We start from the raw sequence: 43,888 nt of genomic DNA on the forward strand, positions 1-43,888 counted from the left end.
CCGGAGTACGACGGGGTGGCGCCCGACCGGTGGGCCAGCGCGCTGCACCTGTTCGACAACGGCGCCGGAGTGCCGCACGAGGAGACCACCATCGAGCGCTGGGAGCGGGCTCAACGGCTCTTCGACGCCAAGGACTACATCGGCGCCGCCCGGTTGCTGACCGCCGTCGTCGAGGAAGTCCCGGAGCAGAACGGCCCCCGGCTGCTGCTGGCGCGCGCCTACTACCACTCCGCTCAACTGGGGCGCGCGGAGCAGGAGTTGCGCGAGGTCATCGACCGTGACCCGGTGGAGCACTACGCCCACCTGATGCTGGGCCGCACCCTGGAACGCCAAGGGCGGCACGACGAGGCGGGTCCCTGGCTGCGCCTGGCCGCCGCTTTCGCGGGTGACTTCCCGGAAGACGACCGGGCGGGCGGGGTGGCGTAGCCCCTCCGGCACGCTTGCCGCGCGCTCGAGGCCCGGGGTGCGGTGTGGGCGGTGACGACCGACGCATCTGAGTCGAGCCGGCGCGGCCGGACTCGCCGTTATCGTCTCATCCCCCCGGGTGCGACCGGAGTACCCGTCTTCTCGCGGAGTTCGTCGAGGGTGACGCCGGGTGCCAGTTCGACCAGTCGGCAGCCCTCGGGCGTGAGGTCGAGCACGGCCAGGTCGGTGATGATCCGCTGCACGACCCCCTGCCCGGTGAGCGGCAGGGTGCACTCCGCGACGATCTTGTGGGAGCCGTCCTTGGCGACGTGTTCCATGAGGACGATGACGCGCTTGGCACCGTGGACCAGGTCCATCGCGCCGCCCATGCCCTTGACCATCTTCCCGGGCACCATCCAGTTGGCCAGATCGCCCGTGGCGGAGACCTGCATGCCGCCGAGCACGGCGGTGTCGATGTGGCCGCCGCGGATCATGCCGAAGCTCCGGGCGGAGTCGAAGTACGACGCCCCGGGACTGACGGTGACGGTCTCCTTGCCGGCGTTGATCAGGTCGGCGTCGACCTCGTCGTCGGTCGGGTACGGGCCCGTCCCGAGGATGCCGTTCTCGCTGTGCAGGGTGACCCGGACGCCCTCCGGGAGGAAGTTGGGGATGAGCGTCGGAAGCCCGATGCCGAGGTTGACGTACTCGCCGTCCCGGAGTTCGCGCGCGGCGCGCGCCGCCATCCGGGACCGGGACCAGCCGGACCGCTGCTCGCTCGTGGGCTCGCTCATGCCGCGTCCTCCCGGACGGTCCGCTTCTCGATGTGCTTGGTCTGCGGGCCGGTGTGGACGATCCGCTGGACGTAGATGCCGGGCAGGTGCACTCCGGCGGGGTCGATGGCACCGGGTTCCACGAGCTCCTCGACCTGCGCGACGCAGATCCGCCCCGCCATCGCGGCGAGCGGGTTGAAGTTGATCGTCGACTTGTTGAAGACAAGGTTCCCGTCGGTGTCGCCGAGCCGGGCGTGCACGAGCGCGAAGTCGGCCACGATGCCCTCCTCGAGCACATGGCGACGACCGCGGAACTCGCGGACCTCCTTGCGCGGGGAGGCGACGAGGACGTTCCCGGCCCGGTCGTATCTCCACGGCAGACCGCCCTCGGCGACCGGCGTGCCCACGCCCGCGGGGGTGTAGAACGCGGGAATGCCGGAACCGCCCGCGCGCAGTCGCTCGGCCAGAGTGCCCTGAGGGGTGAGCTCCACCTCCAGTTCACCGGAGAGGTACTGGCGGGCGAACTCCTTGTTCTCGCCGACGTAGGACGCCGTGACCCGGCGGATCCGGCCCAGGTCGAGCAGGATGCCCAGCCCGATGCCGTCCACGCCGCAATTGTTGGAGAAGACCTCCAGGCCGTCGGCCCCCTGCTCGGCCAGTGCCTGGATCAGGAGGTCCGGGATCCCGGAGAGCCCGAACCCGCCGACGGCGAGCGAGCTTCCCGGGGTGATGTCGGCGACCGCCTCCGCGGCCGAGGCCACCGTCTTGCTCATCGGACCTCCCGCTTGCTGCTGACGATCCGGCCGCGGGCCTCGCCGAAGCCGATCCGGGTCCCGTCGGCGCCCGGGGCGGTGGCGGTCAGGACGATCTCGTCGCCGTCCTCCAGGAACGTCCGCTGCTGACCGCCCACGGTGACGGGCTCCCGGCCGCCCCAGGTCAGTTCGATGAAGGCCCCGCGCTGCTCCTTCCCCGGGCCGGAGATGGTGCCGGACGCGAAGAGGTCACCGGTGCGCGAGGGAGCGCCGCCCACGGTCTGGTGGGCCAGCATCTGGGCGGGGGACCAGTACATGGCGGCGTACGGCGGCCGGGAGACGACCTGGCCGTTCCAGACGACCGTGAGGTCGACGTCGAGGCCCCAGGGCTGTCCCATCCGCAGATACGGCAGAACGGCGGGTTCCTGGACGGGGGTCGGGACGCGGGCGGCGTCCAGGGCGAGCAGCGGCACCACCCACGGCGAGATCGTCGACGCGAACGACTTGCCCAGGTTCGGGCCGAGGGGGACGTACTCCCAGGCCTGGATGTCGCGCGCGGACCAGTCGTTGAAGAGCACCACACCGAAGATGTGCCGCTCCGCGTCCTCCGCGCCGATGGACTCGCCCATGGCGTTGCCGGTCCCGAGGACGAAACCGAGTTCGGCCTCGATGTCGAGGCGGGTGGAGGGCCCGAAGACCGGTGCCGGGTCCTGCGGGCCCTTGCGCTGCCCGGCGGGCCGGACGATGTCGGTGCCCGAGACGACGATCGACGCCGCCCGGCCGTGGTAGCCGACCGGCAGGTGCTTCCAGTTCGGCATCAGCGGGTCCGGGTTGTCGGGCCGGAACAGCCTGCCCAGGTTCGAGGCGTGATGCTCGGAGGCGTAGAAGTCGACGTAGTCGGCGACCTCGATCGGCAGATGCAGCGTCACCGCGCCCAGGTCGTGGACGGCCTCGGCGGGGACCTCGCCCCGGAGCCGCTCGGTGAGGGCGGCGCGTACGGCGACCCAGCGGGCGTGGCCCTGCGCCATGAAGGCGTTCAGGTCCGGCCGGGCGAAGACGTCGTCGCCCAGCAGCAGGGCCAGGTCGACGACGTGGTCGCCGTAGCGTGTCGCCACGCGCGGCTCCCGGCCGGGCACGGAGTAGACGCCGTACGGCAGGTTGGTCGGGCCGAAGAGCGAGTCGGCCGGGACGGTCAACTGGGTGGTGCTGGTCATGCGGACACCTCGGTCAGGTCGGCGATCGTCGCGGCGGGCAGCAGGCCGAGACCGGCCGACTCGGTGGCGGGTTCGGCGACGGAGCAGGTGCCGAAGGAGCGGAACACGTCACGGACTTCAGGCGTGAGGGCGCGCACCCGCCCGGCGACCGCGTCACCGTCGCGGTCGGCCAGCAGCCGGACCAGCTCGTCCTCCTCGGCGCCCCGCAGAGCCGCGTCGGTGGCGGTGAGCAGGTTGAGGAAGCCGTGCTGCTCGAAGCCGGTCTCCGGGTCGGTGTTGCGCAGCGCGTGGTGCAGCCCCGCGGTCGCCTTGAAGGGGACTCCGGCCCGCACCGCGGCCAGGACGGCCGCCGCGAGCTCGCGCTCGTCGGGGTAGAGCTCGGCGCGTACGCCGCCCGTCCGGAACTTGGCCAGGTACGGCGTCCCGGCCAGTGCGGCCAGCAGCGGCTCGCGCCGGGCGTCGCGCGGCACCTCGACGTAGACACTCAGGTCGCTGTCCGCGTCGATCGCCTCGGCCAGTGCGGGGACGACCGCCTCGGCGGCGATGCCGTCCGGCACGGCGACCTCCAGCCCGGCCAGCCGTACGGCCGGGATACGCCGGGCCGCGGCGACGGCGTCGGAGACACCCGGCAGCGCGACGGTCACCGAGAGTCCGAAGGAGCCCTCGGGCAGGCCGGCGGTCGGTTCGGTGAGCCGGTCCACGTCCTTGGCGGCGAGGACGAACGCCCCGACCAGTCCGGCGTGGGCGCTGCGCGTGTGCGCCACATGGGCCGGGACCGCCTCCTCGATCGGCAGGCTGCCGGGCGGGAAGACCGCCGCGTCGTCGAACAGGCCGGCGAGGACCGGGGGGACCTCCGGTGTCGGCGGGGCGCTCATCGGTTCTGCTCCCAGGAGTAGGCGTACACCCCGTCGTCCGTCGCGCGGGCGGCCTCGCCGAGCCGGAGGGGACGGAAGGTGTCGACCATGACCGCGAGCTCGTCGAAGAACTCCGCGCCGATCGACCGCTCCGTCGCGCCCGGCTGGGGACCGTGGGGGTGGCCGCCCGGGTGCAGGGAGAGGGAGCCCTGGCCGATCCCGGAGCCCTTGCGCGCCTCGTAGTCCCCGCCGCAGTAGAACATCACCTCGTCGGAGTCGACGTTGGAGTGGTAGTACGGCACCGGCACGGCCAGCGGGTGGTAGTCGACCTTGCGCGGTACGAAGTTGCAGATCACGAAGTTGTGGCCCTCGAAGACCTGGTGGGCCGGCGGCGGCTGGTGGACCCGGCCCGTCAGGGGCTCGAAGTCACGGATGTCGAACACGTACGGATAGAGGCAGCCGTCCCAGCCGACCACGTCGAAGGGGTGGTTCGGGAGGGTGTGGACGGTCCCCAGGACACCGCCCGGCCCGCGGTGCTTGATGTACACCTCGACGTTCTCGCCCTCGACGGTCCGCGGCCCGACGGGGAGGCGGAAGTCGCGCTCGCAGAACGGCGCGTGCTCCAGCAGTTGGCCGTTCTTGGACAGATAGCGCCGTGCGGGCCCGATGTGCGAGTTCGCCTCGACGGCGTAGATCCGGACGGCCCCGTCGGGCACGATCCGGTAGGTGGTCGCGCGCGGGACGACGACATAGTCCCCGTCACCGACTTCCAGGTCCCCGAAGACCGTCTCCACGCGCGCCCGGCCGTCCTCGACGTAGAGGCACTCGTCGCCGATCGCGTTGCGGTAGTACGGGCTGACCGTGTCGGCCACGACGTACGACAGCCGTACGTCCTCGTTGCCCAGCAGCAGCCGGCGCCCGGTCACCGCGTCGATGCCGGACCCGCCGTCGGAGAACAGCTTGTGCGTGGAGAGATGACGGGGGATCAGGGGGTGGTTCGGCACCAGGGACTGGTCCCCGAGGTCCCACACCCGATACTCCCGCACCGCCGAGGGGATGTGCCGGTGGTAGAGCAGCGAGGAGTCCGAGGAGAACCCCTCCTCGCCCATCAGCTCCTCGTGGTAGAGGTTCCCGTCCGGGGCCCGGTGCTGGGTGTGACGTTTCGGCGGAACCGCTCCCGCCCGGTGGTAGTACGGCATGTCTCTCTCCTCAGGAGTCGGAGTCGCGGTGCCGAACGTGCCGTGAATGTGCGCTCAGCGCACATTTTTGTGCGTTGGTAGAAACAACGTGAAGTTAGGTCCCGGGTGGCGGTGCCGTCAAGGTCGCTTCCCCGGCTCCCGCGCGCCGCTCGTGGGTGTGAGGTGGCCTAACGTGGCGCCCGAAGAAGATCTGTCGGTTTCCGCGGGCGCCGTGCGCGGGCCGCGCGATCAGGAGGTGTCGATGGCCGCCCTGCAAGGTCTGGATCGTGGGCTTCGGGCCCTGGACCTGATCTCTCTGACGGCCGACGGTCTGACGGTGGCGGACCTGGCGGCGCAACTGGAGATCGACCGGGCCGTCGCGTACCGGATCGTGCAGACGCTGGAGGAACACGCGCTGGTCTCCCGGCAGGGCAAGCGGGTACGGCTCGGGGCCGGCGCCGCCACCCTCGCGGGGCGGTTCCGGCAGCAGCTGGTCCTGGCGGCCCAGCCGGTGCTGCAGGAGCTCGCCGACACCACGGGCGCCTCCGCCTTTCTGACGCTGGCGCACGGCGCGCGGGAGTGCGTTCCCGTGGCGGGTGCGCAGCCGGCCGTCCAGCACGGTCCGGTCCAGGTGGGCTACCGCATCGGCGTCCGGCATCCGCTGGAGCGGGGGGCGAACGGCATCGCCATCCTCGCGTTGCAGCCGCCCCTGCCGGACGAGCCGGAGGGGGTCGTGCGGGCGCGCGAGCTGGGCTACAGCGTCACCTCGGGACAGCTCCAGCAGGGTGCCACCGGGATCGCGGCGGGGTTCGAGGTCCCGGGCGCGGCGGGCGCCTCGGTCGGTGTCGTGGCCATGCACGCGTTCGACATCGAGTCGGTCGCCGCCGAGGTGAAGGAGGCGGCCGCGCAGCTGGCGTCGCTCGGCAAGGCCTGACGACGCCCGGCGTCCGGTCGTCGAGCTCCCAACTGGGCAGATTGTATATATGAGGCGGCCTTGAGCGGGGCAGACTGAGCAGCCTGAACAGCTCGGAAGGCCACTCTTGTGCAGCTGACGGGACCCGGTGTGTTCTACCGCCACGCGCTGGAGACAGCACACCGAAAGGGATGACGCATGAGCATCGATCAGACCCTCACCAGCCAGGAGCGCCTCGCGGAGCTCGACCTGCAGCAGCTCAAGCAGCTGGTCGGGCTCGTGGAGTACGACGCCGACGGTGACCCCTTCCCGGTGACCGGGTGGGACGCGGTGGTCTGGTCGGTGGGCAACGCGACGCAGGCCGCGCTGTACTTCCAGGTGGTCTTCGGCATGGAGCTGGTCGCCTACTCCGGCCCGGAGACCGGCAACCGCGACCACCACGCGTTCGTGCTCCGTTCCGGGGCGATCCGGTTCGTGCTCAAGGGCGGCGTCGACCCGGACAGCCCGCTGCACAACCACCACCGCCGCCACGGTGACGGCGTCATCGACATCGCCCTCGAGGTCCCCGACGTCGACAAGTGCATCGAGCACGCCCGCGCGGAGGGCGCGACCGTGCTGGTGGAGCCGCACGACGTCACCGACGGGCACGGCACCGTGAGGATCGCGGCCATCGCCACGTACGGCGACACCCGCCACACGCTCGTGGACCGCTCCCGCTACACCGGCCCGTACCTGCCCGGCTATGTCACCCGGACCTCCGGGTACGTGAAGCCCGAGGGCGAGCCCAAGCGCATCTTCCAGGCGCTCGACCACGTCGTGGGCAACGTGGAGCTGGGGAACATGGACGAGTGGGTCGATTTCTACAACCGCGTCATGGGCTTCACCAACATGGCCGAGTTCATCGGCGACGACATCGCCACCGAGTACTCGGCGCTGATGAGCAAGGTCGTCGCCAGCGGCAATCACCGGGTGAAGTTCCCGCTCAACGAGCCGGCGGTCGCCAAGAAGCGTTCGCAGATCGACGAGTACCTCGACTTCTACCGCGGCCCCGGCGCCCAGCACCTCGCCCTCGCCACCAACGACATCGTCCGGACCGTCGACATCCTGCGGTCCAAGGGCATCGAGTTCCTCGACACGCCGGAGAGCTACTACACCGACCCCGAGCTGCGCGCCCGGATCGGCAACGTCCGCGTGCCGATCGAGGAACTGGCCTCACGCGGCATCCTCGTCGACCGTGACGAGGACGGTTACCTGCTGCAGATCTTCACCAAGCCGATCGGTGACCGGCCCACCGTGTTCTTCGAGTTCATCGAGCGCCACGGCTCGCTGGGCTTCGGAAAGGGCAACTTCCAGGCCCTGTTCGAGGCGATCGAGCGCGAGCAGGAGAAGCGCGGCAACTTCTAGGGCTCCGTGACCGGTGGGCCGTCAGTGCTGGAGCCGAAGCCGGAGCCAGAGCAGCAGTGCCTCGTCCGGGTCCTGAAGGTCGATGCCGAAGAGCTCACCCGCCCGCTTGATGCGATAGCGCAGGGTGTTCGGGTGCACGTACATCTCGGCCGCTGCCCGGGCGGTGTCGCCCAGGCAGCGCAGGTAGGCGTAGAGGGTGTCCGTGTACTCCGTCCCGTTGAGCGCGTCGTGCTCCCGCATCGCCTCCAGCCCGCCGAGCCGCACCTCGTCGAAGGCGGCCGGATCCGCGCGCAGCCGCAGGAAGAACAACTCCGCGCGCACCTCCTGGAAGTCCGCGACGGCGTGGTCCTGGCCGCGATGGGCCAGCACGCTCAGTGCGGCGTCCGCCTCCTTGCGTGAGCGTTGCACCGCGGACAGGGTGGCGGCGGGGCCGCCGATCCCGGCACGCAGGCGCACCCCGAGCAGAACCCGGATGCGCTCCAGCACGCTCTCCGCCAGTTCCCTGCCGACCGCGCCGGCCGTGGACGGGTCGGCCGGCAACAGCGTGTAGACCACCCCGTCGAGCTGGACGGTGCTCGCCCTGACGTGCTGGGCCTGGGCGTGACCGGTGATCAGCTCGATGATGTGGGCCATCTCCGGTTCGCTGACGTCGTTCTCCGTCTCCGCGTGCTCGAAGGCGGCGACGACGAACCCGGGGCCGTGGGAGCCGAGGGGGCCGGTGCGGGGCAGGTCCTCGCCCAGGAGGGCGCCGCGCAGCGCTTGTTCACGGGCCCTGCGGGCCAGGTCACGGGAGTTGCGGTGCCGTAGCAGACGCAGTGCCGCGAGGTCGGCGGCGTCCTGCAGCGTCCGCTCCTCCTCCGGCCCCAGACTGCGGTCGGAGTCGATGACCCAGAGGGACCCCAGCACGACGCGGCCGGCCAGGATGCCGACGGCCACGCGTGGCAGGGCACCGTGTCCGGTGAACCGCACGGGGCGGGGGCGCTGCCGCAGTCGCGGGTCGGCGTGCAGGGCCCGGAAGGCCTGGGGGACCTCCCGGCCGAGAATCCCCTGGCGCCGTGCTTCGTCGGTGGGCTGACCGGAGATCGTGGAGTACGCGATGATCCGGTAACGATCGTCCATGATCGCCACCGCGCCGTGGAGCCGCGCGGCGGTCACGTTGGCGAGGTCGAACAGGTCGTCCCATCCTCCGCCGTCGCCCGTCGTGCCCGGTCCGGACCGGGTGGTGAGAACCGCGGAGAGAAGGCCGTCGAGGTGGCGCCAGTCGACCTCGTCGTCCGCCGCCAGCAGAGCGATGCCCTGCTCGCGCGCGAGCGAGCGCAACGCGGCCGGGTCCTCACCGTGCAGCTTGACGACCAGGGCGGTGTACCCGGCCTTCGCGGCCATGCCGAGGGCTGTTTCCGCTTCCCGGGACGCAGGGCCGATGCCGATGCCGAAGAGCATCGTCCGCGGGACCGCGCCGATCGGGTGGGGCGGATCGAGGATCTCCAGCTCGTCCACCGGGACGTCCAGGCCGAGGGGGGCCTCCAGCGGTCGCAGCAGGGTGTCGCCGACCGCGCCCAACAGGGAGGCGAGGGTCGCTGAAGTCGACGCTACTTGTGTCATTCCCTCAATCAACCCCCCACTCTTGAGTGAACTCAACATAGCAGCGAGGAAATCCCGGAGACAGACTCGAGGAACCGCACGAAGATCTCAGGAGGGACGACATGAGGAAACTGGCTCGGCTGCGCGCCGCGCTGCCCACCGGTCGACAGGCCGGGGGAGTGGACGACACCCCTGTCGGCACCCCGCAGTGGCTGCGTGACGGGCTGGTCGCCCTGGTCGGCGCGGAACAGGTGCTCTCCCGTCCCACCGATCTCGCCCGTTACGCCTCCGACGCGAGCCCGTACCGCTACGTGCCCCGCGTGGTCGTGATGGCCCGCGACGCGTCGGACGTCGCGGCCGTCCTGGGCTTCGCGTCCCGCCACGACCTGCCGGTGACCTTCCGTGCCGCGGGTACCAGCCTCAACGGACAGTCCCAGGGGTCGGGCATCCTGGTGGACGTGCGCCGGCACTTCGCCGGAGCCGTGGTCGAGGAGGACGGCCGGGTCCTGCGCTCCCGCCCGGGGACCGTGATCGCGCGGGCCAACGCGCAACTCGCCCGGCACGGCCGGATGCTCGGCCCCGACCCCGCCAGCAGCGCCTCCGCCACCCTCGGCGGTGTCGTCGCGAACAACGCCAGCGGGATGTCGTGCGGAGTGGCGCGCAACGCCTACCACACGGTGCGCTCCCTGCGGGTCGTCCTCGCTTCGGGCACGGTCGTGGACACCGCCGACCCCGCAGCCGACGCACACCTCGCGAGCGCCGAACCCGCCCTGGTCCGCGAGCTCATGGCCATCAAGAAGGAACTCGAGTCCGACCCGGAGCTGTGCGACCGCATCAGAAGCAAGTTCTCCATCAAGAACACCAACGGCTATCGACTGGACGCCTTCCTGGACGCCGACACCCCCGCCGCGATCCTGCGCGGGCTCATGGTCGGCTCCCAGGGCACCCTCGGCTTCCTCGACGAGATCGTGTGCGACACCGTGCCGTTCGGACGCCATCACGCCACCGCGCTGCTGCGTCTGCCGGGTCTGAACGAGGCGGCCGCCCTCGTCCCTTCCCTGGTCGAGGCCGGCGCCCATGCCGTGGAGCTCCTGGACGCCCCGTCCCTGCGCTCCACCTCCACCGTCACCGGAGCCCCCGGCTGGCTCGCCGAACTCACCGAGGACGCGGAGGACGCCGCCCTTCTGGTGGAGTTCCGGGCCGCCGATCCGGACGACCTGCGAGCCCGGCAGGAGCGCGCCGAGGCCGTGCTGGCCGCCTCTCCCGTCCCCGTGGTGGGGGAGTTCACCCGGGACTCGGCCACCGCCGGCGGGTACTGGCGGGTCCGCAAGGGCCTGCTCACCGCCGTCGGCAGCACCCGGCCGCCCGGGACCGTGCTGCTGGTCGAGGACGTCTGCGTCCCCCCGCGCCGCGTCGCCGACGCCGCCCGGGACCTGTTCCTACTCCTGAAGTCCCATGGCTTCGCCTCACCCATCGCCGGGCACGCGTCCGCCGGAAACCTGCACTTCCCGCTCATGCTCGACCCCTCCTCACCGGAGGACGTGCGCCGCTACCGCGCTTGTATGCAGGACCTCGCCGACCTGGTGCTGAACACCTACGGAGGCGCGCTCAAGGGCGAGCACGGCACCGGACGCAACATGGCCCCGTTCGTGGTCCAGGAGTGGGGAGGCGTCGCCGTCGGGCTCATGTGGCGGCTCAAGACCGCCCTCGATCCGCACGGCATCCTCAACCCGGGTGTGATCCTGGACGACGACCCGGACGCCAACGTCCGCAACCTCAAGGCACTGCCCCCGATCGACCCGGCCCTCGACCCGTGCATCGAGTGCGGCTTCTGCGAACCGGCCTGCCCCAGCCACGACCTGACCACCACGCCCCGCCAGCGCATCGTCCTCCAGCGGGAGATGGCCCGCCACCGGGCCGACTCCCCGCTCGTGCTCTCCCTCACCCGGGACTACGCCTACGACGCCGTGGACACCTGCGCCGGGGATGCGAGCTGCGCCGTGAGCTGTCCCGTCGACATCGACACGGGCGCCGCGATGAAGAAGCTGCGGCACGCCCGGCACGGTCCCTTCGCCGAACGCGCCGCCACCTGGGCCGCCCGGCACTTCGCAGGTCTGGAAGGAGCCGCCCGGCTCGCCGTGGGCGTCGCCCGGCGCACCGCGGACGTCGCCGGTGACGCGCCGCTGCGTGCCGTCACCTCCGTGGCCCGCGGCGTGCTGGGGGCCGAGCAGATCCCCGCCTGGCTGCCCGAGGTGCCGCGGGCCGCCCCGAAACGCCTGCCCGCCACCCGCCGGGAGACGGCGCACGCCGTCTACGTACCCGCCTGCGTCAACCGCGTCTTCGGCGTCCCCACGGGCGGGAGCGGGCCCACGGTGGTGCAGGCTCTCGTCACGCTCGCGGAGCGGGCCGGGCGGCCGCTGTGGATCCCCGACGACGTGGCCGGCACCTGCTGCGGCACCATCTGGCACAGCAAGGGCTACGAGAAGGGGCACGACACCATGGCGGCGGTGCTCGTGGACCGGCTGTGGCGGTGGAGCGAGGAAGGACGACTGCCGGTCGTCATGGACGCCTCCTCCTGCTCGCTCGGCGCCCTGCGCGACGTGGTGCCCCACCTGAGCACGGCCGACCGGCACCGCCACGGCCGGCTGACCATCCATGACGCCGTCGACTGGGCCCGGCAGGAACTGCTGCCGCACCTCACGGTCACCGAACGGGTCCCCACCGCGGTGGTGCACACCACCTGCTCGATGCATCGGACCGACCACGGATCGGCGCTGCGGGCGGTGGCGGAGGCGGTCGCCGACACCGTCGTCCAGCCGATCGACGAGTCCTGCTGCGGATTCGCCGGCGACCGCGGCTTCCTGCACCGGGAACTGACGGAGAGCGCCACCGCACCCGAGGCGGCAGAGGTCGCACAGCTCGACGCACAGGCCCATCTCAGCGCGAACCGCACCTGCGAGATCGGCCTCCACCACGCCACCGGCGAGGCGTACACCTCGGTCATCCAGCAACTGGAACGAGCCACCCGGCCGCCTGCGACGCGGTGACGTCGAGCGAGGCGAGCAGCGTTCGGCGACGGCGCCCAGGGTGCAGTGGAAGGGGGGGACCCGTGCCGCGCTGTGCGCCTAGGGCGATCTGCTCGGTGAGCGTCGGCGGTTCGGGGAACCGGAGTGCGCCGGGGGCGGCGGGCTCGGGCGCGGCGCCGTGCGAACAGCGGGATCACCAGCGCCCGCCCGTCAACGGCATGGGTGTCCCGGCGGCGGTGTCCTGGGACGGCGCGGGGTGCCCAGGGGCGCGGCACGTGCGCGAGGCCGACGCGCCGCGGCTGTTGTGGCGGTGTGCTCGCCCCCGTCTGCGGGAAGTCCTGTGCGGGGCGGGGCGGGGCGAAGCCGATGCCGGCCGGGGAGGCGGCACGGGCCTACGCCTGCGGCTGGCCCGCCTGTCGTCGACGGCCGGAGCAAGGCCGACGCAGGCCGGACCGCGCCACACCAGAACGGCCACGACGGCCGGCAGACAGGCCCCGCAGCCGACCGTCACCCACAGGGGAGCCGCTGCCCCGCCGATCAGCCGAGGCCGTCGGCGCCGACCTGCACGGTCGACTCGTCCAGCAGTCCGTCCGTCACCGGCTGGAGGGCGCCGTCGAGGCCGCGTACGGGGGTGGCCTCCTTGTACCAGGACTCGATGACGGCGTTGCCCCAGAAGTCCCGGCGCCGGTCGTCGTGGACGTTCCATCGGTACGTCTCGTGGTCGGGGTCGCCGGTGTAGTAGTCGGAGGTGTAGATCTCCACCCGGTGACCGTCGGGGTCCCTGAGGTAGAGATAGAAGGCGTTGGAGACGCCGTGCCGGCCCGGACCGCGCTCGATGTGGTGCTCCTTGCGCACCGCGCCGAACAGGTCCGCGGCACGCAGGACCTGGTGGGACTCGTGGGTGGCGACACCCAGGTGGTGCAGACGGGGACCGGGACCGCAGGTGAAGGCGACGTCGTGGACGGTCTGCTTGCGGTACATCCAGGCCGCGTACAGCTCGTGTTCGTCGCCCTCGATGGTCTCCGAGCAGCCGAAGCCGAGGGACCGGTAGTGGGCGTAGGCGGCGGGGATGTCCGGCGTGCAGAGGTTGAAGTGGTCCAGGCGGGCGACCTCGGCGCCATGGCGCAGGTCGTAGCGCTGGATGAGGCGTTCGGCACGCTCGATGTCGTGGAAGAACTCGACGGGGAAGCCCAGCGGGTCGATGACGCGGACCGCGTCGCCGACACCGGGCGCGCCCTCGCCCCTCGGTACGCGTTCGACCGGTCGGCCGAGGTCGGTGAAGAACTTCTCGGCGTTGTCCACGTCGTCGGGGGTGCGCACCCGGTAGGCGATGTGGTCGAGGGCGGGCTGCTCGCCGGTCCTCAACACCAGGGAGTGGTGGGTGAGTTCGTCACCGCCGCGCAGACAGAGGGTGTCGGCGTCCTCGTACTGGACATGGAAGCCGAGCATGTCGACCCAGAACCAGCGCGAGGCGGCCAGGTCGGTGACGACGAGTTGGGCGTAGGCGGAACGGATCACGTCGGGCGCGGTCATGCGCCCGCTCCGAAGCGGGGCGTGTGCACGTCGCCGAGCGCGACGTGGACGATCTTCGACTCGGTGTAGAAGTCGATGGAGTGGGCGCCGCCCTCCCGTCCCACACCGGAGGCCTTCACCCCGCCGAAGGGAGTGCGCAGGTCACGCACGTTGTGGGAGTTGATCCAGAGCATCCCGGACTCGACGGCGTGCGCGATGCGGTGGCCGCGCTTGAGGTGGGAGGTCCAGATGTAGGCGGCCAGACCGAACTGCGTGGCGTTGGCCAGCTCGATCGCCTCCTCCTCGGTGTCGAAGGGGGCGACGGCGACGACCGGGCCGAAGATCTCCTCCTGGAAGATGCGGGCGTCGCGCTCGACGTCGGCGAAGACGGTCGGCTGGAGGTAGTTGCCCTCGGCCAGGTGGTCCGGGCGGGTGCCGCCCGCGACCAGGCGGGCCTCCTTCTTGCCGATCTCGACGTAGTTCAGGACGCGTGCGTAGTGCTCGGGGTGGACGAGCGCCCCGACCTCGGTGGCCGGGTCGGACGGCTCACCGACGCGGACGGCCGCGGCCCGCTCGGCCAGGCGGCGCGTGAACTCCTCGTACACCGGGCGCTCGACCAGCACCCGTGAACCGGCCGTGCAGCGCTCCCCGTTGAGGGAGAACACGCCGAACACCACGGAATCCAGGGCGGCTTCGAGGTCGGCGTCGGCGAAGACGATCGCCGGGGACTTGCCGCCGAGCTCCATCGAGGTCGTCTTCAGATGCCGGGCCGAGGAACGGATGATGTGACGGCCGGTGTCGGTGGAGCCGGTGAAGGAGATCAGCGGCACGTCCGGGTGATCGACCAGCGCCTGACCGGCCTCCTCGCCGATGCCGTGCACGATGTTCACCACGCCCGCCGGGAGCCCGGCCTCGGCGAAGATCTCCGGCCACAGGGAGGCGGACAGCGGGGTCCACTCGGCCGGCTTCAGGACGAGCGTGCAGCCGGACGCCAGAGCCGGGGCCAGCTTCCAGCTCTCCAGCATGAACGGGGTGTTCCACGGCGTGATCAGCCCGGCCACCCCGACGGGGGAGCGCACGACATAGCTGAACTGGTCGTCGCCCTGCCGGAAGGCCTCCTCGCCGAGGGCGACGATCACGTCCGCGAAGTAGCGGAAGTTCTCCGCCGCGCGCCGCGCCTGCCCCTTCGCCTGGGTGATGGGCAGTCCGGTGTCGTAGGTCTCGAAGGCGGCGAGCCGGTCGTGGCGGGCCTCGACCGCGTCCGCGATCCGGTACAGCACGCCTGCGCGCTCGCGGTTGGAGATGCCCGACCAGGCGGGGAAGGCGGCCCGCGCCGCCGCCACGGCGTGATCGACGTCGGCCGCCGCACCCCGCGAGGCCTGCGCGTACACGGTGTTGGAGACCGGATCGGAGACGTCGAACGTCCGCCCGTCGGCGCTGTCGACCGGTTCGCCGCCGATCCAGTGCCGAAGGGCCGAGGGCAGGTTCTCGATGGTCATGGTCAGGCTCCGATCGGTGCGGTGAGGTCGCCGCCCTCGGCGAGCAGCGCGCGGATCCTCGTCAGACCCGCCTCGGTGGGAGAGGTCAGTGGCGGGCGGACGTGAGCGGAGGAGATACGGCCCTGCCGGGCGAGCACCCACTTCACCGGCGCCGGGTTGGTCTCGACGAACAGCAGGTCCACCAGCGGGTGCAGCCGGTAGTGCAGGTCACGGGCCGCGTCGAACTCGCCCGCCTCCCACAGCTCGTACATCCGCGCCACCGCGCCCGGCGCCAGGTTGGCGACGGCGGAGACGAAACCGGCGCCGCCGAGCGCCATCAGCGGCAGGCACAGCAGCTCGATGCCCGACCACACGAGCAGCGACCGCCCGCAGGCGTGCAGCACACGGGAGAAGTGCTCGAAGTCCTTCGTCGTCTCCTTCACGCCGACGAAGTTGTCGAAGTCCGTGAAGAGCCGCCTGACCGTCTCCGGCGCGATGTCCACGGCCGTGCGGGAGGGCACGTTGTAGGCGACGATCGGCAGGTCGGGGAACTCCCGGGCCACCGTCGCGTACCACGCGTACAGGGCCTCCTGGGTGGGGCGGGCGTAGTACGGCGTGATGACCAGGGCCGCGTCCGCACCCAGTTCCTGTGCGGCGGCGGTCATCCGAAGGGTCTCGTCGAGCTTGTGCGAGCCCGTGCCCGGTATGAACGGGACCCGGTCCTCGATCACCTCGACCGCGGTCCGCATCCCCGCGATCCGCTCGGCCACGCTCTGCGCGCTCGGCTCACCGGTGGACCCGCCCAGCGAGATGCCGTGCGTGCCGTTCTCCAACTGGAAGCGGATCAGCCCGGCCAGGCTGTCGTGGTCGACCGCACCGTCGGCGGTGAAGGGCGTCACGACCGGGGCGATCGAACCCCGGATCGTCGACGGGTCGCTGCGGAACTTCACTGTGTCTCTCCCTTGCACCAGTTCTCGTACACGTCCCGCCAGGCAGGGCCCAGCGGATACAGGCCGTCGATGCTCTCGCCGCCGGCGACCTGCTCAGTGATGAAGCGCTCCTGCCGCTCCTGCTCCCGGCAGTCGGCGACCAGCTCGGCGGCCAGGTCCGGGGGCACGACGACCACACCGTCCGGGTCGCCGACGATCAGATCGCCGGGCTGGACGAGGGCGCCGCCGCAGGCGATCGGTACGCCGGTGTCCCAGGGGACGTGGCGGCGGCCCAGGACGGACGGATGGCTGCCCGCCGCGAAGACGGGCAGGCCCATGTCCGCGACGGCGGCGCTGTCGCGGACGGCTCCGTCGGTGACGACTCCGGCCGCGCCCCGCCCGGCCGCCCGCAGGGCGAGGATGTCGCCGATCGTGCCGGCGCTCGGGTCGCGCCGGGCGTCCATGACGAGGACGTGCCCCGGGCGCAGTTCCTCGACCGCCCGCTTCTGGGCGTTCATGCCGGTGCCGTACCGCTGGAACAGGTCCTCGCGCAGCGGCAGATACCGCAGGGTGTGCGCGACACCGACCATGGGCGCCGAGCCCGGCCGCAGCGGCCGTACGCCGTCGACGGACATGTGGGGCAGGCCGCGGGCCCGCAGCTGCGCGCTCAGGGTCGCGACCGCCACCGACTTCAGGCCCGCTTCGAGGTCGGGGTCCAGCAGCGGCCCGACGGTGCCGTGGGCGGCGTCCCGTTCGGTCGGGTCGGCCTTGGGCATGGCGCCGTACGGCGCCAGCGAGGGCCCGGCGGCGACCGTGTTGCGCAGTCGTCCGGTCGACAGTCCACCGCCCCTGACCTCGACCTCGACCACGTCGCCGGGTGAGACCACCGAGGCCCCGGCCGGCGTTCCGGTCAGGATCACATCCCCCGGTTCCAGGGTCGTCAGCCGGGACAGGTCGGCGATCAGCTGCCCGAAGGGGAACAGCAGTGTGTCGGTCGTGTCGTTCTGGACGAGTTCGCCGTTGACCCAGGTCCGCAGCCGTAGGGCGTCGGGGTCGAGCAGGCGGGTGTCCAGCAACCGCGGGCCGATCGGTGTGAAGCCGTCGGCGCCCTTGGAGCGGAGGTTGGAACCGCGGTCGGCGTAGCGCAGGTCGTACACGCCGGCGTCGTTGGCGGCCGTAAGCCAGCGCACATGGGACCAGCCGTCCTCCGGCGACACATGCCGTGCGCGCGCGCCGACGACCAGCGCGATCTCGCCCTCGAAGCCGAGGAGTTCGCAGCCGGCGGGCCGGACGATCGGCTCGTCCGTGCCGGACAGCGACGACGGCGGCTTCAGGAAATAGGAGGGATGGGCCGGAGCCCGTCCGCGCTCCCTGGCCCGGCTGGGGTAGTTCAGATGGACAGCGATGATCTTCGATGGGGAGATCCCCAGGGGATGGGGCACGGGGCTCCTTCAGGTGCCGGGCGTCCGAGCGGTGCCGGGCGTGCGAGCGGTGCCGCGGACGCGCTCGCGCAGGGCGAGCAGTCCGTGCACCGCGTCCAGAGAGGGGGACCGGACACCGGTGCGGCGCGCGAGTTCGCGCACCGCACCGACGAGGGCGTCGAGTTCGAGGGGCCGGCCGCGGTCGGCGTCCTGCAGCATGGACGTGCGGAACCCGCCGAGCCTGCGGGCGATGGCGAGGCGTTCGTCGGCCGTCATGGCGCTGTTGATGCCCAGCGCCGCGCCCACGGCGGCCGTCTCCTCGAACATCGCGGCGCAGACCCGCCGTACGTCCGGGTCGTCGAGGATGTCCAGGACGGTGGCGCCGGTGAGCGCGCTGACCGGATTGAGGTTGACGTTGCCCAGCAGCTTCTCCCAGATGTCCCGGCGGATGTCCGCGCTGGGTTCCGGGTGGACGGGTCCCGCGGAGAGAGCCGCGGCGCATCGCGTGACACGGTCGGAGACTCCGCCCTCCGGATCACCGATGATCAGCCGGTCACCGCTGACGTGTGTCACTTCGCCGGGGCCGTCGACGATGCTGCTGAAGTGCGCGACGCCGGCCATCACGCGCTCGGCGGGCAGCAGGGCCAGCAGCTCGCCGTCGGGGTCGACCGAGCGCAGGACGGGGTCCGCCCCGGTGTCCTCGGCCGTGGACGGCAGCCACCAGGGCACTCCGTTGGCCACGACCAGGACGTCCGTGCCGCGTGCGATCCAGGTGCGGACCGAGCGGGCCGCGGGCAGCATGTGCCGGCTCTTCACGCAGAGGACGGCCAGATCCGGGACGGGCAGCCGCCCGGCGTCGTGGGCCGTGGGGAACCAGTACCGTTGCTCGCTCCCCTGCTCCTTGCCGCGCAGGGCGAGCCCCTGTGCGGCGATCGTGTCCAGGTGCGGGCCCGGCCTGCCGAGGAGGGATACCTCGGCGTCCGATGCGGCGAACGCCGAGGCGAGGGTGGCGCCGACGGCACCCGGCCCGACGATGGTGATGCGTTGTCCCATGGCAGTGAGCATGCGCTGCCCCACAGACGGCGACAATGTCGCCGCCTACACTCGTGGCCACTCACTGATGTACGTTCCGACATTCATGTGGGGTTTCCGCGCGAGAGGAAGAGGCGTGACCGCCATGCTCCTGGAACAGCTGGTCGAGGCTCTGCAGGACGACGTCGTCAGCGTGCTGTCGGAAGGCGCCGCGGCCGAGCCGAGGATCGCCGGTGTCGAGCTGTTGGACTCTCACGAGGTCGTGCGCGCGACCGCGTCCGGACACCTGCTGCTCGGTGTCGGCGTGGACGTCGCGGACGCCGATGCCCTCGACTCCGCCCTGCGGACGGCGGCGGACACGTGCTGCGCGCTCGCCGTCAAGTGTGAGGTCCCCGTCCGGGAGGACCTGCTGGCCCGGATCCGCCCCAGCGGGGTCCCGGTGCTGGCAGTCAACCCGCAGATGCCGTGGACACGGGTCCAGCGTCTGGTCACCACGGTCATGGCGGCGCGCGCGGCGGACTCCGAACCCGGTGGCTCGCCGACGGGGGGTGATCTGTTCTCCCTGGCCAACGCGGTGGCCGGCATCGTCGGCGGGGCCGTCGCGATCATGGACACCCAGCAGGTGATCGTCGCCTACTCCAATCTGCCCGACCAGCCCATCGACGAGACGCGGCGGCGCGGGATCCTGGGCAGGCGGGTGCCCGAGGACGCGATCGCCGACCACCTGGACCGGAAGGTGTGGACGAGCGACACGGTCGCCCGCCACCAACGGCCCGGGAACCTGCCGAGGCTGGCCGTGGTGATCCGGGCGGGCGAGGACGTCCTCGGCTCCCTGTGGGTGGCGTTTCCCGACGACGCCCCGGTCCCCGAGTGCGGGCCCACCCTGCAGGAGGCGGCCCGGGTCGCGGCGCTGCACATGCTGGCGCTGCGCCGCCAGGTCGACGCGGAGCAGGAGAGCCGCGACCGCGCGCTGCGCTCCCTGCTGGAGGGCCGGGCAGGACAGAGCGGCCTGCCCGACAGCGTGTGCCTCCCCGGCGTCCTCGTCGGGATGACCGAGGTCACGCAGGCGGCGGGCGACGAGGCCGCCGACGCCGGCGCCGCTGCCCGCCGACGCGCCGCTCTGCTGCGCCTGGTGGACCTCGCCGTCCTCGACGGCCGCTCCCTCGGCTACGAACCGGCGGCCGCCCTGCTCGGCGACCGCGTGTACGTCCTGCTGCCCACCGCCGGTTCCGGGCCCGTGTCCACCGGCGTCCTGCTGGACCACCTCCTGGACCGGGCCCGGCACAGCCTGCACCGCTCGTTCGTCGCGGTCAGCTCACCCGCCGTGGGTGCCCTGTCCCCGTTGCTCCGGGCCCGCCGCGACCTCGATGCGGCCCTGGACCACCTCCGGGAACACGGTGCCGGTCCGGGCGCCTACCGCACCGAGGAACTGCGGCCGGAGCTGGTGCTGCGGCGGCTGGTCGGCGCGGTGCGCGGCGACGCCGAACTGCGCACCGGCATCGGCGAACGCCTGCGGGCGTACGACACCGAGCACGACACCGAGTACGCGACCACCCTGGCGGCGTATCTACGGCACTTCGGCGACGTCGTCGCGGCCAGCGGCGAGCTTCACATCCACCAGAACACGCTGCGCTTGCGACTGCGGCGGGCCGAGCAGCTGTTCGGGGTCGCGCTCGCCGATCCGACCCGCCGCCTGCTGTTGACGCTGGAACTGGCGGCACTGACCCAGCCGTAGTGTCGGCTCTCACAGCGCTCGACCATTTTTCATGGCGGCCTCGACATTGGCTGCCGGGTGTTCCCCCACCCATGCTCCTGGACACCGAGGCACGCCTTCCCGCAGAGGCGACGCCCGTGAAGCGATCGAGGAGCACAGCAGTGACCGTTCTGGACACGCGGACGCACACGACGAAGCCCACGAAGCCCGTGGACATGAGCGGGGCGGAGTGGCAGGCGCGGCTCGAACTGGCCGCGTGCTACCGGATCTTCGACCACCTGGGCTGGGTCGAGATGGTCTTCAATCACATCACCGTGCGGGTGCCCGGCGAGGACGGGCATCTGTTGATCAACCCGTTCGGTCTGATGTACGACGAGGTCACCGCCTCGAACCTGGTGAAGATCGACCTCGACGGGAACGTCCTGTCCGACTCGGAATGGCCCATCAACGAGGCGGGGCTGCTGATCCACTCGGTGATCCACGCCCAGCGGCCCGACGCGCACGCCGTCATGCACACCCACACCACCGCCGGCACCGGCGTCGCCTGCCTGCGCAGCGGGCTGGACCGGGACAACTTCTACGCCGCCCAACTGCACGACATGGTCTCGTACCACGACTTCGAGGGCGTCACCGTCGACCCCGAGGAGAAGCCACGCCTCGTGGCCGACCTCGGCGAGCGGAACTTGATGATCCTGCGCAACCATGGTCTCCTTGCGCTCGGCCCGACACTGCCCGCGGCGTTCTCCGCACTGTGGACGCTCCAGCGGGCCTGCGAGATCCAGCTCGCCGCCCAGTCCTCCGGCGAGCCGCTCATGCCGGTGACCCTGGACGCGGCCGTGCGCTCCACCAAGGAATCCTTCCAGATGGGCGACCGCACACAGGCGGGCCGGACCCTCTTCACCGCGCTGCGCCGTCGCATCGACCGCATCGCCCCCGACTACGCGGTCTGACCACGTCCCCGCGGCACCACCCCCGCACGGTCACGCCCCCACCCTGATCCCCACCCCCCATTCGCTCATTCCTTCCGCTCGTCTCTTCCGCTCATCCCTTCCGCTCCGGGCCAACGATGACCCGACTACGAATCGGACGTGCCATGTCCCAACCCTCGACGGCACTCGGCCGCCGGCACCGCACGGTCGCACTCGCCGCCATGGCGGGCACCACCATCGAGTGGTACGACTTCTTCATCTACGCCCTGAGCACCGGCCTGGTCTTCAACCAGCTGTTCTTCGAGGGTTTCGGCGAAGACTCGATGATCATTTCCTTCGCCACCATCGGCATCAGCTTCTTCTTCCGGCCGGTCGGCGCGGCCCTCGCCGGCCACCTCGGTGACCGGATCGGCCGCCGGGCCATGCTGATCGCCACCCTGGTGCTGATGGGTGCCGCCACGACCTTCATCGGTCTGGTGCCCACCCGGGCCTCCATCGGCATGGCCGCCCCGGTCGTCCTGGTCTTCCTGCGCATCCTGCAGGGCCTGTCCGCCGGTGGCGAGTGGGGAGGCGCCGCCCTGATCGCGGTGGAGCACGCACCCACCGGCAAGCGCGGCCGATTCGGCGCCTTCCCCCAGCTCGGAGCCCCCCTGGGCCTGCTCCTGGCCAACGGCGTCCTCGCCCTGATCACCGCCCTCACCACGGACGATCAGTTCCTCGCCTGGGGCTGGCGCATCCCCTTCCTGCTGAGCGTCGGTCTCGTCGCCGCGGGCTTCGTCATCCGCCGCAAGGTCGAGGAGAGCCCGGTCTATCAGGAGCTGAAGGAGTCCGGGAACGACGCGCGCACTCCGCTCGCCGCCCTGTTCAAGAGGCACTGGCCGCTCGTCATCGGCGGTGCGCTGCTCTTCGCCGCGAACAATGCCGTCGGCTACATGACCACGGGCGGCTACGTCCAGGCCTACTCGGTCAACCACCTCAAGATGGACAAGACGACCATCCTGATCTGTGTCATGGTCGCCGCTGCCGTCTGGCTGACCAGCACCATGATCGGCGGAATCCTGTCCGACAGGATCGGCCGCATCCGCGTCTACCGGATCGGCTTCGTCATCCAGCTCGCCTGGATGTTCCCCTTCTTCGCCCTGCTCAACACGGCCGAACCCGGCCTGATCGTGCTGGCCCTCGTCCTGTACAGCGTCGGCCTGGGCCTGACCTACGGTCCGCAGGCCGCCCTGTTCTCGGAGATGTACCCCACCGCCGTCCGCTACAGCGGCGCCGCGCTGTCGTACGCCATCGGAGCCGTCCTCGGCGGCGCCTTCGCCCCCATGATCGCCGAGGCCCTGCAGACCAGCACCGGCACGGTCTACTCCGTGGCCGTCTACCTCACGGCCGTCACCGTCGTGGGCCTCGCCACGTCCTTCTTCGTGAAGGAGCGCAAGGACGTGCCGCTCGGCGGCGCCGTGACCGACCAGCGGGACGGGCAGGCCACCGTCAACGCCTGAGGCGCGGTCGGCCTCGGCCCTCCAGCTGGTTGATCCATCATTCATCTACTTGATGCATCATCCGTCCTCTCGGCCGCCGGGCCGGGAGGACCTTTTCGGCAGCCCGGAAACAGTCCCCGCCCCCTGCCCCCCGATCGCAAGGAGCCCCCATGAACGACCCGACGACCGGCACCACCCAGGGCCCCCGCCACAGGTCCCTCACGCGCCGCCGCTTCTGGCAGTTCGGTACTGCCGCGGCGGTCACGGTCGGCGCGGGCACGCTGCTGCGCGGTCAGTTCGCCGGTGCCGCGGACGCCTCGACCGCACAGGACTACTTCGACCGGGCTGCCGAACGTGCCGGTGACAACCCCGTCCTCACCGACCTCGTCGCCGCGCTCGGTTCCGGCTTCAGCGTTCCGCGGCCCGCCGCGCCCGAGCCGCTGAAGATCTTCGACGACGTCGCGGTGGTGAGCATCGGCTGGGTGTCCGCCACGGCGATCCTCACCTCGGACGGCATCGTCCTCATCGACGCCCTGACCTCGCCCACCGACGCCCAGCAGACCCTCGTGCCGGGCCTGCGCACCCTCGGTGCCGACCCGGCGGCCATCAAGTACGTCGTCGTCACCCACGGCCACGGCGACCACTTCGGCGGTGCCCAGTACCTCGCCGACACCTACGGCGCCCGCGTCCTGATGGCCCCGGCCGACTGGGACGCGCTCGCGTCCACCCGGCCCGCCAACGCACCCACCCGCGATCTGGACATCACCGACGGCCAGGAACTGACCCTGGGGGACACCAGCATCACGCTCCACTACACGCCGGGTCACACGCCCGGCACCATCTCGCCGATCTTCCCCGTCCACTGGCATGGCACCGCCCACACCGCCATGCTGTGGGGCGGCACCGGCATGCCGACCGCCACCGCCGACAAGCAGACCTACCTCGCCTCCGCCCAGAACTTCAGCTCCCGGATGAAGCGGGCTGGGGTCGACGTCGAACTGAGCAACCACGCGTTCTGCGACCACGGCCTGGAGCGCCTGGAGGAACTGCGCGGCGCGCCGGACCGTGCCGACAACCCCTTCGTCGTGGGCGCCTCCGACACACAGCTCTTCATGAAGGTGCTGAAGGACATGGTCAACGGTCGCATCCTGCAGGACCAGGAGTCCGCCGACTCCGCCGCTGCGGGGAGCGCCGCCACCAAGGCGGTGGCGCCGGCCACGACCACCCCGCGCACGGGCTGCGGCTGCTGACGGCAGCGGTCAGGAACGGTCGAGCCGGGCGCACGACGAGCGCGAACAGGGGTGGAGCGGGTGCGCTCCCTCATCCGGGTGTACAGCGGGGCGCGGTCGGAGGAGAAGGCCGGCCGCGCCCCGTCGTCATCTCGTCCGTCAGCAGCCGCAGCCCGCGTGCGGGGCCGTGGCGGCCATCGCCGCGGCCGTGGCGGCGGCGTCGGCGGACTCCTGGTCCTGGGCGATGCGTCCGCGCAGCATGTTCTCCATGACGTCCATGAAGAGCTGTGCGCCGGAAGTGCCCAGGACGAACGGGTTGTCCGTGGTGTTCGGCGACGTGCGCAGCTCTGCCATGCGCTCCAGGCCGTAGTCGCAGAACCCGTGGTTGCTCAGCTCGACGTCGACCCCGGCCTGGCTCATCTTGGAAGCGAAGCTGAGGACCGAGCTGAGGTAGGTCTGCTTGTCCGCGGTGGAGGTGGGTGGATTGGTGCCGCCCCACACCATGGCGGTGTGGGCGGTGCCATGCCAGTGGACGGGGAAGATCGGCGAGATGGTGCCGGGCGTGTGACCCGGCGTGTAGTGGAGCGTGATGCTGGTGTCCCCCAGGGTCAGTTCCTGGCCGTCGGTGATGTCCAGGTCGCGGGTGGGTGCGTTGGCGGGCCGGGTGGACGCGAGCGCGTCCCAGTCGGCCGGGGCCATCAGGACGCGGGCGCCGTAGGTGTCGGCGAGGTACTGGGCACCGCCGAAGTGGTCGCCGTGGCCGTGGGTGACGACGACGTACTTGATGGCCGCCGGGTCGGCACCGAGGGTGCGCAGGCCCGAGACGATGTAACGCTGGGCCTCGGTCGGATTGTTCAGGGCGTCGATGAGGATGATGCCGCCGGAGGTGAGGATCGCCGTGGCGGACACCCAGCCGGCGCTGAGCACCGCGACGTCGTCGAAGATCTTCAGCGGCTCGGGCGCGGCGGGCCGCGGAACGCTGAAGCCGGCCGTGAGTGCCTTGACGAGGCTCGTGAGAACCGGGTCGTCACCGGCCAGTTCGGCAGCCGTGTCGAAGTAGTCCTGTGCTGCCGCGGCGGCGGTGCGTCCCGGAAGCAGGGCTGTCGCGCCGGAGGTGAGCGCCACGGCGGCGCCGAGCTGCCAGAAGCGCCGGCGGGTGAGGGAGCGGTGGCCTGCGGAGAACGCCGGGTGGGCCAGGTCGTGTCGCGGCTCGTTCATGTGTGCGGCTCCTTGCTGGGAGATGTGACGCTTTGCAGCAGGTGTGAAGGAGCATGGGCGTGGGGCCCCTGGAGGACCAATATCGAGGCCGATAGTGATGACGTTCTTCCAGTGGCCGACGCGACATTGGAAACGGTCGGGTTCTGGGACGCGCCAGAAGAAGTTGACGCATCACTCAAAGCCTGCTTTGGTTGATGCGTCAACGATAGTTTCCGAGGCAGGGGTAGCCGGCATGAGTGAGAAGAAGGTCATCGCGGTCGCTGGAGCCACGGGCGCGCAGGGCGGCGGTGCCGCACGCGCGATCCTGGCCGATCCGGACTCCGGATTCACGGTGCGCGCGCTCACCCGGAACCCCGACTCGCCCGCCGCCAAGGAACTCGCCGAACTCGGTGCCGAGGTCGTGCAGGCGGACTTCTATGACGAGCCGACCCTGCACAAGGCGTTCGAGGGTGCCTACGGTGCCTTCCTCGTCACCAATTTCTGGGCGCACGGATCGGCGGCCAAGGAGACCGAGGAGGTCGAGAACCTCGTCCGCGCGGCCAAGGCCACCGGTCTGCGGCACGTGGTGTGGTCGACGCTGGAGGACACCCGTGAGCTGCTGCCCCTGGAGGACGAGCGGATGCCCGTTCTCCAGGGCAAGTACAACGTGCCGCACTTCGACGCCAAGGGCGAGGCCAACGAGCTGTTCCGCCGGGCCGGAGTGCCGACCACCTTCCTGAACACCACGTTCTTCTACCAGGGCTTCCTGTCGATGATGGGTCCCAAGCGGGCCGAGGACGGCGTGCTGACGCTGACCCTGCCCTTCGAGGACGGCAAGCGGCTGTCCGGCGTGGACGTGGACGACATCGGCCGCACCGCCCTGGCCGTCTTCAAGGGCGGCGAGCGCTTCATCGGCCACACCGTCGGCCTCGCGGGCGACCACCTGACCGGCGCCCAGTACGCGGAGAAGATCGGGGCCGCGCTGGGCGAGCGGGTGCGTTTCCAGTCGGTGCCCTACGACGTCTTCCGCTCCCTCGGTGTTCCGGCGGGCGACGAGATCGCCAACATGTTCCAGTACTACGGCGACTTCGACCGGGAGTTCACCGGAGCCCGCGACCTGGACGGGATCCGGGAGATCCACCCGGAGCTGAAGAGCTTCGACACCTGGCTGGCCGAGAACGCGGCCCGCATCCAGACGAACTGATCCACCGCCGTCCACCGCGCGATCCGTCATCCCGGCAGGCCGGCCCGGCCCGCCGGGATGACATGGGGCGTTCGGCACGGTGTCGCACAGCGCCTCGAAGGAGTAGGGGGACGGGGCCAGAGTGCGGCGCACGGCGACGTGGCCGCGACGACGGGCCTGTTGGCGAACATCCCGTCCGTCGGCCTCGCATCCAGGTCACGCCACAATTGTGGCCAATTTCAGCCGTCAACGAGCACGGAATGCCACGGTAGTTGACACCTCACGCCCCCGGGCAGCAGGATCGGGTCGCCGCGTGAAGGCGGCACGGGCAAGAGGGGTGACCTCCCGATGGCGTTTCAGGCAGGAGGGCAGCGGTCCGTACCGCGGCCCGTCCCCGACACTCTCGAGGCCCAGGCGTATCTGCAGGACTACGCCGCCTACCTGGAGGCTGTTCCCTTCCCGTCCGTGGTCCTCGACCACCGCTGGGACGTGGTCCAGGCCAACACCGCTTTCGAGACACTCTTCGGGAACGTGAGCCCGCACCCCACGGCCTTGCCCTGGGACAACTTCCTGCGATTCGTCCTCTTCCACCCGGACGCGTCGTCCGTCCTCGCGGACCACGAGTCAGGCTGGTGCCTGCCGATGCTCGCCTGCTTCTCGGCGGCCGTGGAGCGGCACGGGCACGACGCCGGGCTCCAGGCGATCCGCCGGGAGATCGCGCAGGACCCGATCATGGAGGCCGCGTACCGGCAGGGGCTGCCGCACTGGATCCGCGCGGTCGGTGAGGTCGCCGTCGAACTCGACGGCGCGGTCCGCTCGTTGCACCATCCCGACGCGCGCAGGGGTGACACCCGGTGCCGTATCGTCGTCGAGACCCCGACGACGCTCCTGGACATGGGGTACAGGCGGCTGACGCTGGTGCTGCGCGAGCCGCGCCCCGTGCCCGCGCCCCGCGGAATCCGACGTGGCACCCCCCGGCGCGCAGCGGGCCACCTCAGTGTGGTGCCCGCCCCCCGGGCCTGACCGGGCACCGTCGGCGTTCAGGTCGCCGACGGCGCCTGGTCGGCGCGAACTTCGCCCAGGCCTCGCCGCATGGTCGCGTGTGGGCTGCTGACCTGCGGAAACAGCCTCGAAGTGCTGCGGAAGCGGATCGTCGGCGTGCTGCCGCGCTCGGCGAACCTTCTAGGGGTGGATGGTTGCCCCCGGCGGTGCGGGGTCGGGGCTGATGATGAAGTCCTCCGGCCAGACCGTGAGTTGAATGTCCTGGCCCGCGGCGTCGATCACGTCGTGCAGGTTGCCGTACTCGCCCCGGTCCAGCAGGAAGAGGGGATCGTCGCGGTGGACCGGGTCGCTCCGCAGCCAGGCGTCGAAGCCGTTGAAGTCGGTGGCCCCCGCCGCGAGGTAGGGCACGATCCGCCGGAACAGCTTGGGCCACATCACCAACCGCTGCAGCGCGTCGAGATCCGGGACGTCGGCCTTGCCGTTCGGGTCGGCCTTCGAGCGGGGCCACACCCCCGCCCCCGCTGTTCGCGCCGCCCGGGACGTCGTCGTCAGGTGGGTGCGGAGCGAGGCGGGCAGGGTCGCGTAGAACGCCGGGTAGGCCAGACCCTCGGTGAGCAGTGTCGCGTTGGCGGACCGGTCCACTCCGGCCTCGTCCAGGAATACGTCCGCCCCGTCGGGCTCGGCCGGGTCACCCGGGTGGACGAACCCGATCATGCGGCCGTTGGCGTCGATCCCGTTGGAGAGGACGTATCCGCGCACGCTGTCCTGGTCGGCCGACTCGACCTTGTTCGGATGGTCCTCGAAGAAGGTGACGTTGGTGAACCCGAGGAGCTGCAGCAGCCTGTCACGGGCCTTGTCGGCGCCGTCCAGTTCCTGGTGGGTCTCGCCGAAGTGCGTCTCCAGTGCGTCGATCGCTTCCAGCCGCACGGAGATGCCCCGGGCGTTGATGTCCGGCGGTGTACCTGACGGCCGACGCAGGCCCTCGACCAGGGCGGGTGTGTCCGGATGGAACTTGACCGTGTCGCCGTCGGGCTCCGGCCCCTGCCGCGGGAGGTCGGGATAGCGGATGACGAACAAGCCGCGCAACAGCGTGTAGCTCATGGCACTCCTCCCGCCGATGACCAATCAGATAGTAACTCAAAGAGAGTGGGCGTGCACTCTCTGTGGCGAGTGGGCTTGTCGGGCTTCCGTGCGCCGCCTTCCGCACCGGTACGCAGACGCCCGACGCCCTCGCCGACATCGGCTACACGATCCCCGGCCAGGCGTGGACGTACTGGCACCTCGGCCCCGGACCGGGCCCTGACTCCCGCGCCGGCTGCGTTCGTCAGTGGCGCCGGGTCAGGTCCCGAGGCGGCGGTGGTCCTCCTCGTCCCAGGTCCGGGTGTCGCGCGGCTCGACGTACGGCTCCTCCTCGGCCGGGTGGCCCCCGGCGACCGCGCGTTGACGAGCCAGCTCGGCGTCACACTCCAGGCCGAGCAGGATCGCCAGGTTGGTGATCCACAGCCACACCAGGAAGATGACCACGCCCGCGAGAGCGCCGTAGGTCTTGTTGTACGAGGCGAAGTTCGCCACGTACAGAGCGAACCCGGCGGAGGCGGCCATCCAGATCAGCAGCGCCAGGAAGCTGCCCGGCGTGATCCAGCGGAAACCGCGCAGGCGCGCGTTGGGAGCGGCCCAGTACAGGACCGCGATCATCACGGTGACCAGGAGGATCAGCACCGGCCACTTCGCGTACGACCACACGGTCAGCCCCGTGTCACCGACCCCGAGCGCCGTGCCCGCCTGCCGGGCGAGACTCCCGGTGAAGACCACGATCAACGCGCTGATCACCGCCATCACCATCAGCACGACGGTCAGGCCGACCCGTACCGGCAGCACCTTCCACACCGGCCGGCCCTCGGGGATGTCGTAGACCGCGTTGGCGCTGCGGATGAACGCGGCGACATAACCGGACGCCGACCACACCGCGAGCACCAGGCCCACGACGGCCATGAGCGAGCCGAGCCCTCCCCTGCCCTGCATCTGCTGCACCGCGCCCCGCAGGATGTCCTGGGCCGCCCCCGGGGCGAGCTTCTGGATGTTGTCCAGGACCGCCCGCGTGGCGGACTGCCCGACGACTCCCAGCAGCGACACCAGCGCCAGCAGCGCCGGGAACAGCGCCAGGATCGAGTAATAGGTCAGTGCCGCAGCCCGGTCGGCGAGCTCATCCCTCTTGAACTCCTTCAGGCTGCCCTTCGGCACCGCTACCCAGGAGCGCTTCGGCAGATCGCTCGGTTTGTCCGGGGCCCGCCGCTCCGCACGCTCGCCCGGCCCGTCGGCGGCCGGGGCATGCTCGTCATGGCGTCTGTGCGGCTTCAGCGTGCGTACCATTCCGCACGAGTTTCCGTATCGCTGCAACTTATACATAAATTACGTAAATGTGCCATCCAGGTCCCGCGCCGGGACGAGCGAAGTTGATCTTCGCTGCGGTGGTGATCAGGGCGCCCATGTTGCGCTCCATCATTTCCAGCGCGGCGGACTCCAGTACAGGACGCGCTGTTCGGTGACCTGGCCGCTCAGTACGACGTGCCCGACGGCAGTCGCCACAGCAGATAGGCCAGTGGGGTTTCGTAGAACTATGAGCAGCTCGGCGTCCTCGTGGTCGTACGTGTTGATCATGTCGATCACGAGGAGAGCGAGCCCCGTCGTGTCTGCCGTTCGTTCCATGGTCTTCGCCGCCCGTCCGGTTGGCGAACGCCGAACCCGGGCGTCGTCCCTTCCGGTGGCGCCGTGGTGAGGACGCGCTGCCGAGTACCCGGTGGCCTGCGGGCCTAACGAGGGAGGTGACCGGTGTGGCGTGCCTGTGGTCCTCGGACTGCTCACCCGCGTCAATCCCCTCGTCCTGACCACGAGGGGCGCCTCCGCTGCGGTGCACAGCGCCACCGCGCCGTACGACGTGTCACTGGCCACCGGAGAGCGTGAGATCCGCCCCGTCGAGCAGCACGCTGCCCAAGGAACGTCCTCTGTCGGCCGCGTACCTGGCGGGGCTCGCCGGGGTGATCGGGGTGGGCGTGCTGGCCGGCCGCGTGAGCCGTGGTCCATTGGTTCTCGCGTGGGAGGGGCATGGCCCTCACGGTGGTCGTGGGCGTCGTGTGCCTGAGCGCATGCAGCACCCTCGGTGAACGGGAAGCTGCCGGCACTCGGTCTCGGGGACGGACGCGCCGGTCACCAGGTCGCGGCCGTACGTCTCGCAGTCGTCGGGAGCGGCCCACCGGATGCCGCCGGCGCCGCGCAGCCGTCCGTACGTCATGCCGGTGCGGTCGCAGCAGGATGTCCAGGTCCGGTCGGGGAGTAGTCCTCCAGGAACAGCTGGCCGCTGGTGCAGAAGCCGATCGAGCCGGGTCCGCTCTCGTCCAGCAGCTCCCTTGCGCGGGCGGTGATCCGGTGCATCGCCTTGTCCAGCCGCACGGAACCAGCCGTCCGCCGTCCCGGACCAGGGGAGTGGTCAGCCGGTCCTCGGCGTGGTTGGCCTGCCGGCCGAACAGGTCCTTCGGGCCCAGCCGACCGTGGTTCGCCCGGTCACCGGGCCGCCCGCGCACCCCGAGTTCCGCCCGTCGGCGACCGCGACGTCCACCGCGTCTCCGTCGGAGTGCAGCAGTGACGCCGTCGGGACCCATCGCTCGACCGTGTCGGCGCTGACGCCGGGGGCGAGACAGGAGTCGACCTGCACCGGCCTTACCCTCACCCTCCCCCTCAACGGCCGAGCGCGTTCTGCAGCTGCTCCTTGGTCATCGAGGAGCGGCCGTCGATGTTGCGCTTCCTCGCCTCCGCGTACAGCTGGTCCTTCGTCGGACCCTGCGCGCTGCTGTGCCAGCGCTGCCCGCCGCGCTCGGAAGCGGACTTCGGGTCACGGGTGGACGTCCTGCTCGCGGTCCTCGACTCGCCCGACCTCGCCCGCTCCTTGTTGACCGTCCGCGCGGCGATCTCCTTGGCCCGCCCGGCGGACTCGCGCCCCGGTCCTCGGCGCTCTTCCTGATGTGCTCGTACTGCCGTTCCCGCTTGGCACTCGATCCGGCCGGCATGGCGTTCCTCCTTACCCTTCTGCCCCGGGTTCCCCGAAGCTGTCGTCCGACGCGCCGGTCCTCCCGCTCCGCGTCAGCCGGCCAGCAGCACCTGCCGGACCGCTCCGACGCGCAGCTCTTCCAGCGTGCTCATCTGCCGCCCGGCCCGTGCGATCAGCCCGTCGAGCTCCTGCTCGTCGAGGCGGTCGTCGCCCTCGGCCAGGGTGCGCAGCGTGCGCCAGCCGAGTTCCTTGCCCTTCACCCCCAGCCGGAGGAACTCGAGCTCGATCACCAGCGTCAGCGGTGAACGCCGGTAGAGGCGCCCATTGCTCTTGAGCCGTCCCAGTCGCTCGACCGCACCCGATGCCGCGACCTTGTAGCGGCGCTCCGGCACGCCCAGGCTCCGCATGATGCGCAGCAGGCTCGCCCGGTCCTCGGCGACCTCACCCGCGAGGTGACGCAGTGGTTCCGCGTACGGCGGGTCGCGATGCGATCGGGCCATGAACGCGGAGCGTCCGGCTCCGACCGTGGCACCTGCAAGATGGTCGTTGAGGTAGATCCCGAGCAGGTCCGTGCGGATCCTGCGGATCTGCGGGCGGGTGCCCGACACCGGTGTCGTCATGGTTTGTGCCCTCACTTCCCTCCACCCCGCCCCTCTCCGCCGTGGCCGTCCGGATGCAGGACCACCTTGGTCCAGCCCTCGTCCCGCCGGTCGAAGTGTTCGTAGGCCGACGGCGCCTCGGTCAGGGGCAGTTCGTGCGAGACGACGAAGCCCGGCTCGGCCCGGCCGGAGGCGATCAGGTCGCGCAGGGCGTGGGTGTAGCGCTTCACGGGAGCCTGGCCGGTCCCCATGTGCTGCCCCTTGAACCACATCTGCCCGTAGTCGAACGGAATCCTCCCCTGGGCCTCCTGCTCGCCCTGCGCCTCGGCGCCGCCCGGGTCCTCGGGCAGGAACACGCCGACCACTCCCAGCGAACCGGTGAAGCGGACGCTGTCGATCAGCCCGTTCAGGGTGAGCGCGGCGTCCTCCTGCCCGCACGGGTCGTGGGCCTGGTAGCCGACACACTCACAGCCGTTGTCGGCGCCGAGCCCGAGCGTGGCCTCCTTCACGACCTCGGCCGGGTCCTCGGTCGTCGTGTCGATCGCGAGGGCGCCGATCTCCTCGGCCTTGCGCAGCCGGTCCTGCTGGTGGTCGGCGACCCACACCCGGCCGGCGCCCCGCAGGATCGCCGAGCAGGCGGCCATCAGCCCGACCGGGCCGGCGCCGTGGACGATGGTCTGGTCGCCGGGCCCGACACCGGCCATCTCGGTGGCGTGATAGCCCGTGGGGAAGATGTCGGCGAGCATCACGTAGTCCTTCTGCCGCTCGACCGCGTCCTCGCCGAGGCGCAGCGCGTTGAAGTCGCCGTACGGGACCCTCAGATACTCGGCTTGGCCGCCCTCGTACGGTCCCATCTCGGCGAATCCACGGGCGGCCCCGGCCAGGGCGGGCTCCGGCTGCATCGTCAGGCAGTAGTTGGTCAGGCCCTGCTCGCACTGCTTGCAGAATCCGCAGGCGACGTTGAGTTGAAGGGGAGGACGACGTAGTCGCCGACCTTCACCTTGCGGACGGCCGATCCGGTCTCCACCACCTCGCCGAGGTTCTCGTGCCCCATGCTGCGGCCCGTCTCGAACGACGTCCGGCCCTCGTTCGTATACCGCGGCCTTCACGGTTGCTCCTCTCCTGCCGCTCCGGCTGCCGACCGGAAGACGGTTGGCGTGCTGGTGCCGTGCGTGCCGGGTCCCCACATGTGATTCGGGTGAAACGGAAGAAAAGGATGAAGTGCGGGACGGCGCGGAGCGGGCTGCCGGATCCCGACCGGCGATGTCTGCAGGGGGCCGCGTGCGTGTCCGCGGCAGGACATGGCCGACACCAAGCAGGGAACCGGGCGAAAGTACGAAGCCCCGTCGGCGGAGGACACGACCTGGCTGCCCGACCTCACCGGTGTGGGCCCGATAGTGAACGTCGTGGATCGGGGCACCGAGGATTTGGACGCCGTGTACTACGACACGGACGACCTGCGCCTGCCGGTACCTCGGCCGTGCTCAGGCAGAGGACGGGCGGAACCGACGGACACGGCCCTGCACGAAGCCCGTAAGGCGGCCAAGAAGACCCGGTACGCCACGGAGCCGGCGCGTGATGTACTCGGCAAGCCCGCCAAGCGCCTGGGCAAGCGCGCCAAAGCCTGTTGTACGGACAGGAACAACCTGCGGCCGACAGGAGCGAACGCGAGCTGCCGACGGTGCGGGCCGACGCCGCGGCGCGATCCGCGCAAGACGCTCACCTAGACCTCAACTGCCGTCCGGCCACCAGGTGCGGGCAATGTCCTTACGCACCTCGGCGCGCTCGACAGGACGTTCGTCGGCTTCCTCGCGGATGCGCCGACTGTCCGTCTTCAAGGTCCTGTTGCTCACACGGATACGGCGCATGTCTGCCTCCTTCGGCGTCCGCCGGGTTTCGCGATCTCACGAAGCCGGACGCGTGGGGGAGAGATGTCCGCACCGGCCCGAGCACAAACGTCAGGAACGCGGCGAGAGCCTCAGGGTGCGGCCCCAGCCGTTCACGGGGCCGCGACGTCGTCCGCGACCCGCTTGTCGAGCGCCGATCGCACGAGTGCGGCCGCAAGTGCCGGGTATTCCTTCTCCTTGATCAGACGGGCGAGGGCACCGGGCGACTTCGGGAGACCGAGCCGGTCGGCGCCCTGGAGGGCCTTGGCGTCGAAATACGGCTCGACCTCGGGCCACACGCCCTGGGCTTCCCGTAGGAAGATGTCCGCGCCGGCGGGCCCGATGCCGGGCAGTTCGCGCAGCAGGCGCTTGCCTTCCTCGACGTCGCCGTCGGCGGCCTCACCGAGCTGGGTGGCGGTGCGCTCGTCGTACGGGCGGTAGTGGCCTTTGCCGAGGGCGTCCACCCACTGCTGCCAGGTGGCTTCCCTCATGCGTTTCGGTTTGCGCATCCCGTCGTCGAACAGGGCGCGCGCGGCGTCCGTGGCCACGGACGCCCTGATCCGTGCGCTGAGCAGGTGGGCGAGCACCAGCAACTGGTAGAGCGGCTGCGGCGGGTCACGCAGTTTCACGCCGGCCTCTCGCGTAGATCTGCCCGTGGCCGGTGAGCAGGGCGTCGGTCCTGGCTCGTTGTGTCGCGGTCGGCATGATCGCATCACTCCTTCCGCGGCCCAGGCCCGTCCAGGGACCGCCGACCTGGGCGAGGCGGTTCGGGAGGAGTGCGCAGGGGCCGATGCCGGGGCTCTCCTGAGGCAGGGGCACCGCGATCGGCGCGCGCAGCCGGGCCGTTGAGCTGTCCATCCACCCGCCGGGTGCCCCTCCGGCGAACGGGAAAACGGCGACGGACCAGTCGGCGGGAGCGGCCTGAGGTCGTGGACGATTTCGAGGTCGACGACGTGGTGCAGCGGGCACTGGACCGGCTGACACTGCCGACCGAGGCGACCACCGCGTTGTCCAGCGCGCTCGACCCGCGAAACGGCTTGAGCCGGGTGTGCCGGTTCCTGGTTCCGCAGCTCGGCGGACTGGGCCGCGGTGGATCTGCTGGAGGACGGCGGCCGGCCCTTCCTCGTCAGCGTCGTGCACCGCGATCCCGGGGCGCTGCCTCCCGTTCCGGAGGTACCCGTGGGCCCGCTCAGCCGGTTTCTGGCCGGTGCCGGTCCGCTCCTGCTGACGTCTGTGGACCCGTCCGCCGGTGAAGTCACCGGTCACGACCTGTCGGCGAACACGACGACGCCAGGTGGACGCTGGAGTTCTCCAGCGCAGGACACCCACCACCGTTGCCGATCACCCAGGACGGCGACACCCGCTGTCCGGTCGGCGGCCACGGCCTCCTCCTCGGCGTCGACCACGACGGTCTGAACGAGCGCCGCGGCGAGATCGTCGTCTGCGGGGTGCTCATCACGGCCGCCCTGGTGTGGGCGATCCGCTTCGGCACCAGAGTGCGGGCCCGGGAGCAGACTCCAGGCCGCGAGGCGACGCGTTCCGGGCCGCGGCGGCGCGGAGGGCACGGACTCAGAGCCCGGCCGGCAGATCGTTGTCCGACACATCTGTCTGGAACTTGGCTGTGGGGGTGTTCTAGGCCACGAACAACGCCGACCTGTCAGGCAGGGGAAAATACCACCAAGTTGCCATTGACGGAGCAGCGGATGTTCCCTTCCGCTTGGCAGCTGGTACTGGGGCCTGCAATTCCCCCGAAATAGGACGTTGAGATCGTTGCTTCGTAAGTGCCGTTATCAGACGTGATGGTGGCCTGGCCATTTCCGAGTCCGTTGACTCGATAAACAGGCATGTTCTGAGCACCTACGGGGATCGGTGTATCGGGGGTACCTGAGATGGGGCCACTCAGGCTGGCCAGCACGAGATCGAAGCCCGCATTGTTTGTCACGGCAATCGGCCCGAAGTCCTGGACCTGTGGAAGTCCCACACTGTGGTTCTGTCCGGTGGTCGCGTTGTCGCCGTAGGTGATGCTTCCGCAGGCGCTGGTGTTGTGGTGGCCGACGACGCTGATGAAGCAGGGCTTGCCCTTGCCGCTGTCCGTGTTGTAGCCGTCGGCGTGTGCGGTGGTACCGAGTCCGGTGAGGGTGAGGAGTGCCGTGGCGGCTGTGAGTGCGGTGCGGGTGAAACGCATGGGGTTTCTCTCCTTGTGGTCGTGGCTTTGTATGGTGTGGGTGCTCGGGCGTGGGGGTGTGGGAGGCTGGCCGGGGGGCCGCTTGGTTGGGGTAGGCATTTGGGTGGCTCTCCGGAGCGACAGCCAAGCCAAAGGAAACGGGCAGCGGAGAATCAAACGCTCACTGAACTTTTGCGCCGACTTTTCGGCGCCGTCCCGGCCCGCGGTGCCCGCGAAGCACATTCTGCGCTCGACGACCTGCGCGACCCGGCCCATAGGCCCCGCAAGCGGATCCGCCTGTCCGCATATCCGACACGAAGCCAGCCCGGACAATCTCATTCCGCCTGTCGGCGCCGGCCCTTCGCGGGTGAGTTCGCTTTGCTGCCTGAACAGCGAACAACAAGGGCGCCTGACGGGAGATTTCCCAGGTCAGGCGCCCTTTCGGTGCCTCTAGTACTCCAGCCATGGATGTGATCTTGCCGGTGGGGTCCGGTGCGATGAGGGTGAGCGGGCTCCTGTCCTGTTGCGGCGCCGCTCACTGGTGACTCGTGACGCCCTCCGCGAGTGGTGCGAACAGCATGTTCCAGTTGCCTGGCAGATGTTGTGTCGCCGCGGTCAGGTGGAAGCGCGCGACTGTCCACTCGTCAGGTCGCGTCTGTGCCCCATGTTCCCGGACAGCCTGAAGACGGTGGTCGATGAACTCCGAGTCCTCGTCATCGAACCCGAGACGCTCGCACGCCTGCTGTACCTCCGGCGCCTCCTCGAACCAGTCGTCCCATCCCGTAGCCGCGCCCAGAAGGTGGAGCAGGTAACTCTCGGTGTCCGGCCCGGCACATCCCCACGCAAGTCCCGCGAGGCGATGTCCCGCTCCGCATCGTCGCAGTCCAGCTCCGTGCCCTCGGCCGCTGCGTGGACCAGGCCCTCCCAGTAGGTCACGTCATGCCCGCCAGTGGTCTGACGCATGTACTCGCTCGCGAAGGCAGCCATGGCCTTGGGATCGTCGATCAGCGGAGAGAGAACCACGTCGCTCTTGTAGTCGAAGCCGAAGTAGTAGCGGTGCCCATCCAGAGTGAGTGACTCGATGCTGCCTACCTGGCCGGTCCGATCCGGCAGAGGAGCAAAGTGCTTGAGGAGATCCTTTTCCATAGCGAGGGCGATAGCGCCGTCCACCGACACTCACCTGGGTCCAAGCCACCCCGATGCGAACAGAACTGCCACATTCGGCAGTTCTACGGCGTGATCTTGCTGGTGGGGCCCGGTGCGGAGACAGCTGCGGCCACTGACGATCATCGTCAGGTGTGTGGACTGACGATGAAGCGGTGGCCTCGGGCCACAGCGTAGTGCCCGCCTGCTGGAGGGCGATGTTCGAGGGCTTGATGGACCCGGATCGCGGATCGCTTCGCGCGGGTCGAACCCCATCTGCGCGCCTTCGTGCTGGAGCACTTGGCTGACGACCAGGCCGTGTTGGTGGTCGACGAGACCGGCGACCTCAAGAAGGGCACGCACACGGTAGGCGTCCAGCGCCAGTACACCGGGCACCGCCGGACGGATCGAGAACTCTCAGTCGCCGTCACCGCCGCCTCTACGGCTGGAGTACCAGGGGTGCCGTGCGCCAGTGGCGGCGTCCGTCGTCCGTCAGTGCCGCGCTCCCCTCGCCTCGACGACTCGTGAACAGGTGCCGCCCTGCCAGTCCGCGGGATTGACTCGGCCGCGCGCATCAGTGTTGCGGCAGGCACGACTGCATGGTCGAGGCACCCAGCGGACCGGCCGCTTTCACTCGATCGGGGTAGAAGCCGTCACTACCGTCCCGTGGACGGAAGCCGCCGCGTAGCTTTCAAGACGACATCATCGAATGACCATCCAGGTGCCATGCCAGCAGACGGGCCACCAACTCTTCAGAGCTGGAGCCCCGACACTGTACAAGTTGCCGTGAGGGGGCTGTGGACACTCGTCACCATAGGATCGGTCCGCTGGAGTCCGGCAGCAGGGTGCCAGCCTCGCGTCTGCAGGCTCCCGGCAGCGGATTGCCGTGGTACGCGCTGCTCGTACTCGTCATGGTGTGCGCGGGATACGCCGTCGGTTCCGCGGTCGGCTGGGGGTCGGGCCAAGCCGCCTTGGTCGTGGGTGATTTCGGGTTGGGCGCCGCCTCCGGCGCGGCGGCTGTGTCCTGTTTCCTCTACGCCCGTCGCCCCCCTGTCCAGCTCCGGCCGGCCTGGCGGCTGTTCGCGCTCTCCTCAGCCATGGCGGCCCTGGGCTACCTGGTCCGGGGGTGGTACGAGGTGGTTCTGCAGCGGCCCGTACCCGGTTTCATCTACGCGGACGGGTTCTTCCTGTGCTTCGCGCCGCCGGCCATCCTGGGCTTGCTGGTGCTTGCCAACCGGCCCGTGACGAGGGCGGGCTGGGTCTGTCTCGGGCTGGACGCCTGGCTCTTCGGCGGCTCGTTGCTGACCCTGTCGTGGAGTTTTGCCCTGGAGGTGAAGTTCGAGGGACTCAGCGTGGCGCATACCGCGCTGTCCTTGGCGAACCCGCTGTTGGAAATCGCCCTCGTCTCCATGGTGCTCACCCTGCATTTCCGGCGCTCGGCTGTCACACGCATGGCGATCAGCACCTCGATCGGCACGCTCACGCTGACCGTGCTGTGCGACCTCCTGTTCACCTCGCCGCTGCTGCACAGCAGCTACCACTCGAGCCAGGCCCTGGACGCGGGCTGGTTCACCGGCTCGCTGCTCCTGTCGTATGTCCCCTGGGCCGCGCCTCGGAGTGGGCATCCGAAGGCAGCCGTTCGTGTGAGCGGGGGTCCGGGGCATCGGGATAGCCACGACCATGACCATCGTCACGTGGGGTATCCGGCCACTCAGCGCATCACCGGCTCGGCGGCCGCCCTCGCGCCCTATCTCGCGGCCGCCGCCTGCACCCTGGGGATCCTCTACAACGTCCTCAGCGGCCGCAGCGTGGACCGCGTGGTGATCCTGACCGGTGGCACCGTGTTGCTCGCCCTGGTGGTACGTCAGGGCATCACGCTCATCGACAACATCACGCTCACCCAGGAACTCGCGCAGCAGGAGAGCCACTTCCGTTCCCTGGTGCAGGGTTCCAGCGACGTCATCATGATCGCCGCGCCGAGCGGGGTCCTGCGGTACGTCTCCCCGGCCGCCGCCGGGGTCTATGGACGGTCCGCCGAGGAGTTGGTGGGCACCGAGCTGGCCAACCTCATTCACCCGGAGGATCTGGGCCAAGTGGTGCACGAGGTGCGTCGCTTCCTCGCCGCCGGCCTCCAAGAGGAACCCACCACCCGCATCGAGTGCCGCTTCCGCTCGGGAGACGGCGACTGGCTCAACGTCGAGTCCACCGTGAGCCGTCATCACGGCGGCCTCATCTTCAACAGCCGGGACGTGACGGAGAGAGTGCGCCTACAGGCGCAGCTGCAGCGCAACGCCGAGCACGATCCGCTCACCGACCTGCCCAACCGTGCTCTGTTCACCAGACGTGTCCAGCAGGCACTCACCAGCCGCCACGCCTCCGATCGAGGCACGGCGATCCTCTTCATCGACCTGGACGGCTTCAAGGCCGTCAACGACACGATCGGGCACCAGGCCGGAGACGAACTGCTGGTTCAAGCCGCTCGCAGGCTTCAGCAATACGTAGGTATCGAAAACATCGTGGCCCGGCTTGGCGGCGACGAGTTCGCTGCCCTCGTCGCGCACAGCAGCAGCCGCGACTACTCGGTCCACGAGCAGAACGTTCTCGAGCTCGCTCACCGGCTGAGAATCGCTCTGTCCCAGCCTTTCGCCATCGATGGCGAAGACGTCAAGGTCACCGTGTCGATCGGAGTCGCCTTCGCCGAGCCGGGGCTTGCCGCGAGCGAGTTGCTGCGCAACGCCGACCGAGCCATGTATCGCGCCAAGAGTTGGGGGAAGGACCGGGTCCAGCGATACGCACCACATATGCAGGACGAGACTCCTGCGATGGCCAGGGCTGCCGGCGAGACGCTGGAGCACACCCTCGCCCGACTGCTTGTACGGCTCGGGCCGCCTCCCGAACCCACCCCACTCGAATACGCCCCAGCAGGAAACGGCGACGGAGGCGCCCGGCAGTGACTACGGACGAAGACAGCAGTGCTCTGCCCCTCCCGCAGGACGATCCCGTCGTCGCAGCGGGTCTGGACATCGCCATGAAATGGGGCGCCGCCCTGGGCGGGCCGGAGAAACTCAAAATTGCGCTCGAAGCGCTGGAACCCCAGCTGAAGCGGGAGCACCAAATCCGCCTGAGGCAGCTGGACATGCAGCGTGATGCCACCGTACGGGCTGAAGAGAACGCCAAGGCCGCTGCGGACGGCATGCTGCGACTGGAGCGGGAGAAGCGTCTGCACGCACTCCGGATGACCGGTCTGTACCTCAGCGCCGTGATCAGTGTCGCCATGCTCGTCGTCGGCGTTTACGTGGCCAAGGACATGTGGTGGCTTTCGCTCTTTCTCTGGGGTCCCAGCCTGGTGGCAATGGGTAAGCTGTACGCGCTGCGCCGCAGTGATCCTGATGACATGAAGGCTCTGTCCCTGGGCACCAGGACCGCGACAAACGCAGCCCAGCAGCCGCTTCCTCCCTCCGTCCCATAACAGGTCGTCACTGGCTTTGACGCATACAGTTGATCGTTCTGCGGTTGGACGTCTCGGTGCACGACGCCGACGGCATGGATCGTGGCGAGGGCTTGGGCGGTGCCGGTGACGAAGGCGGTCGCCAGCCAGGGGGAGTCGGCTTCGGGGTCGGCGGCCTGTACGGAGTGAACCACCTTCGCCGCGACCCGTTCTCCGCTGTCGGCGAGGGCGGCGTACACGGTTCCCATGCCGCCCGCACCGAGCCGGCCCACCACGCGGTAGGGGCCGACGCGGGAGGGATCACCGGGGCGAGCGGGCTGGATCCGCTCGCCGGAGCCGGCAGCACTCACGAACTGTCCGATCGTCGACGACAACTTCGGTCGAAGATCGGGAGGCCTTCCCTGACTCGGCGGAGTCGTCGGAACGCGGGTGAACGCGCCCTAGGATCCTGTGGCAGCAGCCATGACGCACAGGGGGGGAACCGTGGATACCGAACCGGCGGACTTCTGCCTCGGTGTGAGCGGCTTTCAAGCGGTGACGGAGCCCATCACGGGCAAAGTCACGGAGGTGAGCTGGCGTTGGGTCCTGGAGGCCGACGGTCTGGTGATCGAGGAGACCGACGTCCATCTGAACGGGTCCGACTGGCAGGTCGACGCCTTCCGGGATCTGCAGCCGTATCTGCGATGGCGGGCGGACCCGAGTCGGCGCCTGGAGCATGAGAGCGAACTCCTCGACGAGCTGGGCCGGTGGATCACCCGGACGGCGTTCCGGGAGATCGGCCGCATCCTGGCTGACGAGGGCCCCTGCGTGGTGCGGATGAAGGTCCCCGTCGAGGCCCGCTTCGTCGCGGCACTGCCCTGGGAAGCGGCGGTAATCGACGGCAAGGCCCTGCCGCTGCACCGCGTCAGCCTTGTCCGGGATCTTGCGGCGTCCTCGGACAGGCCGGCACGGAAGAGGAAGCGGCCCATCAGGGACGCCCTGCGGGTACTCGCTCTGTTCAGTCTGCCCGACGGGACCTCCGCGCTGAACCTGAGGCGGGAACGCCTGCAGCTCGCCCGCCTGCTCGACACGGTGGCCAAGACGGGTGAGACCGCCATCGAGCTGATTGTCCTGCAATACGGCGTGACCCGTGAGCGGCTGAGCGAATGCGTGGAGCACGGGCACGGCTGGGACGTTCTCGTGCTGTCCGGCCACGGTGGGGAAGGCGTCTTCGTCCTGGAGAAGCCGGACGGAAGCCGTGACCCGATCGGCGGGGACGCTCTGGTGGAGTTGCTGGCGCCGTTGCGCCGACGCGTCAAGTTCGTACTGGCGGCGGCCTGCTCGTCAGCCGACACCCTGACCGACCAGCGACTGGAGGCGCTGGGGATCGGCTCCGCGCACCGGTCCGCCGAGTCGTCGCGACACGACGGGCCCACGGAGCTGGAGCGGTCGGGTGCCTCCCCGCACGTGGGTACCCTCGCCGAGGTCCTCGCTGATCGCCTCGACTGTGCGGTGCTCGGTATGCGTCACACCGTTACCGACGACTTCGTGACCGAGCTGAACGGTGCCGTATTCAAACTGATGGTGGAACAGGCGAACTCCCTGGGACGCGCGGTGGCGCTAGCCCTGCCCCGAGTGGTCGAGACGCCGGCCACCGAGGCCAGCCCGCCCCTGGCCGCCAGCTCGCCCGCGCTGTTCGGCGGCACCGCCGTGGACCTCCTGCTCGAACCGCCGAAGGGCCGCGCCCTGATCTTCGACAGGAGTGCACTCAAGCTGGCGGGCTTCCCCGATCAGCCCGCACGGTTCGTGGGCCGAGGCGCCCTGATGTCCGCGGCGAACCGTTGCCTGGCGCCGCACAGTGGAGGGTCCGGCATCTTCCTTCAGGGCATGGCTGGTGTGGGCAAGACTGCGTGTGCGCTCGAACTCGCCTATGGACAGGAGGACAACTTTTCGGCGCTCGTCTGGTATCGGGCCCCCGAGGAGACCGACGGAGATGCTGCGGACATCGCCCCCTCCCTCGCCGAATTCGCCCAGGCCCTGCAGCAGCGCGTCGATGGACTTCACTTCGTCGAACTGCTGGACAAGCCGGAAGAGCTGTCGGCGTTCCTGCCGATGCTCACCCAGTTCTGTAAGCAGAGGCGGGTCCTGGTCGTCCTCGACAACGTGGAGTCTCTGCTCAGTGCGTCAGGCCAATGGCGCGACCCGAGATGGGAGCTTGTGGTCGACGCCTTGACCGGGCACCGCGGCTTCTCCCGGCTGATCATGACAGGGCGGCGCGCCCCCCGCTCCCTGGATCCCGGTGTGTCCGTGCACCAGGTCGATGCCCTGTCGCTGCGCGAGAGCGTGCTGCTCGCTCGTGAGATGCCGCAACTCAGGGCGCTGCTGGACGGGGACCTGGCCGGGTTGCAGCCGAGCCTGTGCCAGACCCTCGCGGTGGGGGTTCTGACCTCGGCACAGGGGCATCCGACCCTGGTCGAACTGGCCGAGGGCGAGCTGTCCGACCCGGCGCGCCTTGCCGCGCGGCTCGCCGAAGTGAACCGTTCCTGGGAAGAGCTGGGCATCGCCCCACGCAGCTACCTCGACATCGGCGTCGCCACCCGAGCGGACGCCACCGCCTACTCGACCGTCCTGACCAGGTGGACCACGGGTGTGGTGGCTGCGCTGTCCGGGACCGCCCGCCGTCTCTTCCATGTCCTGTGCTGTCTGGAGCCTGCCGACCGCAGGCCCGCGCTCTTCGAGGACATCGGGCCGCTGCTTCACGAGACGGAGGCAGACAGCACCGAAGACGGTGACACATGGTGGCGGGACTGGTCCGAGCTGGCCGAGAGCAGCCTCGTCACCGTCGACCGAGGCGCCGATGAGGACATCGTCGTCCTGGTCGTGCACCCCGAGGTCGCGGAGGCCGGCCGACAGAGCGGCGAGCGCCTGCGGGAGGCCGTCGACCGGCAGCTGGCCGCGTACTGGACCGGCCGCGCGATGGAGAGCCTCTCGACGGAACACGACGGCGGCTCCGGCCAGGTCGTCGACACGGCCCGCGCCGCCCTGCCGTACCTGCTGCGCCAGGGCCACTGGAGCCAGGCAGCCCTCCTGCTCGAACGCGTGCTGTTCCGCGACCCCTCGCCCAGGACCGCCGCCACGCTGCTGCCCGCTCTACGGGACATCGTGCGCCGCGCCGAGGACAGCGACGACGAAGTGGCCGCCAACCGGATCCTCGCCCGAGTGCTCGAACACAACGACCCGGAAGAGGCCCGAACCCACCTGGAAGGGCTGCTGGAGGTCGCCCTTGCCCGCGGTGACCACCTCGCGGCCACCGGGCTCACGGGTGATCTCGGCTCTCTTGAAAATGGCCTGAGTTGATGCGCGTTGGTAGAGGTCAAGCGGTCTCTTCTCGCGGGGTGACGGTGATGTCGAGGCCGAGGGCGGCGA

At 70.3% G+C, this 43,888-nt stretch carries 33 protein-coding genes and 9 pseudogenes (1 of these 42 running past the window's edge); 18 read left to right on the forward strand and 24 right to left on the reverse strand.

Features of this window, described 5'->3' with window-relative positions:
* On the forward strand, nucleotides 1-426 hold the 3' portion of the coding sequence (locus ABZ490_RS26485; RefSeq protein WP_358994674.1) for a tetratricopeptide repeat protein. Its footprint begins 24 nt before the window's first position; only the last 426 of its 450 coding nucleotides appear in the window; its start codon lies off the left edge, out of view; the stop codon is at nucleotides 424-426.
* A gap of 98 nt (nucleotides 427-524) precedes the next feature.
* Here ABZ490_RS26485 and ABZ490_RS26490 read toward each other — a convergent pair whose 3' ends face one another.
* The 5 genes from ABZ490_RS26490 to ABZ490_RS26510 are packed head-to-tail and all read right to left on the reverse strand — an operon-like array spanning nucleotide 525 to nucleotide 5,194.
* Nucleotides 525-1,196 carry a 3-oxoacid CoA-transferase subunit B gene (locus tag ABZ490_RS26490; protein WP_358994677.1) on the reverse strand — a complete coding sequence of 224 codons (672 nt, stop codon included), beginning with the start codon at nucleotides 1,194-1,196 and terminating at the stop codon, nucleotides 525-527.
* Nucleotides 1,193-1,948 carry a CoA transferase subunit A gene (locus ABZ490_RS26495; RefSeq protein WP_358994680.1) on the reverse strand — a complete coding sequence of 252 codons (756 nt, stop codon included), beginning with the start codon at nucleotides 1,946-1,948 and terminating at the stop codon, nucleotides 1,193-1,195. Before ABZ490_RS26495 ends, ABZ490_RS26490 begins: the two co-directional genes overlap by 4 nt.
* On the reverse strand, nucleotides 1,945-3,141 hold the full coding sequence (fahA, locus tag ABZ490_RS26500; protein WP_358994683.1) for a fumarylacetoacetase: 1,197 nt from the start codon (nucleotides 3,139-3,141) through the stop codon (nucleotides 1,945-1,947). Before fahA ends, ABZ490_RS26495 begins: the two co-directional genes overlap by 4 nt.
* Nucleotides 3,138-4,016, reverse strand: a complete 879-nt coding sequence (locus ABZ490_RS26505; protein WP_358994686.1) for a hypothetical protein — start codon at nucleotides 4,014-4,016, stop codon at nucleotides 3,138-3,140. The genes fahA and ABZ490_RS26505 overlap by 4 nt, the downstream gene beginning before the upstream one ends.
* Nucleotides 4,013-5,194 carry a homogentisate 1,2-dioxygenase gene (locus ABZ490_RS26510; protein WP_358994689.1) on the reverse strand — a complete coding sequence of 394 codons (1,182 nt, stop codon included), beginning with the start codon at nucleotides 5,192-5,194 and terminating at the stop codon, nucleotides 4,013-4,015. Before ABZ490_RS26510 ends, ABZ490_RS26505 begins: the two co-directional genes overlap by 4 nt.
* A 172-nt stretch (nucleotides 5,195-5,366) precedes the next feature.
* Between ABZ490_RS26510 and ABZ490_RS26515 the strand changes: the two genes are divergently transcribed.
* Nucleotides 5,367-6,107, forward strand: coding sequence for a helix-turn-helix domain-containing protein (locus ABZ490_RS26515; protein ID WP_358994692.1), 741 nt, complete (start codon nucleotides 5,367-5,369; stop codon nucleotides 6,105-6,107).
* A 177-nt stretch (nucleotides 6,108-6,284) separates the two neighbouring features.
* Nucleotides 6,285-7,490, forward strand: coding sequence for a 4-hydroxyphenylpyruvate dioxygenase (hppD, locus tag ABZ490_RS26520; protein ID WP_358994696.1), 1,206 nt, complete (start codon nucleotides 6,285-6,287; stop codon nucleotides 7,488-7,490).
* Between the two features lie 21 nt (nucleotides 7,491-7,511).
* Here hppD and ABZ490_RS26525 read toward each other — a convergent pair whose 3' ends face one another.
* A complete protein-coding gene (locus ABZ490_RS26525) occupies nucleotides 7,512-9,092 on the reverse strand; it encodes a helix-turn-helix domain-containing protein (protein WP_358994699.1) in 1,581 nt (526 codons plus the stop codon).
* Nucleotides 9,093-9,193: 101 nt separating this feature from the next.
* On the opposite strand from ABZ490_RS26525, the gene ABZ490_RS26530 reads away from it, so the two are divergent.
* Nucleotides 9,194-12,118: an FAD-binding and (Fe-S)-binding domain-containing protein gene (locus ABZ490_RS26530; RefSeq protein WP_358994702.1), complete on the forward strand. Its 2,925-nt coding sequence runs from the start codon at nucleotides 9,194-9,196 to the stop codon at nucleotides 12,116-12,118.
* Between the two features lie 516 nt (nucleotides 12,119-12,634).
* Here ABZ490_RS26530 and hpaD read toward each other — a convergent pair.
* The 5 genes from hpaD to ABZ490_RS26555 are packed head-to-tail and all read right to left on the reverse strand — an operon-like array spanning nucleotide 12,635 to nucleotide 18,490.
* Nucleotides 12,635-13,630, reverse strand: coding sequence for a 3,4-dihydroxyphenylacetate 2,3-dioxygenase (gene hpaD, locus ABZ490_RS26535; RefSeq protein WP_358994705.1), 996 nt, complete (start codon nucleotides 13,628-13,630; stop codon nucleotides 12,635-12,637).
* Nucleotides 13,627-15,108, reverse strand: coding sequence for a 5-carboxymethyl-2-hydroxymuconate semialdehyde dehydrogenase (gene hpaE, locus ABZ490_RS26540; protein ID WP_358994708.1), 1,482 nt, complete (start codon nucleotides 15,106-15,108; stop codon nucleotides 13,627-13,629). The genes hpaD and hpaE overlap by 4 nt, the downstream gene beginning before the upstream one ends.
* Before the next feature lie 2 nt (nucleotides 15,109-15,110).
* Entirely contained in the window at nucleotides 15,111-16,037 is a 927-nt protein-coding gene (dapA, locus tag ABZ490_RS26545) for a 4-hydroxy-tetrahydrodipicolinate synthase (protein ID WP_358994712.1), read from the reverse strand.
* Nucleotides 16,034-17,458, reverse strand: a complete 1,425-nt coding sequence (locus ABZ490_RS26550) for a fumarylacetoacetate hydrolase family protein (RefSeq protein WP_358994715.1) — start codon at nucleotides 17,456-17,458, stop codon at nucleotides 16,034-16,036. The genes dapA and ABZ490_RS26550 overlap by 4 nt, the downstream gene beginning before the upstream one ends.
* 9 nt (nucleotides 17,459-17,467) lie before the next feature.
* Nucleotides 17,468-18,490: a 2-dehydropantoate 2-reductase gene (locus ABZ490_RS26555; RefSeq protein WP_358994718.1), complete on the reverse strand. Its 1,023-nt coding sequence runs from the start codon at nucleotides 18,488-18,490 to the stop codon at nucleotides 17,468-17,470.
* A gap of 124 nt (nucleotides 18,491-18,614) precedes the next feature.
* Between ABZ490_RS26555 and ABZ490_RS26560 the strand changes: the two genes are divergently transcribed.
* The 4 genes from ABZ490_RS26560 to ABZ490_RS26575 all read left to right on the forward strand — a co-directional run bounded on the left by ABZ490_RS26560 (nucleotide 18,615) and on the right by ABZ490_RS26575 (nucleotide 23,840).
* On the forward strand, nucleotides 18,615-20,204 hold the full coding sequence (locus tag ABZ490_RS26560; RefSeq protein WP_358994778.1) for a helix-turn-helix domain-containing protein: 1,590 nt from the start codon (nucleotides 18,615-18,617) through the stop codon (nucleotides 20,202-20,204).
* Between the two features lie 140 nt (nucleotides 20,205-20,344).
* Nucleotides 20,345-21,133, forward strand: coding sequence for a class II aldolase/adducin family protein (locus tag ABZ490_RS26565; protein ID WP_358994721.1), 789 nt, complete (start codon nucleotides 20,345-20,347; stop codon nucleotides 21,131-21,133).
* Nucleotides 21,134-21,276: 143 nt separating this feature from the next.
* Complete coding sequence (locus ABZ490_RS26570; RefSeq protein ID WP_358994724.1) at nucleotides 21,277-22,611, forward strand: MFS transporter; 1,335 nt, start codon at nucleotides 21,277-21,279, stop codon at nucleotides 22,609-22,611.
* Between the two features lie 149 nt (nucleotides 22,612-22,760).
* A complete protein-coding gene (locus ABZ490_RS26575; RefSeq protein ID WP_358994727.1) occupies nucleotides 22,761-23,840 on the forward strand; it encodes an MBL fold metallo-hydrolase in 1,080 nt (359 codons plus the stop codon).
* Nucleotides 23,841-23,978: 138 nt separating this feature from the next.
* Here ABZ490_RS26575 and ABZ490_RS26580 read toward each other — a convergent pair whose 3' ends face one another.
* Nucleotides 23,979-25,037: an MBL fold metallo-hydrolase gene (locus ABZ490_RS26580; protein WP_358994730.1), complete on the reverse strand. Its 1,059-nt coding sequence runs from the start codon at nucleotides 25,035-25,037 to the stop codon at nucleotides 23,979-23,981.
* Nucleotides 25,038-25,269: 232 nt separating this feature from the next.
* On the opposite strand from ABZ490_RS26580, the gene ABZ490_RS26585 reads away from it, so the two are divergent.
* Together ABZ490_RS26585 and ABZ490_RS26590 are read left to right on the forward strand one after the other, a co-directional pair.
* Nucleotides 25,270-26,220 (forward strand): NmrA/HSCARG family protein, encoded by a 951-nt coding sequence (locus ABZ490_RS26585; protein ID WP_358994733.1) that lies wholly within the window; start codon nucleotides 25,270-25,272, stop codon nucleotides 26,218-26,220.
* A gap of 327 nt (nucleotides 26,221-26,547) precedes the next feature.
* Complete coding sequence (locus ABZ490_RS26590) at nucleotides 26,548-27,222, forward strand: hypothetical protein (protein WP_358994736.1); 675 nt, start codon at nucleotides 26,548-26,550, stop codon at nucleotides 27,220-27,222.
* A 159-nt stretch (nucleotides 27,223-27,381) separates the two neighbouring features.
* On the opposite strand, the gene ABZ490_RS26595 is transcribed toward ABZ490_RS26590, so the two are convergent.
* Nucleotides 27,382-28,302, reverse strand: a complete 921-nt coding sequence (locus ABZ490_RS26595; RefSeq protein ID WP_358994738.1) for a hypothetical protein — start codon at nucleotides 28,300-28,302, stop codon at nucleotides 27,382-27,384.
* Nucleotides 28,303-28,427: 125 nt separating this feature from the next.
* Between ABZ490_RS26595 and ABZ490_RS26600 the strand changes: the two are divergent.
* A pseudogene (locus ABZ490_RS26600) lies at nucleotides 28,428-28,505 on the forward strand (flavodoxin family protein); the annotation flags it as partial.
* A gap of 34 nt (nucleotides 28,506-28,539) precedes the next feature.
* Here the strand turns inward: ABZ490_RS26600 and ABZ490_RS26605 are convergent.
* The 6 genes and pseudogenes from ABZ490_RS26605 to ABZ490_RS26630 form a co-directional block, all read right to left on the reverse strand.
* Entirely contained in the window at nucleotides 28,540-29,571 is a 1,032-nt protein-coding gene (locus ABZ490_RS26605; protein ID WP_358994741.1) for a YihY/virulence factor BrkB family protein, read from the reverse strand.
* 129 nt (nucleotides 29,572-29,700) lie between these two features.
* The gene (locus tag ABZ490_RS26610; protein ID WP_358994744.1) at nucleotides 29,701-29,907 is read right to left on the reverse strand and encodes a hypothetical protein; all 207 of its coding nucleotides are present in this window, start codon (nucleotides 29,905-29,907) and stop codon (nucleotides 29,701-29,703) included.
* Between the two features lie 624 nt (nucleotides 29,908-30,531).
* A pseudogene (locus ABZ490_RS26615) lies at nucleotides 30,532-30,925 on the reverse strand (molybdopterin-dependent oxidoreductase); the annotation flags it as partial.
* A gap of 8 nt (nucleotides 30,926-30,933) precedes the next feature.
* Nucleotides 30,934-31,262, reverse strand: a pseudogene (locus tag ABZ490_RS26620) (plasmid stabilization protein).
* Between the two features lie 73 nt (nucleotides 31,263-31,335).
* Nucleotides 31,336-31,863: a hypothetical protein gene (locus tag ABZ490_RS26625; RefSeq protein WP_358994747.1), complete on the reverse strand. Its 528-nt coding sequence runs from the start codon at nucleotides 31,861-31,863 to the stop codon at nucleotides 31,336-31,338.
* A gap of 11 nt (nucleotides 31,864-31,874) precedes the next feature.
* Nucleotides 31,875-32,929, reverse strand: a pseudogene (locus tag ABZ490_RS26630) (glutathione-independent formaldehyde dehydrogenase); the annotation flags it as partial.
* A gap of 214 nt (nucleotides 32,930-33,143) precedes the next feature.
* On the opposite strand from ABZ490_RS26630, the gene ABZ490_RS26635 reads away from it, so the two are divergent.
* Nucleotides 33,144-33,569, forward strand: a complete 426-nt coding sequence (locus ABZ490_RS26635; protein WP_358994749.1) for a CHAD domain-containing protein — start codon at nucleotides 33,144-33,146, stop codon at nucleotides 33,567-33,569.
* A 3-nt stretch (nucleotides 33,570-33,572) separates the two neighbouring features.
* Here the strand turns inward: ABZ490_RS26635 and ABZ490_RS26640 are convergent, their stop codons facing one another.
* The gene (locus ABZ490_RS26640; protein WP_358994751.1) at nucleotides 33,573-33,710 is read right to left on the reverse strand and encodes a hypothetical protein; all 138 of its coding nucleotides are present in this window, start codon (nucleotides 33,708-33,710) and stop codon (nucleotides 33,573-33,575) included.
* 131 nt (nucleotides 33,711-33,841) lie between these two features.
* Nucleotides 33,842-34,433: pseudogene (locus ABZ490_RS26645) on the reverse strand (endonuclease).
* 581 nt (nucleotides 34,434-35,014) lie between these two features.
* Between ABZ490_RS26645 and ABZ490_RS26650 the strand changes: the two are divergent.
* Together ABZ490_RS26650 and ABZ490_RS26655 are read left to right on the forward strand one after the other, a co-directional pair.
* Nucleotides 35,015-35,125 (forward strand): annotated as a pseudogene (locus tag ABZ490_RS26650) (SpoIIE family protein phosphatase); the annotation flags it as partial.
* A 51-nt stretch (nucleotides 35,126-35,176) separates the two neighbouring features.
* Complete coding sequence (locus ABZ490_RS26655) at nucleotides 35,177-35,485, forward strand: hypothetical protein (protein WP_358994780.1); 309 nt, start codon at nucleotides 35,177-35,179, stop codon at nucleotides 35,483-35,485.
* Here the strand turns inward: ABZ490_RS26655 and ABZ490_RS26660 are convergent.
* On the reverse strand, nucleotides 35,386-35,913 hold the full coding sequence (locus ABZ490_RS26660; RefSeq protein ID WP_358994754.1) for a hypothetical protein: 528 nt from the start codon (nucleotides 35,911-35,913) through the stop codon (nucleotides 35,386-35,388). The genes ABZ490_RS26655 and ABZ490_RS26660 overlap by 100 nt on opposite strands.
* Before the next feature lie 594 nt (nucleotides 35,914-36,507).
* Nucleotides 36,508-37,062 (reverse strand): hypothetical protein, encoded by a 555-nt coding sequence (locus ABZ490_RS26665; protein ID WP_358994757.1) that lies wholly within the window; start codon nucleotides 37,060-37,062, stop codon nucleotides 36,508-36,510.
* A 249-nt stretch (nucleotides 37,063-37,311) separates the two neighbouring features.
* Between ABZ490_RS26665 and ABZ490_RS26670 the strand changes: the two are divergent.
* From ABZ490_RS26670 to ABZ490_RS26680, 3 genes and pseudogenes are all read left to right on the forward strand, one after another.
* A pseudogene (locus ABZ490_RS26670) lies at nucleotides 37,312-37,456 on the forward strand (transposase); the annotation flags it as partial.
* A gap of 490 nt (nucleotides 37,457-37,946) precedes the next feature.
* Nucleotides 37,947-39,848 (forward strand): annotated as a pseudogene (locus ABZ490_RS26675) (sensor domain-containing diguanylate cyclase); the annotation flags it as partial.
* A gap of 137 nt (nucleotides 39,849-39,985) precedes the next feature.
* Nucleotides 39,986-40,504 (forward strand): hypothetical protein, encoded by a 519-nt coding sequence (locus ABZ490_RS26680; RefSeq protein ID WP_358994760.1) that lies wholly within the window; start codon nucleotides 39,986-39,988, stop codon nucleotides 40,502-40,504.
* Nucleotides 40,505-40,545: 41 nt separating this feature from the next.
* Here ABZ490_RS26680 and ABZ490_RS26685 read toward each other — a convergent pair.
* Nucleotides 40,546-40,833: pseudogene (locus tag ABZ490_RS26685) on the reverse strand (serine/threonine protein kinase); the annotation flags it as partial.
* Between the two features lie 217 nt (nucleotides 40,834-41,050).
* Here ABZ490_RS26685 and ABZ490_RS26690 point away from each other — a divergent pair.
* Nucleotides 41,051-43,819 carry a hypothetical protein gene (locus ABZ490_RS26690; protein ID WP_358994763.1) on the forward strand — a complete coding sequence of 923 codons (2,769 nt, stop codon included), beginning with the start codon at nucleotides 41,051-41,053 and terminating at the stop codon, nucleotides 43,817-43,819.
* Nucleotides 43,820-43,888: the final 69 nt, after the last annotated feature.

Source organism: Streptomyces sp. NPDC005811 (genome assembly GCF_040630405.1).
In the GTDB taxonomy this organism is placed as follows: Bacteria; Actinomycetota; Actinomycetes; order Streptomycetales; family Streptomycetaceae; genus Streptomyces.

Bases quoted from the DNA above. Each gene is read 5' to 3' on its own strand.
- hpaE (WP_358994708.1), bottom strand. From the start codon at position 15,108: ATGACCATCGAGAACCTGCCCTCGGCCCTTCGGCACTGGATCGGCGGC.
- ABZ490_RS26495 (WP_358994680.1), bottom strand. From the start codon at position 1,948: ATGAGCAAGACGGTGGCCTCGGCCGCGGAGGCGGTCGCCGACATCACC.
- ABZ490_RS26575 (WP_358994727.1), top strand. From the start codon at position 22,761: ATGAACGACCCGACGACCGGCACCACCCAGGGCCCCCGCCACAGGTCC.
- ABZ490_RS26530 (WP_358994702.1), top strand. From the start codon at position 9,194: ATGAGGAAACTGGCTCGGCTGCGCGCCGCGCTGCCCACCGGTCGACAG.
- ABZ490_RS26595 (WP_358994738.1), bottom strand. From the start codon at position 28,302: ATGAGCTACACGCTGTTGCGCGGCTTGTTCGTCATCCGCTATCCCGAC.
- ABZ490_RS26635 (WP_358994749.1), top strand. From the start codon at position 33,144: ATGGCCGACACCAAGCAGGGAACCGGGCGAAAGTACGAAGCCCCGTCG.
- ABZ490_RS26555 (WP_358994718.1), bottom strand. From the start codon at position 18,490: ATGGGACAACGCATCACCATCGTCGGGCCGGGTGCCGTCGGCGCCACC.
- ABZ490_RS26560 (WP_358994778.1), top strand. From the start codon at position 18,615: ATGCTCCTGGAACAGCTGGTCGAGGCTCTGCAGGACGACGTCGTCAGC.
- ABZ490_RS26640 (WP_358994751.1), bottom strand. From the start codon at position 33,710: ATGCGCCGTATCCGTGTGAGCAACAGGACCTTGAAGACGGACAGTCGG.
- ABZ490_RS26625 (WP_358994747.1), bottom strand. From the start codon at position 31,863: ATGACGACACCGGTGTCGGGCACCCGCCCGCAGATCCGCAGGATCCGC.
- hppD (WP_358994696.1), top strand. From the start codon at position 6,285: ATGAGCATCGATCAGACCCTCACCAGCCAGGAGCGCCTCGCGGAGCTC.
- ABZ490_RS26505 (WP_358994686.1), bottom strand. From the start codon at position 4,016: ATGAGCGCCCCGCCGACACCGGAGGTCCCCCCGGTCCTCGCCGGCCTG.
- ABZ490_RS26570 (WP_358994724.1), top strand. From the start codon at position 21,277: ATGTCCCAACCCTCGACGGCACTCGGCCGCCGGCACCGCACGGTCGCA.
- hpaD (WP_358994705.1), bottom strand. From the start codon at position 13,630: ATGACCGCGCCCGACGTGATCCGTTCCGCCTACGCCCAACTCGTCGTC.
- ABZ490_RS26610 (WP_358994744.1), bottom strand. From the start codon at position 29,907: ATGGAACGAACGGCAGACACGACGGGGCTCGCTCTCCTCGTGATCGAC.
- ABZ490_RS26660 (WP_358994754.1), bottom strand. From the start codon at position 35,913: ATGCGTTTCACCCGCACCGCACTCACAGCCGCCACGGCACTCCTCACC.
- ABZ490_RS26590 (WP_358994736.1), top strand. From the start codon at position 26,548: ATGGCGTTTCAGGCAGGAGGGCAGCGGTCCGTACCGCGGCCCGTCCCC.
- ABZ490_RS26585 (WP_358994733.1), top strand. From the start codon at position 25,270: ATGAGTGAGAAGAAGGTCATCGCGGTCGCTGGAGCCACGGGCGCGCAG.
- ABZ490_RS26580 (WP_358994730.1), bottom strand. From the start codon at position 25,037: ATGAACGAGCCGCGACACGACCTGGCCCACCCGGCGTTCTCCGCAGGC.
- fahA (WP_358994683.1), bottom strand. From the start codon at position 3,141: ATGACCAGCACCACCCAGTTGACCGTCCCGGCCGACTCGCTCTTCGGC.
- ABZ490_RS26490 (WP_358994677.1), bottom strand. From the start codon at position 1,196: ATGAGCGAGCCCACGAGCGAGCAGCGGTCCGGCTGGTCCCGGTCCCGG.
- ABZ490_RS26605 (WP_358994741.1), bottom strand. From the start codon at position 29,571: ATGGTACGCACGCTGAAGCCGCACAGACGCCATGACGAGCATGCCCCG.
- ABZ490_RS26525 (WP_358994699.1), bottom strand. From the start codon at position 9,092: ATGACACAAGTAGCGTCGACTTCAGCGACCCTCGCCTCCCTGTTGGGC.
- ABZ490_RS26510 (WP_358994689.1), bottom strand. From the start codon at position 5,194: ATGCCGTACTACCACCGGGCGGGAGCGGTTCCGCCGAAACGTCACACC.